The organism is Pseudomonas sp. 18-147 (assembly GCF_051048045.1).
Lineage (GTDB): Bacteria > Pseudomonadota > Gammaproteobacteria > Pseudomonadales > Pseudomonadaceae > Pseudomonas > Pseudomonas aeruginosa.
Genome location: NZ_CP182296.1, coordinates 3,968,198 through 4,025,259 on the forward strand (window position 1 = coordinate 3,968,198; position 57,062 = coordinate 4,025,259).

The following is a 57,062-nucleotide window of genomic DNA, read 5'->3' on the forward strand; positions in this document are numbered from 1 at the left end:
TTCTTCTGGGCGGTGGACAGCGGCCAGTACGACGATCTCGACGGCCCCGCCCACAGCATTCTCTTCGACGACGAAGACCCGAAGCACCAGGCCGGCGTCGACGAAGCGGAGAAGCCGTCGAAACCCGAGGACCGACCGCGTGGCTGAACTGGCGCCGCTGCTGGTTTCCGCGCTGATCCTCGGCCTGCTCGGGGGAGGCCACTGCCTGGGCATGTGCGGCGGCCTGATGGGCGCCCTGACCCTGGCCATTCCCGCCGAACAGCGCGGCCGTCGTCTGCGCCTGCTGCTGGCCTACAACCTCGGCCGCATCCTCAGCTACGCCTGCGCCGGCCTGCTGCTCGGCCTGGCCGGCTGGGCGGTGGCGCGCACCCCGTTGGCCGGCGCGCTGCGGGTGGTCGCCGGGCTGCTGCTGATCGCCATGGGACTCTACCTGGCCGGCTGGTGGAGCGGCCTGACCCGCGTCGAGGCGCTCGGTCGCGGCCTCTGGCGCCACCTGGAACCCTTCGCCCGGCGCCTGCTGCCGGTCTCCAGCCTGCCACGGGCCCTGCTGCTCGGAGCGATCTGGGGCTGGCTGCCCTGCGGGCTGGTCTACAGCACCCTGCTCTGGGCCACCAGCCAGGGATCGGCACTGGACAGCGCGCTGCTGATGCTGGCGTTCGGCCTCGGCACCTGGCCGGTTCTGCTGGCCACCGGCATGGCCGCCGAACGGGTGACCGCCCTGCTGCGCCGTCGCGGCGTACGCATCGTGGGCGGCCTGATGGTCATCCTCTTCGGCCTCTGGACCCTCCCAGGACCGCACCAGGCCTGGCTGATGGGGCATTGACGGACGCCCGTCCCAACATCGGGCGACACATCCTGTATACATTCACCCGCTTGATACAAATCAACAGGCCTTCCCGGCGCAATCCCTAGACTTCCCGACTAAAGCTCGCCAACTGGGGATCTCTGGCATGCTCGACACCATTCGCTGGGACGCTGACCTGATTCGGCGCTACGACCTTTCCGGCCCGCGTTACACCTCCTATCCGACCGCCGTGCAGTTCCACGAAGGCATCGGCCCGTTCGACCAGTTGCACGCCCTGCGCGACAGCCGGAAGGCCGGACACCCCCTGTCGCTCTACGTGCACATCCCGTTCTGCGCCAACATCTGCTACTACTGCGCCTGCAACAAGGTGATCACCAAGGATCGCGGGCGCAGCGCGCCGTACCTTGCGCGCCTGGTCCGCGAGATCGAGATCGTCAGCCGCCACCTCTCCCGCGAGCAGGTGGTCGAGCAACTGCACTTCGGTGGCGGAACCCCGACCTTCCTCAGTCCCGGCCAGTTGCGCGAACTCATGTCGCAATTGCGCACCCACCTCAACCTGCTGGACGACGATTCGGGCGACTACGGCATCGAGATCGACCCGCGCGAGGCCGACTGGTCGACCATGGGCCTGCTCCGCGAACTCGGTTTCAACCGCGTCAGCCTCGGCGTACAGGACTTCGACATGGAGGTGCAGAAGGCGGTCAACCGCATGCAGACCCCGGAGGAGACCCGTACCATCGTCGAGGCCGCGCGCACCCTGCAATACCGCTCGATCAACCTCGACCTGATCTACGGACTGCCGAAACAGACGCCGGACAGCTTCGCCCGCACGGTCGACGAAGTGATCGCGCTACAGCCGGATCGCCTCTCGGTGTTCAACTACGCCCACCTGCCCGAGCGTTTCATGCCGCAGCGGCGGATCAACGCCGACGACCTGCCGAGCCCGGGCCAGAAGCTGGAAATGCTCCAGCGCACCACCGAGCAACTCGCCGCGGCGGGCTACCGCTATATCGGCATGGATCACTTCGCCCTGCCCGACGACGAGCTGGCCAGCGCCCAGGAAGACGGCACCCTGCAACGCAATTTCCAGGGCTACACCACGCACGGGCACTGTGACCTGGTAGGTCTCGGGGTCTCGGCGATCAGCCAGATCGGCGACCTCTACAGCCAGAACAGCAGCGACATCAACGACTACCAGACCAGCCTCGACAACGGCCAGTTGGCGATCCGTCGCGGCCTGCACTGCAACAGCGACGACCGGGTGCGGCGCGCGGTGATCCAGCAACTGATCTGCCACTTCGAACTGGCCTTCGAGGATATCGAGACAGAGTTCGGCATCGACTTCCGCAGTTACTTCGCCGAGCTGTGGCCCGATCTCGAACGCTTCGCCGCCGACGGCCTGATCCGCCTGGACGCCAAGGGCATCGACATCACGTCTTCCGGACGTCTGCTGGTGCGTTCGATCTGCATGCTGTTCGACCGCTACCTGCCCAGCCTCAACCGGCAGCGCTTCTCCCGGGTGATCTGAAAGCGCACCGCCCTGCCCGCACGACAGGGCGGTGAATCCCCGCCCCTTCTACCGGCTGCCCATGACCTTCATGATCAGCGCCGGGTCGCTGATACCCATCTCCTTGATGGCCGATGCCATCGCTGCCGTCGCCGTCTGCAGGGCGGAGTTGAGTTGTTGCAGCTCCTTCTGCAACTCAGGCACGCGAGCCTCCTTCGCCCCCGGATCGGACGACCTCATGGCCTCCTGCAGCTCCCTGAGCTTCTCTTCGATCTTCTTCTTCAACTGGCGGATCATCTTCACCATCGGCCGCAACTCCTGCGGGATATCCTCGTCCTCCTCCTCCACCGGCACCCCCATGGTAGCGGCCAGCTCGCGCCCTGCCTGGGAAAGCTGTACATGCTGATCGGCGGCGTCGGTGCCGGCGGCCGGGTCTTCCGCCTGCTCGGCGGTGCCGGTCCGCGCGGCCTTGGCGTCCGCGGCGGCGCGCGACGAGGGTGGCACCTGGGTGGTGATCCAGCCACTGAGGGTCAACATTCCAGTCACTCCGGGAAAAATGGAATTCTTCCATTGGATCGGCCCACGCGTCGCGAACTTGAGCCCCCCTTTTCGTCGCCCCTTGACAGGGTGCGACAGGTAGTCGCAGTTGTTTGACGCAAGTCACTGATTGGAAACGCCATCGGCCTGTCAGAAATGGTCGTTGCCAGACCTATGGCTGGCACCCGCATCGCGGCTGCGTTACCCTTACTCCTGTTGTGCCTTTAACCTAGCAAGGACCCCTCAATGGCCGAAACCATCAAGGTGCGCGCACTGCCCCAAGCACACTGCAAGGATTGCAGTCTGGCCCCGCTGTGCCTCCCCCTGTCGCTGACCGTGGAAGACATGGATTCGCTGGACGAGATCGTCAAGCGCGGTCGTCCCCTGAAGAAAGGCGAATTCCTGTTCCGCCAGGGCGATCCTTTCGGCTCGGTCTTTGCCGTGCGCTCCGGCGCCCTGAAAACCTTCAGCATCACCGATGCCGGCGAAGAGCAGATCACCGGCTTCCACCTGCCCAGCGAGCTGGTCGGCCTGTCCGGGATGGATACCGAGACCTATCCGGTATCCGCCCAGGCCCTGGAAACCACCTCGGTCTGCGAGATTCCCTTCGAGCGCCTGGACGAACTGTCCGAGCAGCTGCCGCAACTGCGCCGCCAACTGATGCGCCTGATGAGCCGGGAAATCCGCGATGACCAGCAGATGATGCTGCTGCTGTCGAAGAAGACTGCCGACGAGCGCATCGCCACCTTCCTGGTCAACCTGTCGGCGCGCTTCCGTGCCCGTGGCTTCTCCGCCCAGCAGTTCCGCCTGGCCATGTCGCGCAACGAGATCGGCAACTATCTCGGCCTGGCCGTGGAAACCGTGTCGCGGGTCTTCACCCGCTTCCAGCAGAACGGCCTGATCAGCGCGGAAGGCAAGGAAGTGCACATCCTCGACTCCATCGAGCTGTGCGCCCTCGCCGGCGGCCAGCTGGAAGGCTGAAGCGCCTGCGAACCGCCAACGGGCCCGCCTCAGCGCGGGCCCGTTGTATGATGGGCCCCGAAAAACGCCCAGCCCAGGATCTTCCATGATTTTCGACGAGTTCACCCTCAAGTCGCAGATCCGCGCCGTGCCGGACTTTCCCAAGCCCGGCGTGGTGTTCCGCGACATCACCCCGCTGTTCCAGTCGCCACGCGCGCTGCGCATGACCGTGGACAGCTTCGTCCAGCGCTACATCGAGGCCGATTTCAGCCACATCGGCGCCATGGATGCCCGCGGCTTCCTCATCGGCTCGGCGGTGGCCTATGCGCTGAACAAGCCGCTGGTCCTGTTCCGCAAGCAGGGCAAGCTACCCGCCGACGTACTCGCCGAGGGCTACCAGACCGAATACGGCGAGGCCTTCCTCGAAGTACATGCCGACAGCCTCTGCGAAGGCGACAGCGTACTGATCTTCGACGACCTCATCGCCACCGGCGGGACCCTGCTGGCGGCCGCGAGCCTGGTACGACGCCTCGGGGCCAGGGTCTTCGAGGCCGCGGCGATCATCGACCTGCCGGAACTCGGCGGCTCCACTCGCCTGCAGGACGCCGGCATCTCCACCTTCAGTCTCACCGCGTTCGCTCTCGACGAGCGTTGATACGCCGGGGCGCGCCCTGGCGCCCCGCGTTCGATCCTTGCGCCCCATCTTCCGTCTGGTCGAGCCGACCTGGCCATTAATGACTTCGAAATGGCCAGGAATGACCTCCCACTGTTGGACAACCCTGCAATAATTACATCAGCTAATGACACATTCAGAGGTGTTATAGCGAACTCGCCATAGGGAACCCGAGGAAACCTGTGCGTTTCCCCTCCCCAGAACAACAAAAGGAGTTAGCCATGACTGCCACTGGCACCGCCTCCCCGGTTCGCGCCAATTTCCCCGTGCGGCGGATGGATTTCAGCTTCAGCGAAACCCCGAAGTACTGGTGGGACGGCCAACCCTTCATGACCCAGTTCATGAACAACCTGTCCTCGCTCTTCCCCTACGGCGAAAAATTCTTCGTCGATAGCGTACGCGCGGTGCGCGACCGCCTGGAGGATCCGCAACTGAAGAAGGACGTCAGTGCCTTCATCGGCCAGGAGGCGATGCACTCCAAGGAGCATGCCGCCTACAACGAATATGCCGAGGAGCACGGGGTCGACCTGGAGTGCCTCGAACTGCGGATCAAGGTCCTGCTGGAAAACGTCAGCAAGGTCACCACCAGGAAACACCAGTTGGCGATCACCTGCGCCCTCGAGCATTTCACCGCGACCATGGCCGCGCAGCTGCTCAAGCGCGAAGACCTGACCATCCAGATGCAGTCGCCGAAGATGTACAAGCTGTGGATGTGGCATGCCATCGAGGAGAACGAACACAAGAATGTCGCCTACGATGTGTACCAGAAAGTCTACGGCGGCTACTTCACCCGGGTTCTGGTGATGATGCTGACCACCCTGATGTTCTTCGGCGTCATCGGCTGGTTCCAGCTCGACCTGCTACGCAAGGACGGCCAATTGTTCAACTGGCGCTCCTGGAAGCATGGCCTGGGCACCCTGTTCGGCCTGCGCAAGGGCTTCTTCACCCGCCTGCTGCTGCCCTACCTGGACTACTACCGGCCGGGCTTCCACCCCAGCGACCACGACACCGCGAAACTGGAGAAATACTGGAAGGACAAACTGGCCTTCGCCGATTGAAGCCCGCCTCCGCCAGTGCCGCTCCGCCCCCGACGCCAGGCCCCGCCTGGCGTTTCTTATTCGAGAGAAGAACAGGATATTGCACACGGAAAGCCTCCGTTTCGACTACCGTTCCTGAATCCGCCATTTTACGGAGGAAATAATTAGTCAATTCCTATCGATTGGCTTTTTACGATGCCCTGAGGTAATATCATGTTCATTATGTTGAACACTAAGGCATTACCTCTCCCCACTTCCCGTCTGGTCTCCCACGAGCGTCACTGGACCGGCGACCTCTAGCTCCCTCCCTCGACACCTGCTGTCGGTGGCGACCGCCCCTGCGCTTCGCGGTCTTTCCCGCCCCTCGCCACCGCTCTTCGTCATCTTTGGCCGCGGCCTCCATTCCGCGGTGCCCATGGGAGGGCAACATGCGTTCCTGGATCTATCTGTTACTGGCTATCGGCGCCGAAGTGATCGGCACCACCTCGATGAAACTGGCCGCCACCCACGCCCCTGTCGCAGGCATGCTGCTGATGTACGGGATGATCGGCCTGTCCTATTTCCTCCTCGCCCTGGCGGTCAAGCGTGTCCCCGTCGGAGTCGCCTACGCCCTTTGGGAAGGCATTGGCATCGTCCTGATCACGGCGGTCAGCGTCGCCTGGCTGGGCGAAAGCATCGGCCTGTACAAGGCCGTCGGCCTCGGCGTGATGATCGCCGGCATCCTGCTGATCAAGTCCGGCACCCGCAACGCCAGCGGCACGCCGGCGCAGTCCCGTGGGGAGGCCGTCACATGCTGACCCTGAACTGGATTCCCTTCGCCTGGCTCGGCCTGGCAATCGCCCTCGAGGTCGTCGCCAACCTGCTGTTGAAATACTCCGACGGTTTCCGCAGGCGCGGCCTCGGGATCGCCTCGATCCTCTGCGTGATGGCCGCCTTCACCGCGCTGGCGCAGGCGGTGAAGGACATCGAGCTGTCACTCGCCTATGCGATCTGGGGCGGCTTCGGCATCCTCGCCACCGTCGCCATGGGCTGGGCGCTGTTCGGCCAGCGCCTGGCCTGGCGCGGCTGGCTCGGCCTGTTGCTGCTGCTGGCCGGCATGAGCCTGCTCAAGCTGGCCTGACGCCTCGGCGTCCAACGAAACGCCCATCATCTGCAGGACCGCGGCGCCGGTGAACAACAGCAGTATCTGTTCCTCACCCAGGGCGCAGATTTCCCGACGCCGCTCCGGCTGGCCGATATAGTCCAGCGACAACTGAAACAGCTGGCGGCCGATCAGGCTGGAGAGGCGACGGATGGTCGCCTCGCTCACCGCCGGCAACAACCTGAATTCGATGATGTCCTCCGACATGTCCTCGGCGAACTCATCCATGATCTGACGCAGGGCACCACGCAGCACCGGCGAAGCCCCATGCAGTTCGCGCACGCCGACGATGAACGCGGCGGGATTGCTCTCCACGAAGTCGAAGAACAGCCGCACCGTCTCCCGGCAGACCCGCCGCCCCCTTTCCAGGTCCAGCCCGAACGGCGTCGTCTGCGCTCGGGCGCCGGGCGCCGCACGAGTCGCGGCCTCGCGGCGAAGCTGGCGCAGCGGCTGGCGCAGCTGGGTAGAGATGTCGCGGATCATGGTCAGGCCAAGATCGTCGATATCGCGGAAATGCCGATAGAAGGTGTTCGGATTCAGGCCCGCCTCGCGCGCCAGCTCGCGCAAGCCGATGGCCCCCAGGCTGCGGCTGCTGCTGCCCAGGCGCAAGGCCGCCTCCAGCAAGGCGCGTTTGCCGGGAGCGTCGGCAACCCTGTCCTTCGTTTCGTTCATATCGCTCATGTTCCACCTGGTTGTTTCCATGCGCCACAAGTTCGGCCGTTGCGCCGCGCCGACCCTACCTAAGGTTGGCTTGACCCTGAAGTATACAGATGTCTACATTCGCAGGTAGACGAGTGTATACGCCAGCAAACAATCATAACAGGAGCTTGGCCATGAGTACCCAACCCACCCCTGCCGCCGCCCGGCACTGCAAGGTCGCCATCATCGGCACCGGTTTCTCCGGGCTGGGGATGGCGATCCGTCTCCGCCAGGAAGGCGAGGACGACTTCCTGATCTTCGAAAAGGACGCCGGCGTCGGCGGCACCTGGAGAGTCAACAACTACCCTGGCTGCGCCTGCGACGTGCAATCCCACGTCTATTCCTTCTCCTTCGAAGCGAACCCGGAGTGGACGCGGATGTTCGCCCGCCAGCCGGAAATCCGCGCCTATCTGGAGAAGTGCTGGGAAAAATACCGCTTGCAGGAAAAGACCCTGCTGAACACCGAGATCGGCAAACTGGCCTGGGACGAGCGGCAAAGCCTCTGGCACCTGCATGACGCCCAGGGCAACCATTACACCGCGAACGCCGTGGTTTCCGGCATGGGCGGCCTGTCCACCCCGGCCTATCCACGCCTCGATGGCCTGGAGAACTTCCAGGGCAAGGTCTTCCATTCCCAGCAGTGGGACCATGACTACGACCTCAAGGGCAAGCGCGTGGCGGTGATCGGCACCGGCGCCTCGGCGATCCAGTTCGTCCCGGAGATCCAGCCGCTGGTGGCCGCGCTCGATCTCTACCAGCGCACTCCGCCATGGATCCTGCCCAAACCCGACCGGGCAATCAGCGAAACCGAGCGCCGGCGCTTCCGGCGCTTCCCGCTGGTGCAGAAGCTCTGGCGCGGCGGCCTCTACAGCCTGCTCGAAGGGCGGGTGCTGGGCTTCACCTTCGCCCCGCAGGTAATGAAGCTGGTGCAGCGCCTGGCGATCCGCCACATCCACAAGCAGATCAAGGATCCGGAACTGCGCCGCAAGGTCACGCCGGACTACACCATCGGCTGCAAGCGCATCCTCATGTCGCACAACTACTACCCTGCCCTGGCTGCCGCCAACTCCACGGTGATCACCGAAGGCATCCGCGCCGTCACCGCCAATGGAATCGTCGACGGCAACGGCCGGGAACGCGAGGTCGACGCGATCATCTTCGGTACCGGCTTCACCGCCAACGACCCTATCCCCCGCGGAGTGGTCTTCGGTCGCGACGGCCGCGACCTGCTGGACAGCTGGACCAAGGGCCCGGAAGCCTACAAGGGCACTACCACCGCCGGCTTCCCCAACCTGTTCTTCCTGATGGGACCGAACACCGGCCTCGGCCACAACTCGATGGTCTACATGATCGAGTCGCAGATCGCCTACGTCCTCGATGCGCTGAAGCTGATGAAGCGCCGCGAACTGCTCAGTCTCGAGGTCAAGGCCCCGGTGCAGGAACGCTACAACGAATACCTCCAGCGCAAGCTGGACCGCAGCGTCTGGAGCGTGGGCGGTTGCAAGAGCTGGTACCTGCATCCGGTCAGCGGCCGCAACTGCACCCTGTGGCCGGGATTCACCTGGCGCTTCCGTGCCCTGACCCGGCAGTTCGACGCCTACGCCTACCACCTCACCACGACACCGCTCGCCGCCCTGAGCAACGAAGCCCGCCAACAGGCCGAAGGGGTACCCGCATGAAGTCGTTCGAAAACAAAGTCGCCGCCATCACCGGCGCAGGCTCGGGCATCGGTCGCGCCCTGGCCGTGGAGCTGGGCAGGCAGGGTTGTCACCTGGCCCTGGCCGACGTCAATGCCGCAGCTCTCGAGGAAACCCGCCAATTGCTCGCCAGCAGCGGGGTACGCGTCTCCACCGCGGTCGTCGACGTGGCCGACCGCGAGCAGGTGCAGGCCTGGGCCGACAAGGCGGCCAGCGAACATGGCCGGGTGAACCTGATCTTCAACAACGCGGGCGTCGCTCACGCAGGTACCGTGGAAGGCAGCGACTACTCGGAATACGAGTGGATCATGAACATCAACTTCTGGGGCGTGGTGAACGGTACCAAGGCGTTCCTTCCGCACCTGAAGGCCTCCGGCAACGGCCACGTGGTCAATGTCTCCAGCGTCTTCGGGCTGTTCGCCCAGCCCGGCATGAGCGCCTACAACGCCACCAAGTACGCGGTGCGCGGCTTCACCGAGTCGTTGCGCCAGGAACTGGACATGGAGGACTCCGGCGTCTCCGCCAGTTGCGTGCATCCCGGCGGGATCAAGACCAACATCGCCAAGACCGCGCGAATGAACGAGAGCATGGCCAAGGTCACCGGCCAGGCTCCGGACAAGGCTCGCGAGCAATTCAACGACCAGTTGCTGCGGACCACCCCGGAGAAGGCCGCCCAGGTCATCCTGCGCGGCGTGCAGCGCGACAGCCGGCGCATCCTGATCGGCACCGACGCCCACGCGATCGACGTGATGCTGCGCCTGGCACCAGTGCTCTACCAGCGCCTGGTCACCGCCAGCATGCGCCTGGCAGCGCGCTTCGCGCCGCGCCCGAAGAGCCCCCAGGGCGCCCGCGAAGCCAGCGAGTGAACAGGCCCGCCGGGTAGCCGCTAGGCTGCCCGGCACGTCATACTCGACGGCCAGTCTCCAGGGTACGGCCGTCATGAACCCTCCCCTTCCTCACTTCCGCTACCATCCCGAACCGCTCGCCAGCAGCAGCATCGAGGCTTCCGCCACCACCTGCCAGTGCTGTGGCAAGGCTCGTGGCTACGTCTACACCGGTTCTCCCTATTCCCGCCACGAGTTGCCGCCCGGCAGCCTTTGCCCCTGGTGCATAGCCGACGGCAGCGCGGCCGCGCGCTACGAAGCGAGCTTTTCCGACGACTATCCGCTGCTCGACGCCGGCGTCGCCGCGGATATCGTCACCGAAGTCTGCGAGCGCACGCCCGGCTACACCTCCTGGCAGCAGGAGCGCTGGCTGGTTTGCTGCGAGGATGCCTGCGCCTTTCGCGGCGACGCGGGGCGTGAGGAAATCGGGCAACTGGGAGCCGAGGGCCTGGCGCAGCGCTTCGCCGATTTCGCCTGGCCGGCTATCACCTGGCAACGCCTCGTCGACGCCTATACGCCCGGCGGCAATCCGGCCATCTACCGCTTCGACTGCCTGCACTGTGGCCAGGCGCATTACGACCTGGACTTCACCTGATAGAACGCGGCCCTACAACCCCATCTGCTTGCCGATGATCTCGTTCATGATTTCCCGCGAACCGCCGCCGATGGAGAGAATCCGGTTGTCGCGATACAGCCGCTCCACCAGGCTTTCGCGCATGTAGCCCATGCCGCCGAGCACCTGCACGGCATCATAGGTCAGGCGATCGGCGACATCGGTGGCGAAGTTCTTGGCCATCGATATCTCCTTGATCACGCTCTTGCCGGCGGCCATCTTCGCTGCCTGGCGATAGGTGAACTCCCGGGAAACCTCCAGTTGCGTGGCCATTTCCGCGAGACGATGGCGCAGCACCTGGAACTTGCCGATCGGTTTGCCGAACGCTTCTCGCTCGCGCGCCCAGCGCAGCGACTCCTCCAGAGCCAGTTGCGCGGTCATGTTGGCCATCACCGCCAGGGCCAGGCGCTCGCTCTGGAAATTGGCCATGATGCAGGCGAAGCCGGCATTCTCCACGCCGATGAGGTTTTCCGCAGGCACCCGGCAGTCGTCGAAGAACAGTTCGGCGGTATCCGACGCCCACCAGCCCATCTTCTTCAGCTTGCGGCCGACACTGAACCCGGCAGTGCCCTTCTCCACCAGCAGCAGGCTGATGCCGGCGAAACCCTCGCCGCCGGTACGCACCGCCACCGTGTAGTAGTCCGCGCGCACGCCGCTGGTGATGAAGGTCTTGCTGCCGCTGACGCGATAGTGATCGCCATCGCGCACCGCACGGGTCTTCAGGTTGGCCACGTCGGAGCCGCCAGAGGGCTCGGTGACCGCCAGGGCCATGATCTTCTCGCCGCGCAGCACCGCCGGCACTACCCGCTCGCGCACCTCGGGACGGGCCCACTTGACCACCGGAGGCAAGCCGATATCCTGCGATCCCAACCCGGCGACCAAGCCGCCGGAACCGCAGCGCATGAGCTCTTCGCTGGCCGCCACCTTGGCGAACAGATCGCCTTCGCAACTGCCGCCGTAGGCTTCCGGGTAGCCGATGCCGAGGATCCCGGCCGCGCCGGCCTTGAGATAGAGTTCGCGGGGAAATTCCTCGGCCTCCTCCCATTCATCGATGTACGGCAACACCTCGCGCTCGACGAAACGGCGCACCGAATCCCGGATCAGTTGATGGGACTCGTCGAAGTACTGCTGGAAGTCAGTCATGGCCGGGCTCCTGATGGGAGCCTCAGAACTTACCTAGCGCTTGCTTGGTTTTCAATACGGGAAACTGGCCATCGGCGAGGGCGTATAGGCCGCCCGTCCTACGGATACGGGAGGCACAGAGCTCAGGAGATCGGCCGCCGTCCGGCCAGGGCGTGGGCCAAGGTGCCGCCATCGACCAGCTCCAGCTCGCCGCCCAGCGGCACGCCATGGGCGATACGCGACAAGGTCAGGCCGCGGCCGGCCAGTAGCTGGGCGATATAGTGGGCGGTGGCCTCGCCTTCGACGGTGGGGTTGGTGGCGAGGATCACCTCGCTGAAGGCTCCGTCCCTGATCCGCGCTTCCAGTTCGGGAATGCCGATCGCCTCCGGCCCCAGGCCGTCGAGCGGCGACAGGTGTCCCTTGAGCACGAAATAGCGGCCGCGGTAGCCGGTCTGCTCCACCGCGAATACGTCCAGCGGGCCTTCCACCACGCAGAGCAGCGAGTCGTCGCGTCGCGGGTCGGCGCACTGCGGGCACAACTCCTCCTCGCTGAGGGTACGGCACTGCCGGCAATGACCGACCCCTTCCATCGCGGCGGTCAACGCCTGGGCCAGCTTCAGGCCGCCGCTGCGATCGCGCTCCAGCAGCATCAGCGCCATGCGCTGGGCCGACTTCTGCCCGACACCGGGAAGAATGCGCAGGGACTCGATCAGTTGGCGGATCAGCGGGCTGAAACTCATGCAGGACTCGTCGGATAGAGGGAGGGGAATGGCTGCCGGGCGCCGTCCGAAGAAGGCGGACCCGGCACGAACGCGGGATCAGAAGGGCATCTTGAAGCCGGGCGGCAGTTGCATGCCCGAGGTGAAGCCGGACATCTTTTCCTGGTTGTTCTGCTCGATCTTGCGCACCGCATCGTTGACCGCGGCCGCGATCAGGTCTTCGAGGATTTCCTTGTCTTCCTGCATCAGGCTGTCGTCCAGGCTGACGCGCTTGACGTCGTGGCGCCCGGTCATCACCACGCTGACCAGACCGGCGCCGGATTGCCCGGTCACTTCGGCGTTGGCCAGTTCTTCCTGCATCTTCTGCATCTTTTCCTGCATCTGCTGCGCCTGCTTCATCAGGCCGGCCATGCCACCTTTCATCATGTTCTTCACCTCGAATGTCGTCTTGTTGCGTGCGCCAAGCGCCGGTCAGGCCTTGGCTTCCAAAGGTTCGATGGTACCGTCACGGACCACCGCGGCGAACTGCTCGCGCAACTGCCGGACCAACGGGTCGGCATCGATCGATGCCTCGGCCGCCCGCTGGCGCTCGGCACGCCGGCGTGCCGCTGCCTGGGCCGGGGTCTCCTGCTCAGGCTTCTGCAGGGTCACCTCCAGTTTGAGGGTGCGCCCCAGGTGCTGGTTCAGCGCATCGTTCAGCCGCCGCTGCTGGGTGGCGTTGAACAGCGCGCTCTGGCCCGGATCGAGATGCAGATGCCAGTGGTCGCCGTCGGCAGCTACCAGCGTACAGTTGGCACCGATGCTGGCGGTCAGGCCGCCGAGGCCGAGCCGCGGGAACAGCTCCAGCCACTCCGCGGCCAGGCCGGTGGCCGGCTTCGCCGCCGGCAGCGGCTCCTCCACCACGACCACGTCAGGCTCGGGCGCGGCATCCAGGTAGGCCAGGGTATCCATGTCGACTTCGTAGTAGTCGTCTGCGGGCGGTGGCTCGTCGTCCTGCTCGTCCTGCTCGTCCTGCTCGTCCTGCTCGTCAGGTGCTACCGGCAACGCAGCCGGCAGGGCTTCCAGAACGGTTTCCACCACCGCCTCGACCGCCACTGCCGGAGGGGCCGAGGGAGCCTCCACGGCTAGCGGCTCGGGCTCGGGCTCGGGCTCGGGCTCGGGCTCGGGCTCGGGCTCGGGCTCGGCAGCGAGGCTCGGCGCCGGCGGCGCGGATGGCGCTGCCGGCGGGGCAGCCGGGGCTTCGACGGGCGCAGCCACGACAGGCGCGGGAGCAACGGTAGCGACCGGCGCAGGCGAGGCCGCGCCGGCCACGGGGGAGTTGGCGGGATCAGTCGTGGCCTTGCTGATCCCCAGGTCCTTTAGCGGCGTCCTCGGCACGCCGTCGGCGTCCGCCGGGCGGAACGCGAGCATCCGCAGCAACACCATCTCGAAGCCGCTACGCGGATCGGGCGCCAGCGGCAGGTCGCGGCGGCCGATCAGGCCCATCTGGTAATAGAACTGTACGTCTTCCGCCGGCAACGCCTGGGCCAGGGCCAGCACCCGCTCGCGGTCGCCCTGGCCATTGTCGATCGCTTCCGGCAGGGCCTGGGCGATCGCGACGCGGTGCAGCACGTTGAGTATTTCGGCAAGCACGCCGCCCCAGTCCGGGCCCTGCTCGGCCAGGTGGCGCACCGCTTCGAGCAGGGCGCGCGCATCGCCCTCCAGCAAGGCCTGGAGCACGCCATAGACCTGGCCGTGATCGAGGGTACCGAGCATCGCCCGCACGTCTGCGGCCAGCACCTTGCCCTCGCCGAAGGCGATGGCCTGGTCGGTCAGGCTCATGGCGTCACGCATCGAGCCGTCGGCGGCGCGCCCGAGCAACCACAGGGCGTCATCCTCGAAGGGCACGTTCTCGGCTCCGAGCACGTGGGTCAGGTGCTCGACCACCCGCTCCGGCGGCATGTTCTTCAGGGAGAACTGCAGACAGCGCGAGAGGATGGTCACCGGCAACTTCTGCGGGTCGGTGGTGGCCAGCAGGAACTTGACGTGCGGCGGCGGCTCCTCGAGGGTCTTGAGCAGCGCATTGAAACTGTGCGACGAGAGCATGTGCACTTCGTCGATCAGGTAGACCTTGTAGCGTCCGCGGGTCGGCGAGTACTGCACGTTGTCGAGCAGCTCGCGGGTATCCTCGACCTTGGTCCGGCTCGCGGCGTCCACTTCGATCAGGTCGACGAAGCGGCCTTCGTCGATTTCGCGACAGACCGAGCATTCGCCGCACGGCGTGGAGCTGACCCCGGTCTCGCAGTTCAGGCACTTGGCCAGGATCCGCGCGATGGTGGTCTTGCCGACCCCGCGGGTACCGGTGAACAGGTAGGCATGGTGCAGCCGCTGGTTGTCCAGGGCGTTGATCAGAGCCTTGAGCACATGGGTCTGGCCGACCATTTCACGGAAGGAACGGGGACGCCATTTACGCGCAAGAACTTGATAACTCATCGAAAACCGTCGCAGAAGGGAAGCACAAGTCGGCCAATGCTAGCGCAATTTACCCCTTCTGCGCTCGCCGACTTGGCAAACTGCGTGCTAAGAATTCCCCTGGCCCTTCAGCAGCCCTCGTCGGTGGCAATGACTCTACCTTCCCTGACATCGTTCATGCCTCATTTCGGCGCACCTGCGCTGCTCCTGCTGCAGTTGCTCGCGGCCCTGCCAGCGACGGCCGCGGAGACCGACGCGACGCCATTGCGCTTCTCGGTGATGGAAAGCTGGAGCATGCCGTTGGTCCGCCTGCAACGGGGCCAGCCGATCGACGGCATCGTCTACGACATCACCCGCTCCCTTGCCCGGCAGGTCGGCCGCAAGGCGCTCTACCACCCCTACCCGCGCGGGCGCATCGAGCAGGCGATGAACGCTGGCGAAATCGATGTCCGCTGCTACATCAGCCCCGCCTGGCTCAGCCACGACTTCCCCGGCTATCGCTGGAGCGTCGCGCTGCTGGTGCAACGCGACATCCTGGTCGCCCGCGAAGGCTTCGCGCCGATTCCCGAGGCGCTGCCGGCCCAGCGTATCGGTACCGTCCTTGGCTACAGCTATCCCCACTTGCAAGCGCTGTTCGACATCGGCCGACTGCGCCGCGACGATGCGCGCACCCAGGATCTGGTGCTGGAAAAGCTGCGCGCCGGCCGCTACCGCTACGCGGTCAGCCATCAACTGTCGCTGCACTGGAGCAACCGCCAGGCGCCGGGGCAGCCGCCACTCCAGGAAGCCGCGCAGCTCGAAGAGACGGCGGTGAGCTGCATGGTGCGGGACTCCGCAGAGGTTCCGGTGGAAGCGATACTGAAGACGTTCGAGGAAATGAAGCGCAGCGGAGAGATCGAGGAGATACTGCAGCGCTACCGATAAGAGCGGCGGCGGCGTGCGGAAAATGGCGGGCCTGAAATGGAGGCGGCCCCGCCAGCCACACCCCGGCACACGATGTTCCCGCTGTGGCTGCTTCCTTCCGGACCTGACCAGGTTGACGGGTAATCGTTGCGGGGGGACCGACAGGGCCACCATTGCAGCCTACCCTCGGGTAGGCCGCGCCATTCTACCGGCTTGCGCGTAAGTTACAACCACTTCAAGCACTTACGTTTGCAATCCATTTCGCGAAAGCGGTTCATTGCTGCTGGATCAGACCCTCCGGCGGCGGCTGGGTCGATACGCTCAGCTCGGTATCGACATACAGGTCCAGGGTGCCCCAGCCCGGCTTGGTGCTGAACGACGCATACTTCTCCTCACCGCGATGGAAGGAGAAGGCGATCCGGTAATCGCTGCCGCCGAACAGCTTCACCGGAAACTCGCGGACCTGGCCGGGCCGGATCTCCCCGGAGAAGGTTTCCACGCCCTGCTCCTTGTAGCTGTAGGCGATCGGCGCCGAAGCCTGGCCACTGTAATGCAGCAGGATGCGCGGCCGCTCGCTCCAACCCACGTAGGCGCCGAACAGCACCACCAATGCGAGCACGCCCAGCAACCGCTGCTTTCTTGCCTTGTCCATCGTTAACTCCAGTCTTCGGAAATCTTTCGCAGCAGCGCCGCCGCTTCAGCGGGCGACGCCGTGCTCGTCGAACAGTTTCAGCAGGCCGTCTTCGTCGAGCACCTTCACGCCCAGCTCGTTGGCCTTGGCCAGCTTCGAGCCGGCGCCGGGCCCGGCGACCACGCAGTGGGTCTTGGCCGACACCGAGCCGGCCACCTTGGCGCCGAGCCCTTCCAGCTTGTCCTTGGCCACGTCCCGGCTCATCGCCTCCAAGGTGCCGGTCAGCACCCAGGTCTGCCCGGCCAGAGGCAGGCCTTCGACCGCCTTGCGCTCGCTCTGCCAATGCATGCCGAACTCACGCAACTGCGCCTCGATGGCCAGGGCACGCTGCACGTTGGCCGGCTCGTCGAAGAAATCGCGCAGGCTTTTCGCCGCTCGCTCGGGCAGACGCTCCACCTGGCGTAGATCGAGCCAGTCGGCGCGGATGATGCCGTCGAGCGAACCGAAGCGGCTGGCCAGCTTTTCCGCGCCGGTGGCGGCGATGAAGGGAATGTTCAGCTTGTCGATGAAACCGGCCAGCGAGGCACAAGCGGCGAACTCCGCGGCGACCTCGCCCTCTTCCTGCAACTGCACGCCATGTTCGGCATCGCGCAACTGGGCGATCACCTGGCGGTTGTGCTCGTCGGCGAAGAAGTTGTGGATCTCGTAGGCCACCTCGGCGCCGACGTCCGGCAGGTAGGTCAACACTTCCGGCAGCGCCTTGCCGATCCGCTCGAGCGAACCCAGCGAACGCGCCAGCAGCTTGGCGGTTTCCTCGCCGACGTCGGGAATCCCCAGGGCGAAGATGAAGCGCGCCAGCGAAGGCTTGCGGCTGTCGGCGATGGCCGCCAGCAGGTTGTTGGTGGACAGCTCGGCGAACCCTTCCAGCTCGAACACCTGTTCATAGGTCAGGGTATAGAGATCCGCCGGCGAGGCGACCAGCCCGCGATCCACCAGTTGCTCGACGATCTTGTCGCCAAGACCGTCGATGTCCATTGCCCGGCGCGATACGAAATGGATGATCGCCTGCTTCAACTGCGCCTGACAGGAGAGGCGGCCGACGCAGCGATAGATGGCGCCCTCGCTGATCGACTCCTTGCCCTTGCTGCGCTTGACCAACTGGGTCCGCTCCACGGCCGAGCCGCAGACCGGGCAATGCTCGGGCACCTCGATAGCCTGCGCATCCGCCGGGCGGCGCTCGAGCACCACCTGCATGACCTGCGGAATCACATCGCCAGCACGGCGGATCACCACCGTATCGCCGATGCGCAGGCCCAGGCGGGCGACTTCATCCATGTTGTGCAGGGTCGCATTGGACACCGTGACGCCGGCCACCTGCACCGGCTTGAGGCGTGCCACCGGGGTCACGGCGCCGGTGCGGCCGACCTGGAACTCGACACCCAGCAGCTCGGTCAGCTCCTCGCGCGCGGGGAACTTGTGGGCGATCGCCCAACGCGGCTCGCGCGCGCGGAAGCCCAGTTCGCGCTGGAAGGCGATGCGGTTGACCTTGAACACCACGCCGTCGATCTCGTAGGCCAGCGCATCGCGTCGGCGACCGATGTCGTCGTAGTAGTCGCGGCAGGCCTGGGCGCCCTTGACCAGGCGCAGCTCGCGACTGATGGGGATACCCCAGCCGCGGAACGCCTCGAGGATGCCCACCTGGGTGTCCGGCAGCGTCCCGCTGACTTGGCCGAAGCCGTAGGCACAGAACTCCAGCGGGCGACTGGCGGTGATCTTCGAATCCAGCTGGCGCAGGCTGCCGGCCGCCGCGTTGCGCGGGTTGGCGAAGGTCTTGCCGCCGGTTTCCACGGCCTTGGCGTTGAGCGCCTCGAAACCGGCCTTGGACATGAACACCTCGCCGCGCACTTCGAGGATCTCCGGCCAGCCTTCGCCATGCAGCTTCAGAGGTACGTTGCGAATGGTGCGTACGTTGCTGGTGATGTCCTCGCCGGTGCTGCCATCGCCGCGGGTGGCGCCGCGCACCAGTTGGCCGCGCTCGTAGAGCAGGCTGACGGCCAGGCCGTCCAGCTTCGGCTCGCAACTGTACTCGACCTCCGCGCCACCGCCGAGCAGGTCGCCGCCAGGCAACAGGTCGGCCAGTCCTTCGCGTACGCGGCGGTCGAAGTCCAGCAGGTCCTGCTCCTCGAAGGCGTTGCCGAGGCTGAGCATGGGGATCTCATGGCGCACTTCGCCGAACGCCGAGGCCGGCGTGCCGCTGACCCGCTGGGTCGGCGAGTCGGGCGTCAGCAGTTGCGGGTACTCGGCCTCCAGCGCCTGCAACTCGCGGAACAGGCGATCGTATTCGGCGTCGGGAATGCTCGGTTCGTCGAGCACGTAGTAACGGTAATTGTGGGTGTCCAGTTCGGTTCGCAGTTGCGCGATGCGTTCGGCGGCAGCCTGGGTGTCGGTCATGGTGGGAGTCCGTGAAACGAAAAGAGCAGCCTCGGCTGCTCTATAGAGTAGTTCGCCCCCTCCCGTACGAAGAAAGGGGCTGTGGCCGGATCAGCGCTTCTGCATCAGGCTGCGACGCTCATGGTCGATGATGCGCTGGCGGTAGTGCTCGATGGTCTGGGCGGTCAACACGCTGCGCTGCTCGTCCTTCAGCTCGCCGTTCAGCTCGTGGGCCAGCTTGCGCGCGGCGGCAACCATCACGTCGAAGGCCTGCTTCGGATGGCGCGGCCCCGGCAGGCCGAGGAAGAAGCTCACGGCGCGGGTGCTGAAGTTGTCGATGTCGTCCAGGTCGAAAGTGCCCGGTTTCACCGCATTGGCCATGGAGAACAGGATCTCGCCATTGCCGGCCATGCTTTCGTGGCGATGGAAGATGTCCATGTCGCCGAAGCGCAGGCCGCTCTCGAGGATGTTCTGCAACAATGCCGGCCCCTTGAAGCCGCTCTCGTCGCGGGCGATGACGTTGATGATCAGCACCTCGTCGACCGGGGCAGGTTCGGCAGCAACCGCAGGGGCTTTCTCCCGCTCTTTCTCCTTGCGGCCCTTCGACTTGCCCTTGCGCGGCTCCACCGTCTCGGCGGCATCGCTCGGGTCCGCCTCCAGGGCCAGCCCTTCGTCGAGGTCCAGATCGCCCTGGCGCGGCTCTTCCTGGCGCTTGCCGCCCTTGCGTTCCTTGGCTTCGCGGGCGCTGACGCTGGGCAGGTCCTGTTCGTCGAAGGATGGCTCGCGATGCTCGACCACGCGCGCCGGCCCCAGCAGTTCAGCCGAGTCGCCGTCGTCGTCCGGCAGATTGGCGAAACTGCGGTCGAGCTTGAACTTCAACTTGCCCTTGCCGCCCCGCATCCGCCGCCAACCGTCGAAGAGAATGCCGGCGATCACGATAAGCCCGATAACGATAAGCCATTCGCGCAGACCGATATCCATGTAATTCCGTAGCCCCTAGTGAAAATGGTGAATAAAAAATGAAAAAAGGACGTCCTGTCCCTTGAAACGTGGAGCCAACCTTGTTCTGACAGAACTTTCCCACGCGATACAAAAAGTGGCCATTAAACTAACATGCCCATGCACAAGTTTACACTGCCTGACACTCAGGCTTCAGCCAATGCGACCGCCTCTTCCACGTCAACTGCAACAAGCCGTGAACAGCCCGGCTCATGCATGGTCACGCCCATCAACTGATCGGCCATTTCCATGGCGATCTTGTTGTGGGTGATATAGATGAACTGCACCTTTTCCGACATCTCCTTCACCAATCGCGCATAACGTCCGACGTTGGCATCGTCCAATGGCGCATCGACTTCGTCGAGCATGCAGAACGGCGCCGGGTTCAACTGGAAGATGGCGAATACCAGCGCCAGCGCGGTCAGCGCCTTTTCCCCGCCGGACAACAAGTGGATGGTGCTGTTCTTCTTGCCCGGCGGGCGCGCCATGATCGCCACACCGGTATCGAGTAGATCTTCGCCGGTAAGTTCCAGATATGCCGTACCGCCGCCGAATACCTTCGGGAACAATGCCTGAAGGCCAGCATTGATCTGGTCGAAGGTTTCCTTGAAACGATTGCGGGTTTCCCGGTCGATCTTGCGGATGACGTTTTCCAGCGTCTCCAGCGCTTCGGCCAGGTCGTCGTTCTGCGAGTCCAGGTAGCGCTTGCGCTCGGACTGCTGCTGGTACTCCTCGATCGCCGCCAGGTTGATCGGCCCCAGACGCTGGATGCGCGCCGCGAGACTCTCGAGACGCTCCTCCCAATCGCGTTCGCTGGCATCCAGGGGCAGGTTGGCCAGTACCGTATGCAGGTCGTAGCCGTCTTCGGCGAGCTGCTCCTGCAAGGCTTTGCGCCGCACCACCAGCCCCTGCCACTCCAGGCGCTGCTGCTCCAGCTGGCCACGCAGCAGTTGCGATTGCTGCTCGGCCTGGCCGCGGCGCTTCTCCACCTCGCGCAGTTCGCGATCGGCGTCTTCCAGGGCCAGCCGCGCCTGCTTGAGTTCGTCCTCGACGGCCATCCGCCGCTCCAGCAACTCCTCGAGCTTCATGCGCAGCTCTTCCAGCGGTGCCGCCCCCTCCTCCAGATTGAGGTTGAGCTGTTCGCAACGCTCGTTGAGGCGCGCCGACTGCTGGTCGAGGCGCTCCAGGGCCTGCTGGGTGGAATTGTGCTGCGCCTTCAGCGAGCCGACCCGCACCGCCAACTGGTGCGCATGGTCCTTGTGGGTGCGGGCATCCTGGCGAATCCGGTCGAGCCGTTCGCGCAGGGCGTCACGCTCCGCCAGCAGGGTTTCCCGGCGCTCGGTGTCCAGCGCCATGCTATCCAGCGCTTCCTGCAGGGTCAGGCGCGCCTCGCTCAGTTGCTCCTGTTCCAGCGCGCGCTGCTCGGCCAGTTCCGCCACTTCTTCGTCGAGACGGCGGCGACGCAGTACCAGTTGCTCGACCTTGGCCTGCTGCGCGGACAACTGCGCCTTCAGCTCGCCGTGCCGGCGCCCCTCCTCCTGGACCTGGCGCCGCACCTGCTCGCGCGCGCCTTCCAGCTCGCGCTGCTCGTCGCGGGCCGCAGCCAGACGCTCCTCGCCTTCGGCGACACGGGTTTCCAGGGCCTCCCGCCGCTCCTGCAACGCCTCCAGTTCCTGGGCGCGGGCGAGCATGCCGCCCTGGGCCTCGTCGCTGCGCCGGACCCGCAGGAAGTGCCGGCCGACCCAGTAGCCATCGCGACTGATCAGGCTCTCGCCGTCGTCCAGGGCGCCGCGCTGGGCGAGCGCCTGTTCCAGGGTCTCCACCGGTTTCACCCGGGCCAACCAGGGACTCAGGTCGGCGTCGGCGCGGACCTTGTCCAGCAGCGAACCGGCCGCCGTCGCGGCTCCGCGAGCGGGGCTGAGCAGGCGCAGCTCGCCCTTGCCGAAGCCGGCCAGGGCGAGCCCGTCGAAGCCGTCCAGCAAGACCGCCTGCAGATCCGCGCCGAGCACGGTCTCCACCGCCAGCTCCCAACCCGGCTCGACACGCAAGCCTTCGGCGAGGCGCGGACGTTGTTCCAGGCCCTGCTCGCGCAACCACTCCAAGGCGCCCTGTCCGGGATCGAGAGCGGCCTGCTGCAGGGCCTCCAGCGAAGCGATGCGCCCGTTCAGGCGCTGCAACTCGCCCTGCGCCTGGTGCTGTTCGGCGGCCAGTTGCTGCAATTCCTGGCGCAATTGTTCGAGTCGCTCGGCTTGGCCCTGCTCCTGCAATTGCAGTTCTTCCAGGGCCAGTTCGGCGATCGCCACCTGTTCGTTGAGTTCGAGGATCGCCGCGTCCTCGGGGTCGGCCGCCAACTGGCCACGCTCCTCCTGCAGGCGCCGCTCGCGATCCTGCAGGCGCTCCAGGCTCTGCTCCAGGTGCTGGATGCGCGACTGCTGCACCTCGGCCTGGCGGCGGGGTTCGGCGCTCTGCTGGTTGAAGGCATCCCACTGCTGCTGCCAGGCCTGCATGCCCTGCTCGGCCTGTTCCAGGGCGATGCCCGCTTCTTCCGCGGCGGCCGCGCTGAGTTCCTGTTCCGGTGCGAGCATGGCCATTTCCTCGGCCAGGGTCGCGAGCAAGGTACGGTCATGCCCGAGGTGCGATTCGGTTTCCTGGCGGGTCCGTTCGGCTTCGCGCAAGTCGTCCTGCAACTGGCGCTGGCGCTGCTGGCCATGCTGGATGCTCTGCTCGACCCGGGCGATGTCGCCGCCGACCGAATAGAAGCGTGCCTGCACCTGGTTGAAGCGTTCGGACAACTCGTGATGGCCGTCGCGCAGCCGTTCGATGCCGGCATCGGCACCGCGCTGCTCGGCCACCAGGGCCTCGAAGGCGATCTCCTGGTCGCCGATGACCCGCTCGCGCTGACCGACCTGCTCGTTCAGGTCGCGCCAGCGCACGGCACCCAGCTGGGCTTTGAGCTGGCGCTCCTCGGCCTTGTGCTCCTGGTATTTTTCCGCCGACTGGGCCTGCCGGTGCAGGCGTTCCAGTTGCCGCCCCAGCTCTTCGCGCAGGTCGGTGAGGCGTGCCAGGTTTTCCTGGGTCCGACGGATGCGGCTTTCGGTTTCGCGGCGGCGCTCCTTGTACTTGGAAATGCCCGCGGCTTCCTCGATGAAGTTGCGCAGGTCTTCCGGACGCGCCTCGATCAGCTTGGAGATCATGCCCTGTTCGATGATCGAGTAGCTGCGCGGCCCCAGGCCGGTGCCGAGGAAGATGTCGGTGATGTCGCGCCGCCGGCACTTGGTGCCGTTGAGGAAATAGGTGTTCTGCCCATCCCGCGAGACCCGCCGGCGAATGGATATCTCGGCGTACTGGGCGTATTCGCCCACCAGTGTGGTCTCGGCGTTGTCGAAGATCAGCTCGATGCTCGCCTGGCTCACCGGCTTGCGGGTATTCGAGCCGTTGAAGATGACATCGGTCATCGACTCGCCGCGCAGGTTCTTCGCCGAGCTTTCGCCCATCACCCAGCGCACCGCGTCGATGATGTTCGACTTGCCGCAGCCGTTCGGCCCTACCACTGCCGCCATGTTGCTGGGGAAGTTCACCGTGGTCGGATCGACGAAGGACTTGAACCCCGCCAGCTTGATGCTCTTCAGGCGCATGCGTGCGCTCCCGCCAGGGTCGCCATCAGCGTTCGGCGAGCGCGGCCAGCACCAGCTGGCAGTTGTGGCGGCCGTATTCCAGCAGGACCTCGCGGATCCTCGCCTCGTCACGGGCGATCACCGCTTGCAGGAGCTGAGCAAAACTGCCGAGGAACTGGTTCATTTCCGCCTTGCGCCGTTCCAGCGCCAGGTGGTAGGCGCGACTCACCGCCGGCAGCAGGTTTTCGACGGTCTCCTGCAGGTAGGGATTGTTCGCGAAAGGAAAGGCCGCGCGCATGATGTCGAAGCTGGCCTCGACGAAGCCGTCGATATCGCTTTGCGCCAGGTTGTTCAGCAGGCGCTGCTGGATGACCAGGAACGGTGCCAGCTCGGCTTCGCTGCGCCAGCGCCGGGCGACGCTTTCCGCCAGCAGGATGTAGAGCTGCACGATCAGCGCGTAGAGGCTTTCCACATGTTGCGGGGACAGTTCGGACACCTGGGCGCCGCGGCGCGGCAGGATGTTCACCAGGTGGCGGCGTTCGAGAATCAGCAGCGCCTCGCGGACCGAGCCGCGACTGACGTTGAGGGTCTGGGTGACCTTCTGCTCCTGGATACGTTCCCGTTCCTTGAGTTCTCCCCGGATGATGCGTTCCGCGAGGTGGTGGGCGATCTGCTCTGCCAGGCTGTCCGGGGCCTTGAACGTCATGGTGATCCTTTTATCCAGGGGCGCGTTTTCCGGGGGTATATGGATGGGAAGTGTAACACAGGGCGTTACCCCGCCGGCTTCCCGGCGAAGCGGCGGACAGAACGAAGGTTGGGATGGGGCAGGCCGGTCAAGGGAGGACAATTGTCAGACAATCTAACAAGATAAATACGAGGACTTCCCATGTTTGCCTCGCTTTCCTCTGCCTGGATGCTGCGTCTGAAAAAGTACGGCTACTGGATCTGGCTGATCGCGGTGCTCGGCATCCCGCTCAGCTACTGGTGGTCGCTCGGTAGCGACTACCCCAACGCCTGGCCCTGGCTGGTGATCAGCGTGGTGTTCGGGCTGATCCCGATCCTCGATGCCATCGTCGGCCGCGATCCGGCCAACCCCGAGGAAGCCAGCGAAGTGCCGGAGATGGAAGCACAGGGCTACTACCGCGTACTGTCCCTGGCCACCGTCCCGCTGTTGCTGGGCATGCTCGTCTGGTCCGGCTGGATCCTCGCCCACGAGACCCGCTGGGACTGGGTCGGCCAACTGGGCTGGATCCTGTCGGTGGGCACCGTGATGGGCGCCATCGGCATCACCGTCTCCCACGAACTGATCCACAAGGACCCGCAACTGGAACAGAACGCCGGCGGCCTGCTGCTGGCGGCGGTGTGCTATGCCGGCTTCAAGGTCGAACACGTGCGCGGCCACCATGTACACGTCTCGACCCCGGAAGATGCCTCGTCCTCGCGCTACGGCCAGAGCCTCTACTCGTTCCTCCCGCACGCCTACAAGCACAACTTCCTCAACGCCTGGCGCCTGGAGGCCGAGCGCCTGAAGCGCAAGGGCCTGCCGGCCCTGCACTGGCGCAACGAGCTGATCTGGTGGTACGCCATCAGCGCCCTCTTCCTGCTCGGCTTCAGCCTGGCCTTCGGCTGGCTGGGAGCGATCTTCTTCCTCGGCCAGTCGGTGATGGCCTTCACCCTGCTGGAGATCGTCAACTACGTCGAGCACTACGGCCTGCATCGGCGGCGCCTGGACAACGGCCGCTACGAACGCACCACGCCGGAACACTCGTGGAACAGCAATTTCCTCCTGACCAACCTGTTCCTTTTCCACCTGCAGCGCCATTCCGACCACCATGCCTACGCCAAGCGCCGCTACCAGGTGCTGCGCCACTACGACAGCAGCCCGCAACTGCCCAACGGCTACGCCGGGATGATCGTCCTCGCCCTGTTCCCACCGCTCTGGCGCGCGGTGATGGACCCGAAGGTGCGCGCCTACTATGCCGGCGAGGAATACCAGCTTACCGACACCCAGCGCATCTGAGCGTCCCGCCCCTGGGAAACGGCACCTTCGGGTGCCGTTTTCGTTTATGGGCAAACTGACTGACCTACAGGTCAAAAAATTATTTGACTCAAAAGTCAGTTTTTTCTAGATTCGCCTCCATAGCTCCTACCGTGGAGCCCTGTGCGGAAACCGCCCCACTCCGGCCGGTTCTCCTGCAAGGCCTAGAATTCAATAACAAGAACCCGCCTGGAGGCACGCCTTGATCAGGTTCCTGCTCAACCGGGAGATCCGCGTCGAAGAACGCCTGGACCCCAACCTCACCGTCCTCGACTACCTGCGCCGGCACCTCGGCAAGACCGGCACCAAGGAAGGCTGCGCCTCCGGCGATTGCGGCGCCTGCACCGTGGTGGTCGGCGAACTGGTCACCGGCGAGGATGGTGCCGAACGCATCCGCTATCGCAGCCTGAACTCCTGCCTGACCTTCGTTTCCGCCCTTCACGGCAAGCAATTGATCACCGTCGAGGACCTCAAGCACCAGGACCGCCTGCACGACGTGCAGCAGGCGATGGTCGACTGCCATGGCTCGCAGTGCGGGTTCTGCACGCCGGGTTTCGTCATGTCGCTGTTCGCCCTGCAGAAGAACAGCGCCGGCGCCGATCCGGCCAAGGCCCACGAGGCGCTCGCCGGCAACCTCTGCCGCTGCACCGGCTACCGGCCGATCCTCGACGCCGCCGAGCAGGCCTGCTGCCACAAGCGCGCAGACCAGTTCGACGCCCGGGAAGCCGCCACCATCGAGCAATTGCGCGCCATCGCTCCGCGCGAAACCGCCGAGCTGAACAGCGGTGACCGGCGCTGCCTGCTGCCGCTCACCGTCGCCGACCTGGCCGACCTCTACGGCGCTAATCCGCAGGCACGCCTGCTGGCCGGCGGCACCGACCTGGCGCTGGAGGTCACCCAGTTCCATCGCGAACTGCCGGTGATGATCTATGTCGGCCACATCCGCGAAATGAAACGCATCGAAGTGGGCGCCAACTGCCTGGAAATCGGCGCCGCCACCCCGCTGACCGACTGCTACCAGGCGCTGGCCGCGGACTACCCGGACTTCGGCGAGTTGCTGCAGCGTTTCGCGTCCCTGCAGATCCGCAACCAGGGCACTCTCGGCGGCAATATCGGCAACGCCTCGCCGATCGGCGACGCCCCGCCGCTGCTGATCGCCCTCGGCGCGAAGATCGTCCTGCGCCGCGGCGAACGGCGCCGCGAGCTGCCGCTGGAGGAGTACTTCCTCGACTACAAGGTCACCGCCCGCGAAGAAGGCGAGTTCATCGAGAAGATCCTGGTCCCGCGTGCCCGGCCCAGCCAGGCGTTCAAGGCCTACAAGGTCTCCAAGCGCATCGACGACGATATTTCCGCGGTCTGCGCCGCCATCAGCCTCGACCTGGAAGATGGCCGGATCGCCCGCGCCAGGGTCGCCTTCGGCGGCATGGCGGCGATTCCCAAGCGCGCCGCCGCCTGCGAAGCGGCGCTGCAAGGCGCGCGCCTGGAAGCCGCCAGCTTCGAACGCGCCGCCGCCGCCCTGGCGAACGACTTCACCCCGCTCAGCGACTTCCGCGCGAGCAAGGAATATCGCCTGCTGACCGCGCAGAACCTGCTGCGCAAATGCTTCCTGGAGCTGCACGCTCCCGCCGTCGAAACCCGGGTGACCGCCTATGTCTAACCATCGCAAGCCGCACAAGAGCCAGGAAGAGCTGGCCGACCTGTTCCGCGCCGAGTTGACCACCGGGGTCGGCCGCAGCGTCAAGCACGAAAGCGCCCCCAAGCACGTCAGCGGCGAGGCGATCTACATCGACGATCGCCTGGAGTTTCCCAACCAGTTGCACGTCTATGCGCGCCTGAGCGAGCGCGCCCACGCTCGCATCACCCGCCTCGACGTGACGCCCTGCTACCAGTTCCCCGGCGTCGCCATCGCCCTCACCGCCGCCGACGTTCCCGGCCAGTTGGACATCGGCCCGGTGGTGGCCGGCGACCCGCTGCTGGCCGATGGCAAGGTGGAGTATGTCGGACAGATGGTCCTGGCGGTCGCCGCCGACAGCCTGGAAACCGCGCGCAAGGCGGCCATGGCGGCGGTCGTCGAGTACGAAGACCTGGAACCGGTGCTCGACGTGGTCGAGGCCCTGCGCAAGCGCCATTTCGTCCTCGACAGCCACCAGCACCGCATCGGCGATTCCGCCGCCGCGCTGGCCGGCGCGCCGCATCGCCTGCAAGGCACGCTGCACATCGGCGGCCAGGAGCATTTCTACCTGGAGACGCAGATTTCCTCGGTAATGCCCAGCGAAGACGGCGGCATGATCGTCTATTGCTCGACGCAGAACCCCACCGAAGTGCAGAAGCTGGTGGCCGAGGTCCTCGGGGTTTCCTTCAACCGCATCGTCATCGACATGCGCCGCATGGGCGGCGGCTTCGGCGGCAAGGAAACCCAGGCCGCGGCGCCGGCCTGCCTGTGCGCGGTGGTCGCCTACCACACCGGGCGTCCGGCGAAGATGCGCCTGCCGCGCATGGAGGACATGCAGATCACCGGCAAGCGTCACCCGTTCTACGTCGAATACGACGTCGGTTTCGACGACGATGGCCGCCTGCACGGCATCCAGATCGACCTGGCCGGCAATTGCGGCTATTCGCCGGACCTCTCCGGCTCGATCGTCGACCGCGCCATGTTCCACTCGGACAACGCCTACTTCCTGGGTAACGCCACCATCAACGGCCACCGTTGCAAGACCAACACCGCCTCGAACACCGCCTACCGCGGTTTCGGCGGGCCCCAGGGAATGGTCGCCATCGAGGAGATCATGGACGCCGTGGCCCGCAGCCTGGGCAAGGACCCGCTGGAGGTGCGCAAGCTCAACTACTACGGCAAGGACGAGCGCAACGTCACCCATTACCACCAGACCGTCGAGCACAACCTGTTGGCGGAGATGACCGCCGAGCTGGAAGCGAGCAGCGAGTACGCCCGCCGCCGCGAGGAAATCCGTGCCTTCAATGCCGCCAGCCCGGTCCTGAAGAAAGGCCTGGCGCTGACCCCGGTGAAGTTCGGCATTTCGTTCACCGCGACCTTCCTCAACCAGGCAGGTGCGCTGATCCACATCTATACCGACGGCAGCATCCACCTGAACCATGGCGGCACCGAGATGGGCCAGGGCCTCAACACCAAGGTCGCCCAGGTGGTCGCCGAGGTCTTCCAGGTCGACGTGGAGCGCATCCAGATCACCGCCACCAATACCGACAAGGTGCCCAATACCTCGCCCACCGCCGCCTCCTCGGGCACCGACCTGAACGGCAAGGCCGCGCAGAATGCCGCCGAAACCATCAAGCGGCGCCTGGTGGAGTTCGCCGCGCGGCACTGGAAGGTCAGCGAGGAAGACATCGAGTTCCGCAACAACCAGGTGCGTATCCGCGAGCTGATCCTGCCGTTCGAGGAACTGGTCCAGCAGGCCTACTTCGGCCAGGTTTCGTTGTCCAGCACCGGCTTCTACCGCACGCCGAAGATCTTCTACGACCGCGAGCAGGCCCGTGGCCGGCCCTTCTATTATTTCGCCTACGGCGCCGCCTGCTCGGAGGTGATAGTCGATACCCTCACCGGCGAATACCGCATGCTGCGCACCGACATCCTGCATGACGTCGGCGACTCGCTGAACCCGGCCATCGACATCGGCCAGGTCGAAGGCGGCTTCGTCCAGGGCATGGGCTGGCTGACCATGGAGGAACTGGTCTGGAACGCCAAGGGCAAGCTGATGACCAGCGGCCCGGCCAGCTACAAGATTCCCGCCGTCGCCGACATGCCGCTGGACCTGCGGGTGAAACTGCTGGAGAACCGCAAGAATCCGGAGCAGACCGTGTTCCATTCCAAGGCCGTGGGCGAGCCGCCGTTCATGCTCGGCATCTCGGTCTGGTGCGCGATCAAGGACGCCGTGGCCAGCCTCGCCGACTACCGCGCGCAACCCGCCATCGACGCGCCGGCGACGCCCGAGCGGGTGCTCTGGGGCGTGGAACAGATGCGCCGGCTGAAGGCCGCCCAGGCGCAAGCGGCGGACGCCGCGGTCGAACCGGCCTGAACCGCCGCGATCGGGAGGATGACGAGATGAACTGGATCAGCGCCCTGGCCGAGTTGCAGCGTAGCGGCGAACCTTGCGTCCTGGTGACCATCATCGAGGAACGCGGCTCGACCCCGCGCAACGCCGGCTCGAAGATGGTGGTCAGCGCCGAGCGGCTCTACGACACCATCGGCGGCGGCCACCTGGAATACAGGGCCCAGGCCATTGCCCGGGAAATGCTCGCCGCGCGGACCCAGGACACCCGCCTGGAGCGCTTCAGCCTGGGCGCCAGTCTCGGCCAGTGCTGCGGCGGCGCCACGGTGCTGCTGTTCGAGCCGATGGGCCAGCCGCAGGCACACATCGCCGTGTTCGGCGCGGGCCACGTCGGTCGCGCCCTGGTACCCTTGCTCGCCAGCCTGCCCTGCCGGGTGCGCTGGATCGATTCGCGGGAACACGAATTTCCCGCGCTCCTGCCCGACGGCGTGGAGAAAGTGGTGAACGACGAAGTGCTCGACGAGGTCGAGCGGATGCCGCCCGGCAGCCACTTCATCGTCATGACCCACAATCACCCGCTGGACCTGGAGCTTACCGCGGCGATCCTGGCGCGCAACGACTTCGCCTACTTCGGCCTGATCGGCTCGAAGACCAAGCGCGTCAAGTTCGAGCACCGCCTGCGCGAACGTGGCGTCGACGCCGAACGCCTGCAACGGATGCGCTGCCCGATGGGCCTGGAGCAGGTGAAAGGCAAGCTGCCGGCGGAGATCGCCATCTCCATCGCCGGCGAGGTGATCGCCACCTACAACGCCGCCTTCGGCCTGGAACGCAAGCAGGGGCCGTCGAGCGTCACCCGGCTGACCCCGGAGTCGCGCCGCGCCCACGAATCCTGAGCGGCCCCCGCTCCCCCGCGTCCGCCGCCAGGCGGCGGACCTCCCACGAACCTTTTTTCGAGACTGCCATGACCCGCAACGCCAAAGCCTACCGCGCCGCCATCCTGCACAGCATCGCCGACCCCGCGGAGGTCGGCGTCGAACGCTCCTACGAATACTTCGAGGACGGCCTGTTGCTGGTGGAGGACGGCAAGGTCGCTCGCCTCGGTGACGCCGAAACCCTGCTCGGCGAGATCGGCGAGGTCGAGGTCTTCGAGTACCGCGACGCGCTGATCACCCCCGGCTTCATCGATACCCACATCCATTTCCCGCAGACCGGGATGATCGCCTCCTACGGCGAACAACTGCTGGACTGGCTGAACACCTATACCTTCCCCACCGAGCGCCAATTCGGCGACCAGGCCCATGCCGACCAGGTCGCCGAGATCTTCCTGCAGGAACTGCTGCGCAACGGCACCACCACCGCGCTGGTCTTCGGCAGCGTGCACCGGCAATCGGTGGAATCGCTGTTCGAGGCCGCCCGGCGCCTGGACCTGCGCCTGATCGCCGGCAAGGTGATGATGGACCGCAACGCGCCGGACTACCTGACCGACACCGCCGAGAGCAGCTACCGCGACAGCAAGGCGCTGATCGAGCGCTGGCACGGCCAGGGCCGTCTGCTCTACGCGGTGACCCCGCGCTTCGCCCCGACCAGCACCGCGGAACAGCTGGACATGGCGGCGCGGCTGCTGCGCGAGCATCCCGGCGTATACCTGCACACCCATCTGTCGGAGAACCTCAAGGAAATCGAGTGGGTGAAGGAGCTGTTCCCCGAGCGCAGCGGCTACCTGGACGTCTACGACCACCACGGCCTGCTCGGGCCGCGCTCGGTGTTCGCCCATGGCGTGCACCTGTGCGACGGCGAATGCCAGCGCCTGGCGGAGACTGGCTCGGCGGTGGCGTTCTGCCCGACCTCCAACCTGTTCCTCGGCAGCGGTCTGTTCGACCTGCCGAAGCTGGAGCGCTACAAGGTCAAGGTCGGCCTCGGCACCGATGTCGGTGCCGGCACCAGCTTCTCCCAGCTGCAGTCCCTGAACGAGGCGTACAAGGTCATGCAGTTGCAGGGCGCCCGCCTCGATCCGTTCAAGTCGCTCTACCTCGCCACCCTCGGCGGCGCCCGTGCGCTGGAGCTGGACGACCGGATCGGCAGCTTCGCCACCGGCAACGAGGCGGACTTCGTGGTCCTCGACTACCACGCCACCCCGCTGCTCTCCTACCGCCTGAGCCAGGCCGGCAGCCTGGCCGAACGGCTGTTCGCGCTGACCATCCTCGGCGACGACCGCACGGTGAAGGAAACCTTCGCCGCCGGTCGCTCGGTGCATCGCCGCGACTGACACGCTCATGAAAAAAGCCCCGAAGGTGTCCGAACTCTAGCTGGGGGGAGCCACACTTCTGCACTGCTGAGTTTCGCGTGGCTGAGTCACCTGTATCGGTGGGCTGGAGCGGTCCTTAAATAGGCCACTGCTGGCCGGAGGCAGTCTCCCGGCCACCCTCACTCCCCCACCCGCCCCTCGACCCTCCGCAAGCGCGCCATGCTGTACACGTCCACGAAGCGCCCATCCCGCACCGCGTAGTCGCGCATCTCTCCTTCGGTCTCGAAGCCGAACTTGCGATACAGCGCCAGCGCCGGGGCGTTGTCGGTGTAGACGGTGAGTTCGACGCGGCGCAGGTTCATCCAGTTGTCGGCGATGTCCAGCAGTTCGCCGAGCAGGCGGCTGCCGACGCCCTTGCCCTGCCAGGCAACGGCGACGCCCATGCCGATGCTGCCGCTGTGGCTGCGGCGGATGCGCGGGTGCTGTTCGAGGCTGGCGCTGCCGATGACGTCGCCCTGGTGCAGGGCGACGAGGATCAGCAGGCGGTCGTCGTCCGCGCTGTCGTGCAGGCGCTTGCGGCGCTGCTCCACCGACTGGTAGGGCATCTGCAGGACCTGGCGGGCCACGGCGGGGTCGTTGTACAGGGCGGTGAGACCTTCCACGTGGCGTTCGCTGTAGCGTTCGAGGCGGATCGTCGGCGATTCGGCGGTCATTGCGGTCATCCCTGGGCTGTCTGGCCACCCAGCATAAGCGTCTGCGCCGGGCTCGACCAGCCGGTCGGAGATCGCGCTTTCCCTGCCGCGCGGCTCTGGCTAAGCTCGACCTTCGAACAACGAAAGGACGCCAGCATGGTCCAGAGCGCCCCAGCCAGCGAAATCGCCGCCCTCATCCTGCGCGGTTTCGACGATTACCGAGAGCAGTTCCGCGAGATCACCGACGGCGCCCGTGCCCGCTTCGAGCAGGCGCAGTGGCAGGAAGCGCAGCGCGCCTCGGCGCAGCGGATCAACCTCTACGAGGAAAAGGTCGCCGAGACGGTGGCCGGGCTGCGCGCGGGGCTGGCCGACAGCGAGCTGCTGGACGTGGAGCGCTGGCCGATCATCAAGAGCGCCTACATCGCGCAGATCGACCTGCGGCTGGACGACGAGCTGGCCGAGACCTGGTTCAACTCGATCTTCTGCGGGCTGTTCAGCCACGACAACATCAGCGACGGCACGATGTTCGTGCACACCACCCGGCCCTCGCTGCGCGCCCACGCCCGCGCGCCCTACACCCGCACCTACCGGCCGGGCGGCGACCTGCGCCAGGCGCTGGAGAAGATCTTCGACGACTACCGCTTCGACGTGCCCTACGACGACCGCGAGCGCGACCTCGAACGGATCGACGCACTGCTGCACAGCAACCTGCCGGACTGGGTGTGCAAGGACCCGGACCTGGCCATCGAGCTGATCGGCTCGGTGTTCTATCGCAACAAGGGCGCCTACCTGGTGGGCCGCCTGTTCACCCCGGACGAGCAGTGGCCGCTGGTGTTCCCGCTGCTGCACCGCGAGGGCCACGGTATCCAGTTCGACACGGTGATCACCGACGAGGCGGAAGTCTCGATCATCTTCTCCTTCACCCGCTCCTACTTCATGGTCGACGTGCCGGTGCCGGCCGAGCTGGTGGCCTTCCTCAAACGTCTGCTGCCGGGCAAGCACCTGGCCGAGCTGTACACCTCGATCGGCTTCTACAAGCAGGGCAAGAGCGAGTTCTACCGCGCCCTGATCAACCACCTGGCGACCACCGACGACCGCTTCGTCATGGCCCCCGGGGTGCGCGGCATGGTGATGAGCGTGTTCACCCTGCCCGGCTTCAACACGGTGTTCAAGATCATCAAGGACCGCTTCAACCCGTCGAAGAGCGTCGACCACGCCACGGTGATCCAGAAGTACCAGTTGGTGAAGAACCACGACCGGGTCGGACGCCTGGCCGACACCCAGCAGTTCGCCGACTTCCGCTTCCCGGTGAGCAAGTTCGAGCCGGAGTGCCTGGCCGAACTGCTGGAAGTGGCGCCGTCGACGGTGGTGATGGAAGGCGACGTGGTGCTGATCCGCCACTGCTGGACGGAGCGGCGCATGACCCCACTGAACATCTACCTGGAGAACGCCAGCGAGGCGCAGACCCGCGAGGCGCTGAACGACTACGGGCTGGCGATCAAGCAACTGGCGGCGGCGAACATCTTCCCCGGCGACATGCTGCTGAAGAACTTCGGCGTGACCCGCCATGGCCGGGTGGTGTTCTACGACTACGACGAGATCTGCTACCTCACCGAGGTGAACTTCCGCTACATCCCCGAGCCGCGCTTCCCCGAGGACGAGATGTCGTCCGAGCCCTGGTATTCGGTGGGGCCCAACGACGTGTTCCCGGAAGAATTTCCGCGCTTCCTGTTCGTCGACCTCAACCAGCGCCGGCTATTCGCCAAGCTGCACGGCAACCTCTACGACGCCAAATACTGGCAGGGCCTCCAGGAGCAGATCCGCGAGGGCAAGGTGATCGACGTGTTTCCCTATCGGCGGCAGGAGACGCCTGAGCAGTTGCTCGGGTAGGTGCGGAGACAGGAATCGTACCAACACGTAACGATCTGAATTCAATGGGTATTATTCTTAAGGGTACAGCTCTTTATCTCTAAAATTATCCCCAGCCTACTTTCAGGATCCCGGCCACTGCGAAAAAGGCATGACAGGATGATGGAGGACGGCTACCCAATCGCCAAAGCCAGGCTCAGGCTCATCTGGGTAAAGGCAGCTATCGATGCAAAGCGGCCCTTAGACGCTGGAAAATACCAACACATGGAGCAGTGAGCACTGGAGTAGATAAGCGGGTGGAAATGTGGATTAGTGTGATCAACTGAATCCCGCTGATGCGAATCCAGACGCCAGATAAAGTACCGCTGAACAATCTGAAGCGCCAAACGGATGCTGAATTTCCGTCGACCCATAGAAGCATAATCAAGGTACTCAGCCTTAGTAAAATGCGCATGAATCTAGCAATATTCGTATGCATATGGCTGCGGGGACCGATAGTAGATAGTTTATGTGTCGAACGTGCTTGATTTGGCGAGTGGCAATCTGCAATCATCTGCTCTACCCTAGTCGATAAGGGGTGTTTGGGTGCGAATGGCTGCAACTAGGCATAATTGAATGGAGGCATAGCTTTTGATCAGAATTGACAAAATCAGGCACGATGGCTATCTAGTTAATCTAGTGCCGGAACATCATTCACCCTCAGGAGATAATACATATACTGTCATAGTAGGTAAAAATGGCGTAGGCAAGAGCCGCTTGCTAACCAGCATCGCCAAAGCTGGTTTGGAATATTCCGAGTCCGAACGAGCTTTTTTTGATTATCCCCACGTGCATCTCGATCGTGACCCTCTGGTGATTGCAATATCAACTAGCCCATTCGACAAGTTCCCAACAATATCTAGGACTAGTTCTCGCCGGGACAAGTACAAGTATATTGGTATGCGAGGCGACTCTAGATTTTCTGCCTCTTCAGCGGTAGCATTAATTGCATCAGCATCAAAGGGATTGCTTCATAAAATCATAAGTGGGGCCAACAGCGCCGATTTCCTAGAAGTCTTCAACGCACTTTCGTTCTCGCCGCGAGCAGATTTTATTTTTAAACCTGCGTTTACCAGGGCCAAGGTTCAGCATGACCATGATCGCCCCGGGCCTCCTTTATATTTTGAAGTCGTCACGACCGATGGTGAAGATAAGCTAAGAGTGGATGGCCGATACCAGCGAGCTTTTGAAGAGTTAACCACGGAAGAGAAATCCAATGCCGGGTATGCTATGGCCAACATTGCTAGATTCTTTGATGAGCGTAAAGCCATAGATCTTGCTATCGATTTTGAGTTGAATACGATTGATCTTGATGGTCAGTTGGCGAGCCCATATATTGTCAACTCAATCCTGATGCTGATGGATGTTGGACTTATTCGACTGATGGATCTGCGACTGTACAAGCACGAATTCGGATTACTCAACCTAAAGCGCGCGAGTTCTGGTGAGCAATGCCTAATCGTATTAATGTTAGGTATTGCAGGCCATATCGAAGATGGTTCTTTGATTCTCATAGATGAACCTGAGATAAGCTTGCATCCACGTTGGCAGGAGGAGTTCATGCAACTACTTTCGCGCTCATTCTGGAGATATAGTTTTTGTCAATTCATAGTGGCGACTCACTCCCCTCAAGTGGTGTCTCAAATCGGTAGGCAAAACTCATTTGTATTGTCACTTCCAAGTGGTTACCTGCACGAAGGGGACAGCTTTAAAAACAAGTCAGCTGACTTCCAGCTGGCTGAATTATTTGACGCTCCGGGCATGATGAATGAGTACATCTCAAGAATTACATTTGATCTAATTGCCAAATTAAGATCCCGAAAATCAGTATCTGATGAGATGCTTCGTGACATTCATCAATTAAGGTGTCTCAGACGCAAGTTAAACCATGAAGACCCAATGGTAAAACTGATCGATTCCGCTGATGAGCTAGTGTCTTACTATGCCAACGATATCTAATTCAATCCAGTACAGTGACTCAACACAGACGATAATTACTCAGATTAGTCTTGAACCAGGATATAGTCATACGCGCTGGGGGGATGACGATCTTGAGCAGGTGCGGTGCGAGATTCGCGACTTTTACCGGCGGGAACAACGTGCCAACTGTCCCTATTGTCGTGAGCCGATAGGACTCAGGGCCGCTGCCAATGCGCCTGTTGAGCATATTGCGCCTAAGTCTAGATACTTGCAGTTTATGTTCGAACCGAAGAATCTTTGCGTGGTTTGTGCGGACTGCAACGAAAACAAGAGCAACAGAGATGTTATCGACCCACTGATAACTGGTAATCCTGGGCGATCCTACCCGACGAATGCAACTCGATACAGAATTGTTCATCCACATTTTGATGAGTACTCGGATCACATCATCAAAGCGAAATTTTTATATTTTGAAAAAACGCCGAAAGGAGGGCACACGATTTACATATGTAATCTAAATCGATTCATCCGAAATTTTGGTGTATCGCAGGAGTTCTGGGATGATCTGGAAATCCTTGCCGAGCGCGAAAGGTTTCATGGCGGTTGAGCGTGGCTTAGGTCACTCCACTGCGCGGAGAGCTTCGGCGTTCTAAGCTTCAGACGCTTACTACACCGCCCGATCATAGACCAGCAGTTAGATTAGCACTTGGCTAGTTGAAAACCATTTGGTGACTAGCTGGCCACTGCTCCATTGCCGAGTCAGTAGACACCGCGTCTGACCGAGGCTGTCCTTCGCGAGCGTCCGCTATGGGTCCAGGCTGTGTGAAAACCCAAACGGATCTCTGAAGAAGGCGAGCGTACGTGAAATCTGTATTGGCTTGGTTATTCAGCTGACCAGATTTCGCACAGGAGCGTGAAATTCTGGTCGTTTTCTAACCGCCCGGATCACGCCCAACGTTTTCACACAGCCTGGGTCGATACCGATCATTCGCGTCTGACCGGTATCGACCCATAGCAGACTATTTTGGATGGAAGCTAACGGCCAAAATTGGACATTTTTCTGACGTTTTTCATTAAGGAGTCAAATTTTTGCTTCAATTTTCTTAACAATCTCGGAAATGCTCCCGCCTACGATTGAGTTGTCTCGCCTCCAGTCTCCCCCGTTCTTCGACTTCTGGACATAAAGGCTCCCATCATCATTGCAGATCCTAAACGAAATGTTGCCCCCAAGCGTTGGCTGCCCTGCGACTACCGACCAGTCAGGAATTTCTGATTTGATATTATTGAGATGCGTATGAAAAGCGGAGGCTGACAGATATCTCTTGGCGGGATCTATATGGGTAGCCTTCCTTATTGTTCTTTTTAGATTGTCAGGCACCCAAGAAGGAAGCGAGGCGATATTTACAATTTTTCCTCTTTTGATTTTGGCCTGAATGCAGGAATCAATATAAATTGATTTATCGGCCCTGGACTCTTGGCGATTGTGCTCGAGCTTTTCAGTCTTACTCAGCCACGCCATTTCCTCATAAGGCAAATAACCTCCTAATAGCTGGTAGAGGATGATCCCGCACTGGTATATATCCCCTCCAAACCCATAGGAGTTCGCATCAATCGATTCAGGCGGTCTATAGAGCACAGCATGGCTAGAGGCGGGTATTGCGTTAAGATTTTCTGGTATGTACTTGATCGACCCAAAGTCACCGATTATTGATCTTCCGTCCTCGCCGACGTAGATGTTAGACGGTTTCAGATCTCTGTGTAGATAGCGCCGCTGGTGCAAATTCGTTACACCACACAATATTTGACTGGTGCGCTCAACGGCCTGAAGATTGCCGTGCTCAGTTTTTTCAAGCACATCATCTAGATCACCATTGGGACAGCGAGGAGTCACGAAATACGCCCATTCCCCATCAAGTAGACCAGCGTTTTTTACTTGAAGAATGTTAGGCGCCTCAATTGCAGCTAAGGTGCTAGGTTCTGCATGGTACTTTGCATCACCTCCCCAGTAGTAGAATTTAACTGCAACCTCGTTTTTCAGAATCCTATTTTCACCAAAAAAAAGATAGCCGTTTCCACCCTTGGTTATTTCCCTCGTAAATTTTATATCCTTACTTAAGGAGTTGAGCTGCGCTTTTATGTTTGGAGGGGCGCTGACATTAGAGATCAATATTTCGCTCATGCATTCAACTTCCGAATGTATAGCGAGGCAGACTTAAATGATTCTTCTTGGTATTTCTTAAGATTCGGAGGCAGCCTGAACGGCACCTTTTTCTCGGCGGCAGCAATACCTTGACCGGTTTCAAAACTGACCTCGGCAATTCCGTTCAGTTGAATGAGTGCCTCCATCTTGAAAGAAATTGCGCCTCCTGCCATTTGCCCTTTTTGCGCACGCTTCTTAATCACTACCATGCCAATATCATGCTGCCTGACAAAGTTTTGAAATGTTTCAAAAAACGACTTTACGTGTCTACTCGACTCATCTTCACCGAGTTTTATTTTGCGAGGCTCGATATCAAGATGCTCATAATCAGCACCATTTTTTTTCAACAGCACAATAATTGCTTCGGACCCCTTAAGCTCGACACCACAAATTTTGTCCATGAAATTCCCTTTATAGAGATCAGAATTACGTTACGATTCTGGTACAAGCTAAGCAGTAAAAAAGCTAGCACGTGGCCATCAAGGAGTCCATGCCACTTTTGGCCGCCTTAAGGATCCTTGAGCGGCATCAATTGCCGACAGTCGCCCCCTCTAAAGGGTTGCTTTGGGTCGAGATCCGTCATTCAAGACTCGTCAATCTGCCCGAATGTGGCTTGTCGTGACTATCAATCACGTCTTTGGCACTTGAAGACCCATGGCTTTTCTAAACGACCTGCAAGCAGCCGCACCGTCAACAGGTAGTAATACTGAGTCGACTCGCATCGTCTAGCCAGGCGATGCTCAAGAAACCAAGCCACATGTTTTCTCCGCCAGGCCCAAGGTGTATCGAGCTGCCACCGTTCTGCTATCTCCGCTTGGATGATCTTTGCTTGACGTAAATGGCGATGCCGCGTTGCGTACGACCCCGTCAGCACCGCAGATAAGAACAGTTCCATGTCGAATGGTTTACTCACGCGCGCCCTCCAATGTAAGCAGCTACCACGTCGATCCGAGCGTGCCCCAGCTCGTAGCTGATCTGCTTCCGGGCCTCACGATCAAGGTTCCTATCTACCTGGCATAAGTCGCCGCCATTGATAGGCGCACGGTGTTGGGTGATTTGCTCATAGCGCTCACAAGCGTATGCCGCTCGTAGCTCATGGAAGCCTTTGAGCTTGTGTGCATGCAGGACGTCCCGTGCAGGCCGGACAACTTCCTTCACAAAGCTCAGGTAATTTTCATTTGGGGCAATCAAGTTGCGGCTACCTGCAGGCGACACCTGCCGTGCAAACTCAAGTGCACATCGAACATGTTCGACCACCGCAATCCAACGCGGTGCCGAGGCACCAGCGCGGCCGCCCTTGGTGCCATCCTGAATGTTAATCCTAGCCAGATCGTTAGCTTCACGGCTTAGCCGTGGCAGGTCAGCCAAGATGGCCTCACGCAAGCGCATGCCGGTGGCTCGCGCCAGCAGGATGATCGCTGCGACCCGTCTCTGGTCAAGGCTGCAAAGCGCATCGACGATCTGCTTCACCTGTTCGCGGTCTTGACCCTGCGGCACCGATTGGCGAACCCCAGTGCGCTGCATACCCAACGCCTTGCTCGAACTTGGCAACTTCACGTACTGATCACCGCGAAGCGCCGCCATGGTCCTGTTAACGCTGGATAGTCGGTTTTGCGCGGTGCTGACGGCGATATCACCGCGCTTAACAATGTCGCGCAGATACGCCGCGTAGTCGGCCAATACCTTTCGATCAATCTGCCGCGCATCATTGATATCGGGCCCCTGTTCGGAGCGGCACCACTTTACGAATGCCAACCACCGGTCACAGTGTGCCTTCACCGTGCCGTAGTGGCCGCCGCCGAACATGTCTTTCAAAGCCTGCGGTCCTGCATAGCTCAGTTGCCTGCCGTAGCCGAAATTGCGGCCATCGCGTCTACCCACCAATGCCATATCGATCACCTCATCTTCTGCTCTACAGTCCTCTCCCCACGTCATCCCGCCAGGAATGTTGAGTGTTATCAGGGATCAAGGCCCCTGCGACCTGTGGGGAATGTCCTCTACGCGGGACTGGCGGCTCCTTACGTCCGGGAGCACGGGCATCTCATGATCTGGCCTCCTGAACACCGTTACCGGTGGGCGGGTGGAGGCAGTGCTGGCTGACTAGACCAGCGCCTGAAGATCCTGAGCCGGGTGAACGCAGCAATGGGACGACCGGGGCATGCCTGACTGTCAGTCAGGTGCAGTCCATTCCTTGGTCTGCGGCACCATCATCTACAGCGCTGTTGCTGGTGACATCGGCGTTTGTCACGCCAATTGTCACGAGGGGAATTGCCGCAAAGCCATGTGCGATGAGGGCTGCAGCCGTGGTAGAAGTGCCCGTCTCTTTCCAGAAGAAAGAGACGGGCACAGGTTGGCGCAATATTCGGCCAAGCGGATAGGTTGCTGCAGGGCAGCGAGATACGGTGTATCTGGCGCACGAGCGCTATATGTGTAAGAGCATCCATCACATGGGTAGTGACCGGGCGAGCTGCCGGATGCGAATCGCCCTTGGGGAGAACCACCGCGAGAGCGGCGTGACCTTGAAGGTTCGGGTCACCTGGGGTGCTGTCAACGACAGCCTTTGCACTGTCTTTTCTACGCCCGCAATCCGGGAGGGTCAAGCGACTCGCCCACTGGATTTTGCAGTTGAAAATGGCATTGGGCGTGTACGGAATCCCGTGGTTTCCAGTGGCCGATTGGGTGCTTTTGATTTTTTAGGTGAGGTCCATCCAAACAGGGCGGCTTTGCAGCCCTGTTTGGATGGACCCGCATGGAAAGCGGATCATCGGAACCTCAAAGCCGTGCGCTCACTCGACTGCGCCACGCCTTGCTCTAAGGCTCGATACGTTTGCCCCGGTCTGATTCGCGAACTCATGCGGCGAAATATGCTCCTGCCGGTTCGCTTCGAGGTAACGGCTCCACCAACTCATGATCATTCGCCGCTCCTCCAGGAACTCAGCCTTGTGGATATACGCTGCCCGAACGTTGTTGCGCTCCCTATGGCTCATCTGCCGCTCGATAGCCGTCTCTGACCACAGCCCGGATTCGACCAAGGCACTGCACGCCATGGACCGGAAGCCATGCCCGCAGATTTCGGTCTTGGTGTCATAGCCCATGTTCCGCAGAGCGCTGTTGACCGTGTTCTCGGACATAGGCTTCCACGAGCGAGCGTCACTGGTGAACACCAGATCGAAGTACCCCGTGATCGCATGAATCTGTTCGAGTAACGCCACCGCTTGCGGTGACAGAGGGACTAGATGAATGTCGCCCGCCATCTTCGTCCCCCTTGTCGAATACGGGACGCCATCCAAAGCGGGCCGCGTGTCAGGTATCTCCCATATGCCGCGCTTCAGATCAAACTCACTCCAACGTGCGAAGCGCAATTCGCTGGAGCGGACAAACACATGAAGCGACAGCATCACAGTCAGCCGAGTGAGCATGCGTCCCTTGTAGTTCTCGATGCGGTCCATCAACTCAGGCAAACGTGACAGCGGGAGTGCAGGCCGGTGCGTAACCCGTGGTGCGCTGATGAAGCCCTCAAGGTCATATGCCGGGTTCACCGTGATCAGTCGCAGCCGCTTCGCCTCACGCATGATGCTTTGTAGGTAGTTTTGCACCCTCAACGCCACATCAATCGTGCCGCGCTTCTTAATCGCCTCAAGCGGCTGCATGAGGTCGAAGGTATCCAGATCAACGATGGCGCGTGCGCCTAGCAGCGGGAATACGTGCGTCTTCAAGCGACTCAGCACCGTCCTCGAATGGCCAGGCGCCCACTTCACGGACATTTCCTTATGCCAGTCCAAGGCAACGCGCTCAAAGGTGTGCCCTCTGACAACCGCCTCGGCCTTGGCCTGCTGCTTGGACGCAATCGGATCGATGCCCTCAGCCAGCATCCGCTTAGTCTCCAGGCGCTTCTGCCGAGCATCTGCGAGACCAATGACGGGATAATTGCCAAACGAGGTCAGCCCCTCTCGTCCATCCGGTTTCACATACCGGAAGCGCCAGCCTTTGCGGCCATTGGGTAAACGAGGAGGTAAAGACCGTCGCCATCGAAAAGCTTGTAGGGGCGGTCAGTAGGCTTGGCCGAACGGCAGGCGGTGTCAGTCAAGGGAGCAGTAGTACGAGCCATAAGGGTAAACCCCTTTATCGAATCGACTTTATCCCAAACGTTACCCCTAAATCGGCTGGCAGCTGCCGGATTCCGACGGAACGCCATAATGAAAAAACCCGCCAGAAGGCGGGTTTTACGGGGGTTCCAGAGATTTTGGTAGCTTTCGCTGGAACCTGAACTGGTGCCGGAGACAGGAATCGAACCAGTCGCACGTTCCTACACCAACTGCGCCCCCAGCGCCCGCACCACCCGCTGCAACTCCGCCCGTCCACCGGTGGCGACGCGCAGGCCGGTGATCTCGCGGCGCGGCGGGTAGTGTTTGCGCAGGGCGTCGAAGGCGGCGCGGCGGGTGGCGCTGTCGCCGGTCAGGCTGCGACGGAAGGCGGCGTCGTCGCTGCGCGGGTCGTATACCGCGCGGCACAGCGTGGCCAGCGCCCAGGCCGGGTCGCAGCCGGGGTTGAGTTGCAGGCCGGCGAGCCAGGTTTCCGGCAGCACGTCTTGCAGGCTCACGCGTTCGGCGATGCCGCGCCAGGCGCAGTAGGCCTGGTAGATCTGTGCGGTGCCGCGCAGCTTGCCTTCCAGGCTGTAGCCGGCGATGTGCGGCGTGGCGATCAGGCAGCGCGCGGCCAGTTCGGGGTCGGCCTGCGGTTCGCCTTCCCAGACGTCCAGCGCCACTTCCAGGTCGGCGCCGCCTTCGAGCAGGCGGCGCAGGGCCTGATTGTCGACCACCGCGCCACGGCTGGCGTTGACCAGCCAGGTGCCGGGACGCAGGGCGGCCAGGCGGGGTTCATCCAGCAGGTGGCGGGTCGGGTGTTCACCGTCGCGGTTCAGCGGAGTGTGCAGGCTGATCACGTCGGCCTCGGCCAGCAGCCGTTCCAGCGAGACGAATTCGCCGTCCGGCTCGCGCGCCTGGCGCGGCGGATCGCAGACCAGCACTTTCCAGCCCAGCCCGCGCAGCACCTCCACCAGCCGCCCACCGACCTGCCCAGCGCCGACCACCCCATAGGTGCGTTCGGCCAGGTCGGCGCCGCGCACCTCGGCCATCGCCAGCAGGCAGCCGAGCACGTAGTCCACCACCCCGCGGGCGTTGCAGCCGGGCGCGCTGGACCAGGCGATGCCGGCCTCGGCGAAGTAGTCGAGGTCGAGGTGGTCGGTGCCGATGGTGCAGGTGCCGACGAAGCGCACCGGCGAGCCGGCCAGCGCGGCGCGGCTGACCTCGGTGACCGAGCGCACCAGCAGCACGTCGACCTCGGCCAGCGCCGCGCGGTCGATGGCGCGCCCGGGCAAGCGGCGAATGGAGCCCTGGTCGGCGAAGAAGGCGTCGACCACGGGAATGTTTTCATCGGCGAGAATACGCATGCAGACCTCCGCGAACGAGGCTGCACACTCTAGCAGGCCGAGGGCTCGCGGTGTTGCCGAACGGCTCGCGAGGCGGACCTGCCAGCGCCATGCGCAAGCCTCGACGATCGCGTTTTTCCCAACCACGACCGCGAACGATGGCCAGCTACAAGGAACAGAACCGCGAACGCCTCGTCCGTCTCCTCGACCAGGCGGCGGACGCCAGGGAGCCCGTTCATCGAGCCGGTAGCTCGCTCCGCTCCGGCATGGCCGCCAGGCGCTGGCGCATTTCCTCGCTGGCGGCAGGCCCGGCCTGCACGGTGCATTGCTCCAGCGGTACCGTTCGGCCATCGGCGAGAGCCGCCATGAACGAGCGCACCGGCCGCCCGCTTGTTCGCTCGACGAGCTGCACGCTCTGCCCTTCCTCTGCGTAGTGGCGATTGCCCCAGGCGACGAAAGCCATGAGCACGACGCGAAAATCCTCGCCCTTGGCCGTGGGCACGTACTGATAGCGCAGCGGGCGCTGGCTGTAGGGCTGGCGTTCGAGCAGGCCCGCCTCCACCAGCGCGTTCAGGCGCCGGGTGAGCATGTTCGGCGCGATATCCAGGCTGCGGGAAAATTCGTCGAAGCGGCGCAGGCCCTGTAGCGCATCGCGCATGATCAGGATGCTCCACCATTCGCCGACCCGTTCCAGGCTGCGGGCGATGGGGCATTCGGCATCGGCGAAGGTCTTGCGTTGCATGGTTCTTCCTTGGCGAGGCTCACAAAGTGCTGGTCCGCATGTTACTTTCATGATGATAGTTACGTCCACTGACTGCTATTCCAACGGAACAGAAGGACTCGGACCCTCATGAGCAAACGTATCGTCGTCACCGGCATGGGCGCGGTCAGCCCGCTGGGCTGCGGAGTCGAACCCATATGGCAACGCCTGCTGGCCGGGCAATCGGGCATCGCCACGCTCCCGGCGGAGCTGATCGGCGACCTGCCCATCAGCATCGGCGGCCAGGTCCCCGACCGTGTCCAGGACCCGCAGGCCGGCTTCGATCCCGACCTGCTGCTGGCCGCCAAGGAACAACGCAAGATGGACCGCTTCATCCTCTTCGCCCTGGCCGCCGCGCAAGAGGCCCTGGCCCAGGCCGGCTGGGCGCCGCAGAGCGCCGAGGCGCAGGAGCGCACGGCGACCGTCATCGCCTCCGGGGTGGGCGGCTTCCATGCCATCGCCGAAGCGGTGCGGACCACAGACGGCAAGGGACCGCGACGCCTGTCGCCCTTCACCATCCCGTCCTTTCTCTGCAACATGGCGGCCGCCCATGTGTCGATCCGCCATGGCTTCAAGGGACCGCTGGGCGCCCCGGTGACCGCCTGCGCGGCGGGCGTGCAAGCCATCGGCGACGCGGCGCGGATGATCCGCGCGGGAGAGGTCGACGTGGCGCTCTGCGGCGGCGCGGAAGCGACCATCCACCGGGTCAGCCTGGCCGGCTTCGCCGCCGCGCGCGCCCTGTCCAGCGATTTCAACGACAGCCCCGAACGCGCCTCGCGCCCCTTCGACCAGGCCCGCGACGGCTTCGTCATGGGCGAAGGCGCCGGCCTACTGGTCATCGAGGAACTGGAGCACGCCCTGGCGCGCGGCGCCAGGCCCATCGCCGAGCTGGTGGGCTACGGCACCAGCTCCGACGCCTACCACATGACCGCCGGGCCGGAAGATGGCAGCGGTGCCCGCCGGGCCATGCAGCAGGCGCTGCGCCAGGCCGGCGTGGAAGCGGCCGCGGTGCAACACCTGAATGCCCACGCCACCTCCACCCAGGTAGGCGACAAGGGCGAACTGGCCGCCATCAAGGCCGTGTTCGGCGCTGGCAGCGGGCTCGCCATCAGCGCGACCAAATCCGCCACCGGCCACCTCCTGGGCGCCGCCGGCGGCATCGAGGCTATCTTCACGGTCCTGGCACTGCGCGACCAGCTCGCCCCCGCCACACTCAACCTGGAAACGCCCGACACCGACGCCGAGGGCCTCGACCTGGTTCGCGGCGAAGCCCGGCGCTGGCCGATGGAACACGCGCTGTCCAATGGCTTCGGCTTCGGCGGGGTGAATGCCAGCCTGTTGTTCCGGCGCTGGGTGTAGCGCGTCCTACTCTGGAAGCGATCGTGCCAGATGCCTGCCCTCTGCCAGCAGCCCAAGCTCCCGCTGGTGGAGGGACATCAGTTCGCCGCCAGGCCATGTCGAGCATGAGCTCAGACACATGAGGTCTTTTCCGATGCGGCAGTTACATCATGACGGCTTTTACGAGCGATCTGGAGCAAGTATCAGGAGGGTAATGTTTAGGTAACGCACCCAATTAGCGTTTTCGCTCCAAGCTAGCCATGAATATCTACCAAGGTTATTTACAATCTCAAATATCAGGGGCTCTGGTATTCTTCATGGGAAAAAAGTTTCAGGTTTAACTCGCAGGCTTTCAGATTCAAGAAATCTCCACCACAGGGAGGACTCGCAGAAAAAACCAGCCTTCCAACCCAACCAGACCAACGCCATGCTTATCGACTTGAAATTTCGCCGACCTGAACTAGTATGCCTATTAAACTCTTGGCTCATTTACTACAACCAGAAAACAGGGAGACTTGCATGAGAGTTAAAAATGTATTTATATTCACGGTTGGACTCAAGGGCTGCAGCCCAATACCTAGCGTACTTGGCATTTACCACAAATATGCATCAAGAAGCGAAGTCAAATTCATTGGTTGGTACCACCTTTCTGCGAAGCGCTCGCAGAGCGATATCCAGGAAGTCTTCTCGAATAATAGCGATGAGCCTTTGAAAGGTTTCGAAGTGTTGGAGGCCGAAGCCGTTACAAGGCATGCCACTGAAGACATTCACACTCCAGACTTGTCAACACTTCAAGGAGATGCGGGCGCAATAATTCTTGCTCACGGTGGAGGGGCTCAGGCGGGAAGCAGCAGTGCCGAGGCCGTGGCGAAAGCGGTCGCTGACTTCAGAAAGAAAACAAAACTGCCTATGCAATTTAGAAAAATAGTATTTGACGTATGCAACATGGCCTCCCCCATCAAGACGGTCACTGCCGACCAGGGCAAGTTCTCCGGAATAGGTTTTTACGACAGCGAAGAAAATGCAATCGCCAAGTCAAAAGAATTTCAGTTAAACTTCCTACAGGCATTCACCGCCATCTATGGAGCACTGACACACGATGCCGGATCAGTAAAAGTTGCGGGATGGGACTCTGGAATTTCGGTCTTTCATCCAGCCAACGAATATGTCATGGGCACACCTGCGCCAGCTAATGGCTGGACTGCAACCGTCAGCAATCGCGAGCTCGTCGCGACACTCAAGCATGGGCAGAAATTCCTCAGCAATAGAATCAGTGACGAGGAGAATTCAAAAACCACCTACACGCTCAAATTGATTGACAATGGCGTCAGGGCCTCGCTTAAAAAAACCTATCAGTATGTATCAGTTCAGAATGAAGGCGAAAAGGGCAAAGTAATCCAGACAAAACTGGAAGGCTGGTCGGACAAAGAACTGTAGAGAAACGAGCCTAATCATTATCTACTCTAACCAACCAGCTCTTATGATTTTCCAGCCCCCACGCCACCATCATGCCGCTCCCCGCAAGCCGGCCAACTAACGCTCAAATCCGAAGATATTTCGAATAAGAAGAGAGCACACTGGCCCCTTTTTACCGCACGCTGTCCCTAACGAAAACAACTACCGTCCCGCGGCAGCCCCTCGAAAGTTCCCCCTCCGGTTTCGGACGGCAGCTCTCTAGCCTATCCTCCCCCGCCACAACAACAGGAGGTTCCATGCCGGTTTCGTTACCCTTCGAGCAAGTCGATGTCTTCTCCGAACAGCCCTTCAAAGGCAACGCCGTTGCCGTGGTGATTGGCGCCGACCGCCTGAGCAGCCAGCAGATGCTCGAGTTCGCCGCCTGGACCCAGTTGAGCGAGACGACCTTCCTGCTGCGGCCGACCGTTGCCGAAGCCGACTATCGCGTGAGGATCTTCACCCCGTTGCGGGAGTTGCCCTTTGCCGGGCATCCGACGCTGGGGAGCTGCCAGGTCTGGCTGAACCAGGGGGGCGGCAATGCTGCTGACGAGATCGTCCAGGAGTGTCTGGCGGGCCTGATCCGCATCCGCCGCAAGGGCGCCTTGCTGTCGTTCGCGGCGCCTCCCCTGCTTCGTGGCGGAGCGGTCGAAGACGAGGTGTTGCGACGGATCGAGAGCGGGCTTGGCCTGTCCCCGGGGCAGGTACTCGGCAGCCAATGGGTGGACAACGGACCCGGCTGGGTCGCCGTTCGGCTGGCCACGCGTGACGAGGTCCTGGCCATTCGCCCGGACTACGCGAAGCTCGACGGGCTCAACGTGGGCGTGGTCGCGCCCTGGCAAGGTCCCCAGGCGGAGGCGGATGTGGAAGTGCGCGCCTTCATGGGCGAGGAACTCAATGAAGACCCCGTTACCGGTAGCCTCAACGCGAGCCTGGCGCAATGGCTGATCGGCACGGGAGTCATGCCCGGGCGCTACACGGCGAGCCAGGGCACGGCCTTGGGTCGCCGGGGGCGGATAAGCGTCGAGCAGATCGGCGGCGATATCTGGATCGGCGGTGAGGTGCAGCCGGGCATGTCGGGGCAGGTCGTGTTCTGAGCGGGACGGCGTACCCTGTCCTTCCCCATTACCTGGCCGACCTGGATCGGCGTCCGGCATTGGACGGAAATGCCCGCCCATGACAACGGGGCCGCCTTCCCTCTGGAAGCACCCTCCCTGCCCACCGGGCCCGCCCAGGCCCGGTGGCTCCGCCCTCCCCTCACCAGTTGTGCGTATAGCTCGCCGTCAGCACCGTGCCCGGCGCCGGCAGGTGGCTGGTGTTGTTGTTGTTGCGCAGCAACTGGCTGTAGAGCGGGTAGTAGTCGCGGTTGAACAGGTTCTGGATGCCCAGGCTCAACTGGTCGTCGGGGGTGATGCGGTACTGGCTGACCAGGTCGACCGTGGTGTAGGTGCTGACCTGGCGCCGGCCGAAGCTTTCCACGCCGTCGAGACGGTAGTCCTTGGAGTCGAAGAAGGTGGCCTGCAGGCGGTTGTTCCAGTCGGCATCCGGCTTGTATTGCAGGTAGGCGGTCAGCTTCAGCGGCGGCACGCGGTAGCCGGTCATGTCCTGCCAGTCCTTGCCGTCCGGCTTCTCGCGTCCGCGCATCCAGGTGGCGCTGCCGCCCGCGCCCCAGACTTCGTCGTCGCTGAGCCAGTCGGCGCTGGCCTCGACGCCGTAGATGCGCTCCTTGGTGCGGGTGAGGATCAGGCCGTTGTTGAAGCTCTGCACGTCGCCCAGCTTGGAGGTGGTGTAGAACAGCGCCAGGCTGCCCAGGGTGTTGCCGCCGATGGCGCCACGCCAGCCGAGTTCGTAGTTGTTGGTCTTCACCGGTTCGAGGTTCGAGGAGCCGATATCGAAGCCACGGCGGGCGTTGCGCAGCTGGATGCCGACATCGGGCAGCTGGAAGCCCTGGCTGAAGGAGGCATAGATTTCCTGGCCAGCCACCGGCGAATAGACGATGCCGAGGTTCGACAGCACCGCGTCGTAGTCGAGGTCGCCGCCCTTGACGGTCACCGGCGAGGCGGCCTTGGACTCGGAGAGCGGGACGAAGTCGTCGAATTCGGCGGTGGAGTATTCGTAGCGCAGGCCGCCGTCGATCGACCAGTGTTCGTCGAAGCGATGCTGCAACTGGGCGAACGCGCCGGCGCTGCGGGTGCGTAGCGGCGGCATGTAGGTGAGCTTGCCGATCTTGTCGAAGACCAGCCCGCCGCTGGCGTCGTAGGCCGCCGGGTCGAACACGTCGAGCGGCATGTCGCTGCGTTCCTGGTTGTAGTCGCCGCCCCAGACCAGTTCGGTATTGCCGCTTTCGCCCAGCGGCGTGCGCAGGGTCAGGCGGCTGCCGAACACTTCGCTGTTCTGCATGATCTGGTCGACATTGCCGCCGCGGGTGGAGACGGCGCGGGCGTCGAACGGAGTGAAGCGGGTGAAATAGTCGCGGTAGTAGAGCTGCGCGGAGAGCCGGCTGCCGAGGATGTCGAGGTTCTCGTACTCGAGGTTCGCCAGGGTGTTGCGGATTCGGTTCTGCTCGTCCAGCTCCAGGCCTTTGATCGCGTTGGCCGGGACCGAGCCCGGCGGCAGCCTGGCGACCCTCGGGTCGGTGGCGTAGTCGGTGTCCTGGCGGGCGTCGTAGTGGCTGAGGGCGAGCTGCACGCGCTGGTTCTCGTCGATGCGCAGGCCGAGCTTGCCGCCGATGTTGTAGACGTTCGAGTCGAACAGGTCGCCCTGGCTGGGTTCCGGGGCGATGCGGTCGCCATGGGCGTCGTAGGAAGCGCCGACGTGACGGGTGCCGAAGTCGAACGAATAGTCGAGCGCCCCCAGGGAGCCGGCGAAGTATTGCTGGAACTGGCCGCCGAGGCCATCGCTGCCCAGCCGGGTCAGCGGCGAGGTGGCGCTGAGGCGGGTTTCCGCGCGGTTCTCGCCGCCGGCCGGACGGGTGGTGATGGAGATGATCCCGCCGGTGGCGCCGCTGCCGTAGATGGCGCTGCTGCCACGGATGACCTCGATCCGCTCGATCAGCGCCGGGTCGATGTTGGCCAGGTTGCGCGAGGAGTCGCGGTTGGTGTTCAGCGGCACGCCGTCGACCATCACCAGCATGCTGCGCCCGCGCAGGGTCTGGCCGTATTCGGTGATGGTGCGGCTGGAATCGGACATCCCCGGCACCGCCTTGGCCAGCACCGTGGCCAGGCTGTCGGAGCCCTGGCGCAGCTCCTCCAGTTGGGCATGCTCGATGACGGTGGACTGGCGCGTGGCGGAGACCAGGTCGCTGCTGGTGCGCGAGGCGGTGATTTCCATCTGCTCCATGTCCAGCGGTTCGCTGCGGGCTTGCGTAGCGGGCACGGCGGCTTCGCTGGCCGGAACGACGATGAAGGTATGTTCGTCCCTGGCCTGCGCCTTCAGGCCGCTATCCCTGAGCAACTGGCGCAATGCCTCTTCGGGAGTGAAACTCCCCTTCAGCGCGGGCGCCTGGCGGCCGGCGCCGAGATCGCCAGCGAAAAGGATCTGTACCGAGGATTGTTGCGCGAGGGCGTTGATCGCCTGGCCGAGCGGCGCGGCGGGCAGATCCACGTCGAGCTTTTCCTGGCCCTGGGCCGACACCGCCAGGAGCAGGCTGCTGGCGAGCAATGAAGGACGCAGGTGGCGACTGCGGAGGGAAAAATGCACGTCTCGATTTCCTATGCAGGTTGGCTTTTCCTGGATAGCCGCCACGGCGCGCGGGAAACCCTACCTGCGTCCGAGAATTATTTTCGCGTCGATTTGCGTTGGATCTCGACGCTGCCGTCCTCCTGCCGCGACACGGCCACGGGAAGGATGCTCGGCAGCAGGTCGAGCAGCCGGTCGACGTTGTGCGCGGCGAAGACGCCGGTCAGCCGGAGGGAGGCCAGGCTGGGGTCGTCCAGGAGAATGGGCGCCTTGCGGTAATGGCGCAGCAGCGCAACGGCTTCGCCCAGGGGCGTGCGCTCGAAGACCAGGCGGTCGTCTTTCCAGGCCATCGCCGTGGCGGCATCGACCTTGGCCAGCGGCATCAGTTGCCCGCCAATGGCATCGACCTGCTGGCCCGGCAGGAGCACGACTGGCGCTTGCGCCGTAGCCGAGGTGCCAACCTCCACCCGGCCACGCTCCAGGGTCACGCGGACGTCGTCGTCCAGGCGGCGCACATTGAACCGGGTGCCGAGCACGCGGATGTCGGTCGAACCCGCGGACACCACGAAGGGCCGATAGCGCGCCGGGGATACCTCGAAAAGCACCTGCCCCGCGCGCAACGCGACCCGACGGCTGAGCGGGTGCCAACTGACCTCGATCTGGCTGCCGCTGTCGAGCAGGAGCTGGCTGCCGTCGGCCAGGGTCACGTCGCGCCGCTCACCGATGGCGGTGGCGAAGCGCTCGCGCTTGTAGGCCGGGTCCAGCCAGGCCAGGGCGCCGATGGCCAGCGCCAGCAATAGCGCGACGCCGGCCGCCTTGCTTGCCTTGCGCGATTTCGGCCGGGAGGGCGGCAGCGGGAACAGGTCCTTCAGCGCGTCGCGATGGCGCTCCAGGGCGTCGTCCAGCGGAACCTGCCCATTCCGTTTCGAGGGCTGGGTCATGGCCGTGCCTCGCCGCGGCCGAGCCGTTCCCGGCAGGCCGCCAGTCCGAGGCGCAGGTGCTTTTCCACGGTCTTGACGGAGATGCCGAGGCGGTCGGCGACTTGCGCCTGGGGAACTTCGTGGATCTTGTGCATGACGAAAACGGCCTGGCAGCGAGGAGGAAGCGTGGCGATGGCGTCGACCAGTGCCTGGAACTCGCGCTCGGCCTCATGGCGACCCATGGGCGTCGCCGCCATGCAGGCGACTTCCGGAAGCTCGGCGACGGCTTCCACCCAGGCGGTTCGACGACGGTCGCTACGATAGCGGCTCACGGCGGCGTCGTGGGAGATTTTCCGCAGCAGGGCCAGGGGCGTGTGCACGTCCTCCTTCTCGTCGCGTTCGAGCAACTGCACGCACACGTCGTGCACCACTTCGCGCGCCATGCCCCGGTCGCCGAAGCGCCGGCGAACATGGTCGACCAGTTCCTCGTAGTGACGAACCAGTGTGGACAACAGCGTCGGCTTGGCGGGATCGAACGGCACGATGCACCCAGGAAAGGAGCCTGGCTCCGAAGAATGGGGGTCGAGTGTAAATGAGAAACAGTCGCAGATGAAAGACCGGTCATCGTCAGGGATTGCCTGGGTTGGCGTGCGTAGCGGGCAGGTGGCTTTCGCCCGCCCGCGCAACTGCCGAGCCAGGGCGGAGAGGGATCCCCTTTTCGCCCCGCTACTCAACCCCCCGGCCTTGCCGGGGGGCACCGCCTCCGTCGGTTATCGGTGTCTGCGTGCGTATTCCGCCTCGAACAGCGACAGGGCGTCGCTGAGCAACGACAGCAGGGAGCCGGTGATGCGGCAGATGCTTTCGCCGGGCTCTTCGGTTTCGTCGAGCAGGTCGAGGACGCTCAGCGTTCCGATCGCCGACTCCAGCCGGCGGCGGGCGGTGTCGAACAGGTCTTCGCTGGCTGCGCTGCTGTCCAGGTAGAGGGTGGCGCAGCCGGGGTGCTGGTTGCATTGCGAGATGCGTCGCAGGGGGATGAAGGTGGAAGGGGACTGTGCGGTTATTGCGGGATTCGACGTATCATCGGCCTTAGCCATGGGTCAGCTCCTTTTAAGCTGGTCTCTGGTTAGCGGGTCGTAGGTGTTCCTGCACCTGCGGCCCGCGTCTTTTCTGTCCCCAAGAAAACAGATGGACTTGGCGACCCCCTCCATCTTCCTCCTACTGGTTTTTTATCCAATTCCTGGGCGTCTGAGAGAGGCTGCGGAAAAGTCTGGGGGAGATGTCCGGCGTTTCCAGGGCATGTCATCTGCCGCTGTCACGGGTATCCGGCGGATAACCGCTAGGCGGTTATTCGCCCTACGGGGCTGGGTAACCGGCACGACCCTGCTGACCCTTCCTGACCACCCCGTCAACCCGTAAACTACGCGGTTCCCCTGCCCAGACAAGGACTGCCGTGAACAGCCCCGCCCTGCCCCTTTCCCGTGGCTTGCGCATCCGCGCCGAACTCAAGGAACTGCTGACCCTCGCCGCGCCGATCATGATCGCGCAACTGGCGACCACCGCCATGGGCTTCGTCGATGCGGTGATGGCCGGGCGCGCCAGTCCGCACGACCTGGCAGCGGTGGCGCTGGGCAACTCGATCTGGATCCCGATGTTCCTGCTGATGACCGGCACCCTGCTCGCCACCACGGCCAAGGTCGCCCAGCGCCATGGCGCCGGCGACCAGCCCGGCACCGGGCCGCTGGTGCGCCAGGCGCTGTGGCTGGCGCTGCTGATCGGACCGCTGTCGGGGGCGGTGCTGTGGTGGTTGTCGGAGCCGATCCTCGGCTTGATGAAAGTGCGCCCGGAACTGATCGGGCCGAGCCTGCTGTACCTCAAGGGCATCGCCCTGGGCTTCCCGGCGGCGGCGCTGTACCACGTACTGCGCTGCTACACCAACGGCCTGGGACGGACCCGGCCGAGCATGGTGCTGGGGATCGGCGGGCTGCTGCTGAACATCCCGATCAACTACGCGCTGATCTACGGCCACTTCGGCATGCCGAAGATGGGTGGCCCCGGCTGCGGCTGGGCCACCGGCTCGGTGATGTGGTTCATGTTCCTCGGCATGCTGTTCTGGGTGAACAAGGCCTCGATCTACCGCGCCAGCCAGTTGTTCTCGCGCTGGGAGTGGCCGGATCGCGCGACCATCGGCCCGCTGGTGGCGGTCGGCCTGCCGATCGGCATCGCGGTGTTCGCCGAGTCGAGCATCTTCTCGGTGATCGCCCTGCTGATCGGCGGGCTCGACGAGAACGTGGTGGCCGGCCACCAGATCGCCCTGAACTTCAGCGCGCTGGTGTTCATGATTCCCTATTCGCTGGGGATGGCGGTGACCGTGCGGGTCGGCCACAACCTCGGCGCCGGCCTGCCGCGCGACGCGCGCTTCGCCGCCGGCGTGGGGATGGCCGCGGCGCTGGGCTACGCCTGCGTCTCGGCGAGCCTGATGTTGTTGCTGCGCGAGCAGATCGCCGCGATGTATTCGCCGGACCCGGCGGTGATCGCCATCGCCGCCTCGCTGATCGTGTTCTCCGCGCTGTTCCAGTTCTCCGACGCCCTGCAGGTCACCGCCGCCGGGGCCCTGCGCGGCTACCAGGACACCCGGGTGACGATGATCATGACCCTGTTCGCCTACTGGGGCATCGGCCTGCCGGTGGGCTACAGCCTCGGCCTCACCGACTGGTTCCAGGAACCCACCGGACCGCGCGGTCTGTGGCAAGGCCTGGTGGTGGGCCTGACCGGCGCGGCGATCATGCTCTGCATCCGCCTGGCGCGCAGCGCGCGGCGCTTCATCCGCCAGCACGAGCGCCTGCAGCGGGAGGACGCGGAGGCCGCCTCAGTCCTTGGCCGGTAGCGCCGGGGCGGCGCCACGCGACTTGACGCTGAGGGTAGTGCCGACCGAGGCGAGGATGATCGCGCCGATGGCCAGCCATTGGGTCGGGCTCAGCCGCTCGCCGAGGAACAGCAGCCCGGAGAGCGCGCCGAAGGCCGGCTCGATGCTCATCAGGGTGCCGAAGGTGCGCGCCGGCAGGCGGGTCAGCGCGACCATTTCCAGGGTGTAGGGCAAGGCCGTGGAGAGCACCGCGACGCCCAGCGCCAACGGGATCAGCGCCGGGTCGAGGAGGTCGGCGCCGGCGTGGGCGACGCCGATCGGCACAACCAGGATCGCCGCCACCAGCACCCCCAGCGCGGCGCCCTGGGCGCCATGGTCGGCGCCGGCGCGCTGGCCGAAGAGGATGTACAGCGCCCAGCACACGCCGGCACCGAGGGCATAGGCGGCGCCGACCAGGTCGAGCGGCTCGGCGCTGTTGCCCAGCGGCAGCAACAGCCAGATGCCGAACACCGCCAGGCCGATCCAGAGGAAGTCCAGCAGGCGCCGCGAGGAGAGGATCGCCACCAGCAGCGGCCCGGTGAACTCCAGGGCCACCGCGATGCCCAGCGGCACGGTGCGCACCGAGAGATAGAACAGCAGGTTCATGCCGCCCAGGGCGATGCCGTAGATCACCACCGAGCGCAGCGATTGCAGGCTCAGGCGCTTGCGCCAGGGACGCAGGAGCAACAGCAGGATCAGCGCGGCGAAGAACAGCCGCAGGGCCGTGGTGCCCTGGGCGCCGACCAGGGGGAACATGCTTTTCGCCAGGGAGGCGCCGCTCTGGATCGAGGCCATGGCGATCAATAGCAGGCCGACCGGCAACAGCGTTCCGGCGAGGCCGCGGGAGGTGGAGGTCATGGAAGAGGTCCGGCAGTGGGAAGCAGCCCGATGGACTGCGGGAAACGGGATGTGCACTATAATGCGCAAAACCGCGACAGTGAGCAATATATTGCCCAACCCTACCGAACGCCCCAGCGTCCTCGAACATGTCTCCGGCAACGTCCGCCGCCTGCGCCTGCAAGCCGGCCTCAGCCAGGAAGCGCTGGCCCGCGCGGCCAGTGTCAGCCGGCGGATGCTGGTGGGCATCGAGAGCGGCGACGTCAATGTCAGCCTGTCGACCCTCGACCGTATCGCCGCCGCCCTCGGCGTGCTGTTCCCCGACCTGGTCCAGGCACCGGCCACCGACCGCTCGCGGATCAATGCGGTGGCCTGGGTCGGCCACCACCCCGAGAGCCGCGCCACCCTCCTCGCCAGCGCACCGGCGCGGCGCGAGGTGGAACTCTGGGCCTGGTCGCTGGGACCGGGCGAGCGCTACGTATCGGAACCCGACGCCGCCGGCTGGCGGGAGATGGTTCTGGTCATCGAAGGTCGCCTGCGCCTGGAACTGGCCGACGGCGAACGGCGCATCGAGGCCGGCGACTTCCATGCCTTCGCCAGCGACCAGCCGTACGCCTACGTCAACGACGGCGACGAGGTGGTGCGTTTCACCCGCAACGTGGTGAGCTAGGCTCTAGCCTCGAGCCAGCCTTCCAGAGGAGACCGCGATGAGCGCACGCGTACGACCCTTCCTGATGTTCCAGGGGGTCCAGGCCGAGGCGGCCATGAACTTCTACCTGTCGCTGTTCGACGACGCCGAGATCCTCCAGATCCAGCGCTACGGCGCCGAGGGGCCGGGCCCGGAGGGCTCGGTGCTGAAGGCGCTGTTCCGCCTCGGCGACCAGAGCGTGCATTGCATCGACAGCCATGTGCGGCACGCCTTCGATTTCACCCCGGCGTTCTCCTTCTTCGTCGACTGCGAGAGCAACGCGCAGATCGAGCGCCTGGCCGAGGCCCTGAGCGACGGCGGCAAGGCCCTGATGCCGCTCGGCGACTACGGCTTCAGCCAGCGTTTCGCCTGGCTGGCCGACCGCTTCGGGGTGTCCTGGCAGCTCAATCTGGCCTGAGCCCGGCAGTTGCCGTCAGGCTTCCTGGAGGACTTCCTGGCACACATCGACCCACTGCGCATCCACCAGCTCGGCCATCCGTTGCGGGGCGATGCGGACCGCGCTGTGCACCGCCCCGGCGGCCGGAAGCACTTCGTCGAAGGCTTGCAGCGAGACATCGCAGTACACCGCCAGCGGCGTCGCCAGGCCGAACG

49 protein-coding genes, 1 other RNA gene and 2 pseudogenes (2 of these 52 running past the window's edge) are annotated in these 57,062 nt (G+C 63.7%); 26 read left to right on the forward strand and 26 right to left on the reverse strand.

The annotated features are described in order from the left end of the window. From ccoS to hemN, 3 genes are all read left to right on the forward strand, one after another. Positions 1-147 carry the 3' portion of a cbb3-type cytochrome oxidase assembly protein CcoS gene (ccoS, locus tag ACM0M4_RS18775; protein ID WP_003087273.1) on the forward strand. It extends 63 nt beyond the left edge of the window, so the window shows 147 of its 210 coding nt (coding positions 64-210); the start codon falls outside the window, past its left edge; it ends in the stop codon at positions 145-147. Beyond that, positions 140-823: a sulfite exporter TauE/SafE family protein gene (locus tag ACM0M4_RS18780; protein ID WP_003087270.1), complete on the forward strand. Its 684-nt coding sequence runs from the start codon at positions 140-142 to the stop codon at positions 821-823. Before ccoS ends, ACM0M4_RS18780 begins: the two co-directional genes overlap by 8 nt. 127 nt (positions 824-950) lie before the next feature. Beyond that, the gene (gene hemN / locus ACM0M4_RS18785) at positions 951-2,333 is read left to right on the forward strand and encodes an oxygen-independent coproporphyrinogen III oxidase (protein ID WP_003087267.1); all 1,383 of its coding nucleotides are present in this window, start codon (positions 951-953) and stop codon (positions 2,331-2,333) included. A 48-nt stretch (positions 2,334-2,381) separates the two neighbouring features. Here hemN and ACM0M4_RS18790 read toward each other — a convergent pair whose 3' ends face one another. Beyond that, positions 2,382-2,849: a hypothetical protein gene (locus ACM0M4_RS18790; protein ID WP_031628491.1), complete on the reverse strand. Its 468-nt coding sequence runs from the start codon at positions 2,847-2,849 to the stop codon at positions 2,382-2,384. A 246-nt stretch (positions 2,850-3,095) separates the two neighbouring features. Between ACM0M4_RS18790 and anr the strand changes: the two genes are divergently transcribed. The 5 genes from anr (at position 3,096) to mdtI (ending at position 6,639) form a co-directional block, all read left to right on the forward strand. Beyond that, positions 3,096-3,830, forward strand: coding sequence for a transcriptional regulator Anr (gene anr / locus ACM0M4_RS18795; protein WP_003087262.1), 735 nt, complete (start codon positions 3,096-3,098; stop codon positions 3,828-3,830). 85 nt (positions 3,831-3,915) lie between these two features. Next, positions 3,916-4,464 (forward strand): adenine phosphoribosyltransferase, encoded by a 549-nt coding sequence (locus tag ACM0M4_RS18800; RefSeq protein ID WP_003087259.1) that lies wholly within the window; start codon positions 3,916-3,918, stop codon positions 4,462-4,464. A 239-nt stretch (positions 4,465-4,703) separates the two neighbouring features. Continuing rightward, complete coding sequence (locus ACM0M4_RS18805; RefSeq protein WP_003087258.1) at positions 4,704-5,540, forward strand: metal-dependent hydrolase; 837 nt, start codon at positions 4,704-4,706, stop codon at positions 5,538-5,540. A 407-nt stretch (positions 5,541-5,947) separates the two neighbouring features. Beyond that, the gene (locus ACM0M4_RS18810; protein WP_023112897.1) at positions 5,948-6,316 is read left to right on the forward strand and encodes a multidrug/spermidine efflux SMR transporter subunit MdtJ; all 369 of its coding nucleotides are present in this window, start codon (positions 5,948-5,950) and stop codon (positions 6,314-6,316) included. Next, complete coding sequence (mdtI, locus tag ACM0M4_RS18815) at positions 6,310-6,639, forward strand: multidrug/spermidine efflux SMR transporter subunit MdtI (protein ID WP_003103934.1); 330 nt, start codon at positions 6,310-6,312, stop codon at positions 6,637-6,639. Before ACM0M4_RS18810 ends, mdtI begins: the two co-directional genes overlap by 7 nt. A gap of 573 nt (positions 6,640-7,212) precedes the next feature. Here mdtI and ACM0M4_RS18820 read toward each other — a convergent pair. Then, a pseudogene (locus tag ACM0M4_RS18820) lies at positions 7,213-7,362 on the reverse strand (hypothetical protein); the annotation flags it as partial. Positions 7,363-7,454: 92 nt separating this feature from the next. Between ACM0M4_RS18820 and ACM0M4_RS18825 the strand changes: the two are divergent. From ACM0M4_RS18825 to ACM0M4_RS18835, 3 genes are all read left to right on the forward strand, one after another. Next, positions 7,455-9,038 carry a flavin-containing monooxygenase gene (locus ACM0M4_RS18825; RefSeq protein WP_115288823.1) on the forward strand — a complete coding sequence of 528 codons (1,584 nt, stop codon included), beginning with the start codon at positions 7,455-7,457 and terminating at the stop codon, positions 9,036-9,038. Beyond that, the gene (locus tag ACM0M4_RS18830; protein ID WP_003103932.1) at positions 9,035-9,922 is read left to right on the forward strand and encodes an SDR family NAD(P)-dependent oxidoreductase; all 888 of its coding nucleotides are present in this window, start codon (positions 9,035-9,037) and stop codon (positions 9,920-9,922) included. The genes ACM0M4_RS18825 and ACM0M4_RS18830 overlap by 4 nt, the downstream gene beginning before the upstream one ends. A gap of 73 nt (positions 9,923-9,995) precedes the next feature. Continuing rightward, a complete protein-coding gene (locus ACM0M4_RS18835) occupies positions 9,996-10,535 on the forward strand; it encodes a CbrC family protein (protein WP_019682285.1) in 540 nt (179 codons plus the stop codon). 12 nt (positions 10,536-10,547) lie between these two features. Here ACM0M4_RS18835 and ACM0M4_RS18840 read toward each other — a convergent pair whose 3' ends face one another. The 4 genes from ACM0M4_RS18840 to dnaX form a co-directional block, all read right to left on the reverse strand. Next, entirely contained in the window at positions 10,548-11,696 is a 1,149-nt protein-coding gene (locus ACM0M4_RS18840) for an acyl-CoA dehydrogenase family protein (RefSeq protein ID WP_023912192.1), read from the reverse strand. 122 nt (positions 11,697-11,818) lie between these two features. Further along, positions 11,819-12,415, reverse strand: coding sequence for a recombination mediator RecR (recR, locus tag ACM0M4_RS18845; RefSeq protein ID WP_003087237.1), 597 nt, complete (start codon positions 12,413-12,415; stop codon positions 11,819-11,821). Between the two features lie 78 nt (positions 12,416-12,493). Continuing rightward, complete coding sequence (locus ACM0M4_RS18850; protein ID WP_003087236.1) at positions 12,494-12,820, reverse strand: YbaB/EbfC family nucleoid-associated protein; 327 nt, start codon at positions 12,818-12,820, stop codon at positions 12,494-12,496. Between the two features lie 45 nt (positions 12,821-12,865). Further along, positions 12,866-14,866, reverse strand: coding sequence for a DNA polymerase III subunit gamma/tau (gene dnaX / locus ACM0M4_RS18855; protein ID WP_221345411.1), 2,001 nt, complete (start codon positions 14,864-14,866; stop codon positions 12,866-12,868). A 36-nt stretch (positions 14,867-14,902) separates the two neighbouring features. Here dnaX and ACM0M4_RS18860 point away from each other — a divergent pair, with 36 nt between their 5' ends. Then, on the forward strand, positions 14,903-15,769 hold the full coding sequence (locus ACM0M4_RS18860) for a substrate-binding periplasmic protein (RefSeq protein WP_115288825.1): 867 nt from the start codon (positions 14,903-14,905) through the stop codon (positions 15,767-15,769). A gap of 46 nt (positions 15,770-15,815) precedes the next feature. Here ACM0M4_RS18860 and ffs read toward each other — a convergent pair. From ffs to ACM0M4_RS18890, 6 genes are all read right to left on the reverse strand, one after another. After that, positions 15,816-15,912, reverse strand: an RNA gene (gene ffs / locus ACM0M4_RS18865) — signal recognition particle sRNA small type. A 110-nt stretch (positions 15,913-16,022) separates the two neighbouring features. After that, the gene (locus tag ACM0M4_RS18870; RefSeq protein ID WP_003083354.1) at positions 16,023-16,400 is read right to left on the reverse strand and encodes a hypothetical protein; all 378 of its coding nucleotides are present in this window, start codon (positions 16,398-16,400) and stop codon (positions 16,023-16,025) included. A 45-nt stretch (positions 16,401-16,445) separates the two neighbouring features. Further along, positions 16,446-18,830: an NAD-dependent DNA ligase LigA gene (gene ligA / locus ACM0M4_RS18875; protein WP_003083353.1), complete on the reverse strand. Its 2,385-nt coding sequence runs from the start codon at positions 18,828-18,830 to the stop codon at positions 16,446-16,448. 90 nt (positions 18,831-18,920) lie between these two features. Further along, positions 18,921-19,790 (reverse strand): cell division protein ZipA, encoded by an 870-nt coding sequence (gene zipA, locus ACM0M4_RS18880; RefSeq protein WP_003083352.1) that lies wholly within the window; start codon positions 19,788-19,790, stop codon positions 18,921-18,923. 164 nt (positions 19,791-19,954) lie between these two features. After that, complete coding sequence (gene smc / locus ACM0M4_RS18885; protein WP_003083351.1) at positions 19,955-23,443, reverse strand: chromosome segregation protein SMC; 3,489 nt, start codon at positions 23,441-23,443, stop codon at positions 19,955-19,957. A gap of 25 nt (positions 23,444-23,468) precedes the next feature. Then, positions 23,469-24,128 (reverse strand): GntR family transcriptional regulator, encoded by a 660-nt coding sequence (locus tag ACM0M4_RS18890; RefSeq protein ID WP_003083350.1) that lies wholly within the window; start codon positions 24,126-24,128, stop codon positions 23,469-23,471. 180 nt (positions 24,129-24,308) lie between these two features. Between ACM0M4_RS18890 and alkB2 the strand changes: the two genes are divergently transcribed. From alkB2 to guaD, 5 genes are all read left to right on the forward strand, one after another. Continuing rightward, complete coding sequence (alkB2, locus tag ACM0M4_RS18895) at positions 24,309-25,442, forward strand: alkane 1-monooxygenase AlkB2 (protein WP_003083349.1); 1,134 nt, start codon at positions 24,309-24,311, stop codon at positions 25,440-25,442. 220 nt (positions 25,443-25,662) lie between these two features. After that, positions 25,663-27,117, forward strand: coding sequence for a xanthine dehydrogenase small subunit (xdhA, locus tag ACM0M4_RS18900; RefSeq protein WP_003083347.1), 1,455 nt, complete (start codon positions 25,663-25,665; stop codon positions 27,115-27,117). Further along, positions 27,110-29,509, forward strand: a complete 2,400-nt coding sequence (gene xdhB, locus ACM0M4_RS18905) for a xanthine dehydrogenase molybdopterin binding subunit (RefSeq protein ID WP_031684767.1) — start codon at positions 27,110-27,112, stop codon at positions 29,507-29,509. Before xdhA ends, xdhB begins: the two co-directional genes overlap by 8 nt. A gap of 26 nt (positions 29,510-29,535) precedes the next feature. Further along, a complete protein-coding gene (gene xdhC / locus ACM0M4_RS18910; RefSeq protein ID WP_003083344.1) occupies positions 29,536-30,375 on the forward strand; it encodes a xanthine dehydrogenase accessory protein XdhC in 840 nt (279 codons plus the stop codon). 68 nt (positions 30,376-30,443) lie between these two features. Then, positions 30,444-31,748 carry a guanine deaminase gene (gene guaD / locus ACM0M4_RS18915; protein ID WP_003083342.1) on the forward strand — a complete coding sequence of 435 codons (1,305 nt, stop codon included), beginning with the start codon at positions 30,444-30,446 and terminating at the stop codon, positions 31,746-31,748. Positions 31,749-31,906: 158 nt separating this feature from the next. On the opposite strand, the gene ACM0M4_RS18920 is transcribed toward guaD, so the two are convergent. Further along, positions 31,907-32,440, reverse strand: coding sequence for a GNAT family N-acetyltransferase (locus tag ACM0M4_RS18920; protein WP_003082887.1), 534 nt, complete (start codon positions 32,438-32,440; stop codon positions 31,907-31,909). Positions 32,441-32,575: 135 nt separating this feature from the next. Between ACM0M4_RS18920 and aceK the strand changes: the two genes are divergently transcribed. The 3 genes from aceK (at position 32,576) to ACM0M4_RS18935 (ending at position 36,854) form a co-directional block, all read left to right on the forward strand. Further along, positions 32,576-34,309 (forward strand): bifunctional isocitrate dehydrogenase kinase/phosphatase, encoded by a 1,734-nt coding sequence (aceK, locus tag ACM0M4_RS18925; protein WP_003082886.1) that lies wholly within the window; start codon positions 32,576-32,578, stop codon positions 34,307-34,309. A 609-nt stretch (positions 34,310-34,918) separates the two neighbouring features. Next, a complete protein-coding gene (locus tag ACM0M4_RS18930; RefSeq protein ID WP_223716488.1) occupies positions 34,919-36,286 on the forward strand; it encodes an AAA family ATPase in 1,368 nt (455 codons plus the stop codon). Further along, positions 36,270-36,854, forward strand: coding sequence for an HNH endonuclease domain-containing protein (locus tag ACM0M4_RS18935; RefSeq protein ID WP_052157231.1), 585 nt, complete (start codon positions 36,270-36,272; stop codon positions 36,852-36,854). Before ACM0M4_RS18930 ends, ACM0M4_RS18935 begins: the two co-directional genes overlap by 17 nt. A gap of 474 nt (positions 36,855-37,328) precedes the next feature. Here ACM0M4_RS18935 and ACM0M4_RS18940 read toward each other — a convergent pair whose 3' ends face one another. The 7 genes and pseudogenes from ACM0M4_RS18940 to ACM0M4_RS18970 all read right to left on the reverse strand — a co-directional run bounded on the left by ACM0M4_RS18940 (position 37,329) and on the right by ACM0M4_RS18970 (position 44,617). Continuing rightward, positions 37,329-38,426: a serine/threonine protein kinase gene (locus ACM0M4_RS18940; protein WP_071536295.1), complete on the reverse strand. Its 1,098-nt coding sequence runs from the start codon at positions 38,424-38,426 to the stop codon at positions 37,329-37,331. Beyond that, complete coding sequence (locus ACM0M4_RS18945) at positions 38,423-38,848, reverse strand: DUF3010 family protein (protein ID WP_049247271.1); 426 nt, start codon at positions 38,846-38,848, stop codon at positions 38,423-38,425. Before ACM0M4_RS18945 ends, ACM0M4_RS18940 begins: the two co-directional genes overlap by 4 nt. Positions 38,849-39,072: 224 nt before the next feature. Next, complete coding sequence (locus tag ACM0M4_RS18950) at positions 39,073-39,360, reverse strand: hypothetical protein (protein ID WP_052157230.1); 288 nt, start codon at positions 39,358-39,360, stop codon at positions 39,073-39,075. After that, positions 39,357-40,337: an integrase domain-containing protein gene (locus ACM0M4_RS18955; protein ID WP_034025520.1), complete on the reverse strand. Its 981-nt coding sequence runs from the start codon at positions 40,335-40,337 to the stop codon at positions 39,357-39,359. The genes ACM0M4_RS18950 and ACM0M4_RS18955 overlap by 4 nt, the downstream gene beginning before the upstream one ends. Positions 40,338-41,233: 896 nt before the next feature. Further along, positions 41,234-42,555 (reverse strand): annotated as a pseudogene (locus ACM0M4_RS18960) (tyrosine-type recombinase/integrase). A gap of 198 nt (positions 42,556-42,753) precedes the next feature. Continuing rightward, positions 42,754-43,896 (reverse strand): 4-phosphoerythronate dehydrogenase PdxB, encoded by a 1,143-nt coding sequence (gene pdxB / locus ACM0M4_RS18965; RefSeq protein WP_003102011.1) that lies wholly within the window; start codon positions 43,894-43,896, stop codon positions 42,754-42,756. 214 nt (positions 43,897-44,110) lie between these two features. Further along, complete coding sequence (locus ACM0M4_RS18970) at positions 44,111-44,617, reverse strand: winged helix-turn-helix transcriptional regulator (RefSeq protein ID WP_003086962.1); 507 nt, start codon at positions 44,615-44,617, stop codon at positions 44,111-44,113. 108 nt (positions 44,618-44,725) lie between these two features. Between ACM0M4_RS18970 and fabF the strand changes: the two genes are divergently transcribed. The 3 genes from fabF to ACM0M4_RS18985 all read left to right on the forward strand — a co-directional run bounded on the left by fabF (position 44,726) and on the right by ACM0M4_RS18985 (position 48,522). Then, positions 44,726-45,994, forward strand: coding sequence for a beta-ketoacyl-ACP synthase II (gene fabF, locus ACM0M4_RS18975; protein WP_003109587.1), 1,269 nt, complete (start codon positions 44,726-44,728; stop codon positions 45,992-45,994). Positions 45,995-46,492: 498 nt separating this feature from the next. Next, complete coding sequence (locus ACM0M4_RS18980) at positions 46,493-47,410, forward strand: hypothetical protein (protein ID WP_150035456.1); 918 nt, start codon at positions 46,493-46,495, stop codon at positions 47,408-47,410. Between the two features lie 275 nt (positions 47,411-47,685). After that, entirely contained in the window at positions 47,686-48,522 is an 837-nt protein-coding gene (locus ACM0M4_RS18985; RefSeq protein ID WP_003109588.1) for a PhzF family phenazine biosynthesis protein, read from the forward strand. 160 nt (positions 48,523-48,682) lie between these two features. Here the strand turns inward: ACM0M4_RS18985 and ACM0M4_RS18990 are convergent, their stop codons facing one another. The 4 genes from ACM0M4_RS18990 to ACM0M4_RS19005 form a co-directional block, all read right to left on the reverse strand. Then, positions 48,683-51,124: a TonB-dependent siderophore receptor gene (locus ACM0M4_RS18990; RefSeq protein WP_034010245.1), complete on the reverse strand. Its 2,442-nt coding sequence runs from the start codon at positions 51,122-51,124 to the stop codon at positions 48,683-48,685. A gap of 77 nt (positions 51,125-51,201) precedes the next feature. Then, positions 51,202-52,044 carry a FecR family protein gene (locus ACM0M4_RS18995; RefSeq protein WP_003086924.1) on the reverse strand — a complete coding sequence of 281 codons (843 nt, stop codon included), beginning with the start codon at positions 52,042-52,044 and terminating at the stop codon, positions 51,202-51,204. Continuing rightward, positions 52,041-52,565, reverse strand: a complete 525-nt coding sequence (locus ACM0M4_RS19000) for an RNA polymerase sigma factor (protein WP_003086922.1) — start codon at positions 52,563-52,565, stop codon at positions 52,041-52,043. Before ACM0M4_RS19000 ends, ACM0M4_RS18995 begins: the two co-directional genes overlap by 4 nt. Before the next feature lie 228 nt (positions 52,566-52,793). Then, positions 52,794-53,117 carry a hypothetical protein gene (locus ACM0M4_RS19005; RefSeq protein ID WP_115288827.1) on the reverse strand — a complete coding sequence of 108 codons (324 nt, stop codon included), beginning with the start codon at positions 53,115-53,117 and terminating at the stop codon, positions 52,794-52,796. Between the two features lie 356 nt (positions 53,118-53,473). Between ACM0M4_RS19005 and pmpM the strand changes: the two genes are divergently transcribed. Continuing rightward, entirely contained in the window at positions 53,474-54,907 is a 1,434-nt protein-coding gene (gene pmpM / locus ACM0M4_RS19010) for a proton-coupled multidrug efflux MATE transporter PmpM (RefSeq protein WP_003112388.1), read from the forward strand. Here the strand turns inward: pmpM and rhtA are convergent. Then, on the reverse strand, positions 54,890-55,783 hold the full coding sequence (gene rhtA / locus ACM0M4_RS19015) for a threonine/homoserine exporter RhtA (RefSeq protein ID WP_033980899.1): 894 nt from the start codon (positions 55,781-55,783) through the stop codon (positions 54,890-54,892). The genes pmpM and rhtA overlap by 18 nt on opposite strands. Here rhtA and ACM0M4_RS19020 point away from each other — a divergent pair. Then, a complete protein-coding gene (locus tag ACM0M4_RS19020; RefSeq protein WP_003082844.1) occupies positions 55,782-56,432 on the forward strand; it encodes a helix-turn-helix domain-containing protein in 651 nt (216 codons plus the stop codon). The genes rhtA and ACM0M4_RS19020 overlap by 2 nt on opposite strands. A 37-nt stretch (positions 56,433-56,469) precedes the next feature. Next, positions 56,470-56,868, forward strand: coding sequence for a VOC family protein (locus ACM0M4_RS19025; RefSeq protein WP_003106807.1), 399 nt, complete (start codon positions 56,470-56,472; stop codon positions 56,866-56,868). 15 nt (positions 56,869-56,883) lie between these two features. Here the strand turns inward: ACM0M4_RS19025 and ACM0M4_RS19030 are convergent, their stop codons facing one another. Then, a protein-coding gene (locus ACM0M4_RS19030; protein ID WP_003086914.1) for a YbaK/EbsC family protein crosses the window boundary here: on the reverse strand, positions 56,884-57,062 show its end. The gene runs 298 nt beyond the window's last position; 179 of the gene's 477 nt are visible here — the last part of the coding sequence; its start codon lies beyond the right edge, outside the window; the stop codon is at positions 56,884-56,886.

Excerpts from the sequence above, each read along its gene's own strand:
- hemN (WP_003087267.1), top strand. The coding sequence starts at position 951 with ATGCTCGACACCATTCGCTGGGACGCTGACCTGATTCGGCGCTACGAC.
- ACM0M4_RS18790 (WP_031628491.1), bottom strand. The coding sequence starts at position 2,849 with ATGTTGACCCTCAGTGGCTGGATCACCACCCAGGTGCCACCCTCGTCG.
- anr (WP_003087262.1), top strand. The coding sequence starts at position 3,096 with ATGGCCGAAACCATCAAGGTGCGCGCACTGCCCCAAGCACACTGCAAG.
- ACM0M4_RS18800 (WP_003087259.1), top strand. The coding sequence starts at position 3,916 with ATGATTTTCGACGAGTTCACCCTCAAGTCGCAGATCCGCGCCGTGCCG.
- ACM0M4_RS18805 (WP_003087258.1), top strand. The coding sequence starts at position 4,704 with ATGACTGCCACTGGCACCGCCTCCCCGGTTCGCGCCAATTTCCCCGTG.
- ACM0M4_RS18810 (WP_023112897.1), top strand. The coding sequence starts at position 5,948 with ATGCGTTCCTGGATCTATCTGTTACTGGCTATCGGCGCCGAAGTGATC.
- mdtI (WP_003103934.1), top strand. The coding sequence starts at position 6,310 with ATGCTGACCCTGAACTGGATTCCCTTCGCCTGGCTCGGCCTGGCAATC.
- ACM0M4_RS18830 (WP_003103932.1), top strand. The coding sequence starts at position 9,035 with ATGAAGTCGTTCGAAAACAAAGTCGCCGCCATCACCGGCGCAGGCTCG.
- ACM0M4_RS18835 (WP_019682285.1), top strand. The coding sequence starts at position 9,996 with ATGAACCCTCCCCTTCCTCACTTCCGCTACCATCCCGAACCGCTCGCC.
- ACM0M4_RS18840 (WP_023912192.1), bottom strand. The coding sequence starts at position 11,696 with ATGACTGACTTCCAGCAGTACTTCGACGAGTCCCATCAACTGATCCGG.
- recR (WP_003087237.1), bottom strand. The coding sequence starts at position 12,415 with ATGAGTTTCAGCCCGCTGATCCGCCAACTGATCGAGTCCCTGCGCATT.
- ACM0M4_RS18850 (WP_003087236.1), bottom strand. The coding sequence starts at position 12,820 with ATGATGAAAGGTGGCATGGCCGGCCTGATGAAGCAGGCGCAGCAGATG.
- dnaX (WP_221345411.1), bottom strand. The coding sequence starts at position 14,866 with ATGAGTTATCAAGTTCTTGCGCGTAAATGGCGTCCCCGTTCCTTCCGT.
- ACM0M4_RS18860 (WP_115288825.1), top strand. The coding sequence starts at position 14,903 with ATGCTAGCGCAATTTACCCCTTCTGCGCTCGCCGACTTGGCAAACTGC.
- ACM0M4_RS18870 (WP_003083354.1), bottom strand. The coding sequence starts at position 16,400 with ATGGACAAGGCAAGAAAGCAGCGGTTGCTGGGCGTGCTCGCATTGGTG.
- ligA (WP_003083353.1), bottom strand. The coding sequence starts at position 18,830 with ATGACCGACACCCAGGCTGCCGCCGAACGCATCGCGCAACTGCGAACC.
- zipA (WP_003083352.1), bottom strand. The coding sequence starts at position 19,790 with ATGGATATCGGTCTGCGCGAATGGCTTATCGTTATCGGGCTTATCGTG.
- smc (WP_003083351.1), bottom strand. The coding sequence starts at position 23,443 with ATGCGCCTGAAGAGCATCAAGCTGGCGGGGTTCAAGTCCTTCGTCGAT.
- ACM0M4_RS18890 (WP_003083350.1), bottom strand. The coding sequence starts at position 24,128 with ATGACGTTCAAGGCCCCGGACAGCCTGGCAGAGCAGATCGCCCACCAC.
- alkB2 (WP_003083349.1), top strand. The coding sequence starts at position 24,309 with ATGTTTGCCTCGCTTTCCTCTGCCTGGATGCTGCGTCTGAAAAAGTAC.
- xdhB (WP_031684767.1), top strand. The coding sequence starts at position 27,110 with ATGTCTAACCATCGCAAGCCGCACAAGAGCCAGGAAGAGCTGGCCGAC.
- xdhC (WP_003083344.1), top strand. The coding sequence starts at position 29,536 with ATGAACTGGATCAGCGCCCTGGCCGAGTTGCAGCGTAGCGGCGAACCT.
- guaD (WP_003083342.1), top strand. The coding sequence starts at position 30,444 with ATGACCCGCAACGCCAAAGCCTACCGCGCCGCCATCCTGCACAGCATC.
- ACM0M4_RS18920 (WP_003082887.1), bottom strand. The coding sequence starts at position 32,440 with ATGACCGCCGAATCGCCGACGATCCGCCTCGAACGCTACAGCGAACGC.
- aceK (WP_003082886.1), top strand. The coding sequence starts at position 32,576 with ATGGTCCAGAGCGCCCCAGCCAGCGAAATCGCCGCCCTCATCCTGCGC.
- ACM0M4_RS18935 (WP_052157231.1), top strand. The coding sequence starts at position 36,270 with ATGCCAACGATATCTAATTCAATCCAGTACAGTGACTCAACACAGACG.
- ACM0M4_RS18940 (WP_071536295.1), bottom strand. The coding sequence starts at position 38,426 with ATGAGCGAAATATTGATCTCTAATGTCAGCGCCCCTCCAAACATAAAA.
- ACM0M4_RS18945 (WP_049247271.1), bottom strand. The coding sequence starts at position 38,848 with ATGGACAAAATTTGTGGTGTCGAGCTTAAGGGGTCCGAAGCAATTATT.
- ACM0M4_RS18955 (WP_034025520.1), bottom strand. The coding sequence starts at position 40,337 with ATGGCATTGGTGGGTAGACGCGATGGCCGCAATTTCGGCTACGGCAGG.
- pdxB (WP_003102011.1), bottom strand. The coding sequence starts at position 43,896 with ATGCGTATTCTCGCCGATGAAAACATTCCCGTGGTCGACGCCTTCTTC.
- ACM0M4_RS18970 (WP_003086962.1), bottom strand. The coding sequence starts at position 44,617 with ATGCAACGCAAGACCTTCGCCGATGCCGAATGCCCCATCGCCCGCAGC.
- fabF (WP_003109587.1), top strand. The coding sequence starts at position 44,726 with ATGAGCAAACGTATCGTCGTCACCGGCATGGGCGCGGTCAGCCCGCTG.
- ACM0M4_RS18980 (WP_150035456.1), top strand. The coding sequence starts at position 46,493 with ATGAGAGTTAAAAATGTATTTATATTCACGGTTGGACTCAAGGGCTGC.
- ACM0M4_RS18985 (WP_003109588.1), top strand. The coding sequence starts at position 47,686 with ATGCCGGTTTCGTTACCCTTCGAGCAAGTCGATGTCTTCTCCGAACAG.
- ACM0M4_RS18995 (WP_003086924.1), bottom strand. The coding sequence starts at position 52,044 with ATGACCCAGCCCTCGAAACGGAATGGGCAGGTTCCGCTGGACGACGCC.
- ACM0M4_RS19005 (WP_115288827.1), bottom strand. The coding sequence starts at position 53,117 with ATGGCTAAGGCCGATGATACGTCGAATCCCGCAATAACCGCACAGTCC.
- ACM0M4_RS19020 (WP_003082844.1), top strand. The coding sequence starts at position 55,782 with ATGGAAGAGGTCCGGCAGTGGGAAGCAGCCCGATGGACTGCGGGAAAC.
- rhtA (WP_033980899.1), bottom strand. The coding sequence starts at position 55,783 with ATGACCTCCACCTCCCGCGGCCTCGCCGGAACGCTGTTGCCGGTCGGC.
- ACM0M4_RS19025 (WP_003106807.1), top strand. The coding sequence starts at position 56,470 with ATGAGCGCACGCGTACGACCCTTCCTGATGTTCCAGGGGGTCCAGGCC.